The 56,311-nt window shown below is 65.6% G+C and carries 52 protein-coding genes and 1 tRNA gene; 22 read left to right on the top strand and 31 right to left on the bottom strand.

From position 1 onward, the window contains the following. Positions 1 to 50: 50 nt before the first annotated feature. The 3 genes from tldD (at position 51) to IVB31_RS17880 (ending at position 2,726) form a co-directional block, all read left to right on the top strand. Positions 51 to 1,478, top strand: coding sequence for a metalloprotease TldD (tldD, locus tag IVB31_RS17890; RefSeq protein WP_247324616.1), 1,428 nt, complete (start codon positions 51 to 53; stop codon positions 1,476 to 1,478). Next, positions 1,475 to 2,251: a signal peptidase I gene (gene lepB / locus IVB31_RS17885; protein WP_247324611.1), complete on the top strand. Its 777-nt coding sequence runs from the start codon at positions 1,475 to 1,477 to the stop codon at positions 2,249 to 2,251. The genes tldD and lepB overlap by 4 nt, the downstream gene beginning before the upstream one ends. A gap of 136 nt (positions 2,252 to 2,387) precedes the next feature. Further along, positions 2,388 to 2,726: an MmcQ/YjbR family DNA-binding protein gene (locus IVB31_RS17880; RefSeq protein ID WP_247324606.1), complete on the top strand. Its 339-nt coding sequence runs from the start codon at positions 2,388 to 2,390 to the stop codon at positions 2,724 to 2,726. A 138-nt stretch (positions 2,727 to 2,864) separates the two neighbouring features. Here IVB31_RS17880 and IVB31_RS17875 read toward each other — a convergent pair whose 3' ends face one another. The 3 genes from IVB31_RS17875 to IVB31_RS17865 form a co-directional block, all read right to left on the bottom strand. Further along, a complete protein-coding gene (locus tag IVB31_RS17875; RefSeq protein WP_247324605.1) occupies positions 2,865 to 3,425 on the bottom strand; it encodes a PAN domain-containing protein in 561 nt (186 codons plus the stop codon). 108 nt (positions 3,426 to 3,533) lie between these two features. Further along, positions 3,534 to 4,904: a glutamate--cysteine ligase gene (locus tag IVB31_RS17870; protein ID WP_247324602.1), complete on the bottom strand. Its 1,371-nt coding sequence runs from the start codon at positions 4,902 to 4,904 to the stop codon at positions 3,534 to 3,536. A gap of 99 nt (positions 4,905 to 5,003) precedes the next feature. Further along, positions 5,004 to 5,501 carry a MarR family winged helix-turn-helix transcriptional regulator gene (locus IVB31_RS17865; protein ID WP_247324600.1) on the bottom strand — a complete coding sequence of 166 codons (498 nt, stop codon included), beginning with the start codon at positions 5,499 to 5,501 and terminating at the stop codon, positions 5,004 to 5,006. Positions 5,502 to 5,627: 126 nt separating this feature from the next. On the opposite strand from IVB31_RS17865, the gene gstA reads away from it, so the two are divergent. After that, entirely contained in the window at positions 5,628 to 6,242 is a 615-nt protein-coding gene (gene gstA, locus IVB31_RS17860; RefSeq protein WP_247324599.1) for a glutathione transferase GstA, read from the top strand. Positions 6,243 to 6,466: 224 nt separating this feature from the next. Beyond that, positions 6,467 to 6,775, top strand: a complete 309-nt coding sequence (locus tag IVB31_RS17855; protein WP_247324596.1) for a hypothetical protein — start codon at positions 6,467 to 6,469, stop codon at positions 6,773 to 6,775. A gap of 475 nt (positions 6,776 to 7,250) precedes the next feature. Here IVB31_RS17855 and IVB31_RS17850 read toward each other — a convergent pair whose 3' ends face one another. From IVB31_RS17850 to IVB31_RS17835, 4 genes are all read right to left on the bottom strand, one after another. Further along, positions 7,251 to 9,464 carry an FAD-dependent oxidoreductase gene (locus IVB31_RS17850; protein ID WP_247324595.1) on the bottom strand — a complete coding sequence of 738 codons (2,214 nt, stop codon included), beginning with the start codon at positions 9,462 to 9,464 and terminating at the stop codon, positions 7,251 to 7,253. Between the two features lie 156 nt (positions 9,465 to 9,620). Further along, a complete protein-coding gene (locus IVB31_RS17845) occupies positions 9,621 to 10,829 on the bottom strand; it encodes an acetyl-CoA C-acetyltransferase (protein WP_247324592.1) in 1,209 nt (402 codons plus the stop codon). 69 nt (positions 10,830 to 10,898) lie between these two features. Beyond that, a complete protein-coding gene (locus IVB31_RS17840; RefSeq protein WP_247324590.1) occupies positions 10,899 to 12,689 on the bottom strand; it encodes an acyl-CoA dehydrogenase C-terminal domain-containing protein in 1,791 nt (596 codons plus the stop codon). A gap of 56 nt (positions 12,690 to 12,745) precedes the next feature. Then, positions 12,746 to 13,129, bottom strand: coding sequence for a nuclear transport factor 2 family protein (locus tag IVB31_RS17835; RefSeq protein ID WP_247324587.1), 384 nt, complete (start codon positions 13,127 to 13,129; stop codon positions 12,746 to 12,748). Positions 13,130 to 13,332: 203 nt separating this feature from the next. Here IVB31_RS17835 and IVB31_RS17830 point away from each other — a divergent pair, with 203 nt between their 5' ends. The 4 genes from IVB31_RS17830 (at position 13,333) to IVB31_RS17815 (ending at position 19,776) form a co-directional block, all read left to right on the top strand. Further along, positions 13,333 to 13,935 (top strand): PadR family transcriptional regulator, encoded by a 603-nt coding sequence (locus tag IVB31_RS17830; RefSeq protein ID WP_247324586.1) that lies wholly within the window; start codon positions 13,333 to 13,335, stop codon positions 13,933 to 13,935. 344 nt (positions 13,936 to 14,279) lie between these two features. Then, positions 14,280 to 17,798, top strand: coding sequence for a tetratricopeptide repeat protein (locus IVB31_RS17825; protein ID WP_247324584.1), 3,519 nt, complete (start codon positions 14,280 to 14,282; stop codon positions 17,796 to 17,798). Positions 17,799 to 18,091: 293 nt separating this feature from the next. After that, positions 18,092 to 19,009, top strand: coding sequence for a sulfite exporter TauE/SafE family protein (locus IVB31_RS17820; protein WP_247324582.1), 918 nt, complete (start codon positions 18,092 to 18,094; stop codon positions 19,007 to 19,009). After that, complete coding sequence (locus tag IVB31_RS17815; protein ID WP_247324581.1) at positions 19,006 to 19,776, top strand: TIGR02186 family protein; 771 nt, start codon at positions 19,006 to 19,008, stop codon at positions 19,774 to 19,776. The genes IVB31_RS17820 and IVB31_RS17815 overlap by 4 nt, the downstream gene beginning before the upstream one ends. Positions 19,777 to 19,986: 210 nt before the next feature. On the opposite strand, the gene IVB31_RS17810 is transcribed toward IVB31_RS17815, so the two are convergent. Next, a complete protein-coding gene (locus tag IVB31_RS17810; RefSeq protein WP_247324578.1) occupies positions 19,987 to 20,760 on the bottom strand; it encodes an MBL fold metallo-hydrolase in 774 nt (257 codons plus the stop codon). A gap of 12 nt (positions 20,761 to 20,772) precedes the next feature. Then, positions 20,773 to 21,681, bottom strand: coding sequence for a DMT family transporter (locus tag IVB31_RS17805; protein WP_247324577.1), 909 nt, complete (start codon positions 21,679 to 21,681; stop codon positions 20,773 to 20,775). Between the two features lie 98 nt (positions 21,682 to 21,779). Between IVB31_RS17805 and IVB31_RS17800 the strand changes: the two genes are divergently transcribed. After that, complete coding sequence (locus tag IVB31_RS17800; RefSeq protein ID WP_247324819.1) at positions 21,780 to 22,643, top strand: LysR family transcriptional regulator; 864 nt, start codon at positions 21,780 to 21,782, stop codon at positions 22,641 to 22,643. Here IVB31_RS17800 and pdeM read toward each other — a convergent pair. From pdeM to IVB31_RS17780, 4 genes are all read right to left on the bottom strand, one after another. Further along, positions 22,640 to 23,311, bottom strand: coding sequence for a ligase-associated DNA damage response endonuclease PdeM (gene pdeM / locus IVB31_RS17795; protein ID WP_247324576.1), 672 nt, complete (start codon positions 23,309 to 23,311; stop codon positions 22,640 to 22,642). The genes IVB31_RS17800 and pdeM overlap by 4 nt on opposite strands. A gap of 53 nt (positions 23,312 to 23,364) precedes the next feature. Then, the gene (locus IVB31_RS17790) at positions 23,365 to 25,929 is read right to left on the bottom strand and encodes a ligase-associated DNA damage response DEXH box helicase (protein ID WP_247324575.1); all 2,565 of its coding nucleotides are present in this window, start codon (positions 25,927 to 25,929) and stop codon (positions 23,365 to 23,367) included. A 204-nt stretch (positions 25,930 to 26,133) separates the two neighbouring features. Further along, the gene (locus IVB31_RS17785) at positions 26,134 to 27,363 is read right to left on the bottom strand and encodes an ABC transporter substrate-binding protein (RefSeq protein ID WP_247324574.1); all 1,230 of its coding nucleotides are present in this window, start codon (positions 27,361 to 27,363) and stop codon (positions 26,134 to 26,136) included. Between the two features lie 114 nt (positions 27,364 to 27,477). Next, on the bottom strand, positions 27,478 to 28,404 hold the full coding sequence (locus IVB31_RS17780) for a methyltransferase domain-containing protein (protein ID WP_247324572.1): 927 nt from the start codon (positions 28,402 to 28,404) through the stop codon (positions 27,478 to 27,480). Between the two features lie 65 nt (positions 28,405 to 28,469). Between IVB31_RS17780 and IVB31_RS17775 the strand changes: the two genes are divergently transcribed. The 4 genes from IVB31_RS17775 to IVB31_RS17760 all read left to right on the top strand — a co-directional run bounded on the left by IVB31_RS17775 (position 28,470) and on the right by IVB31_RS17760 (position 33,195). Next, positions 28,470 to 29,507 carry a ligase-associated DNA damage response exonuclease gene (locus IVB31_RS17775; RefSeq protein WP_247324570.1) on the top strand — a complete coding sequence of 346 codons (1,038 nt, stop codon included), beginning with the start codon at positions 28,470 to 28,472 and terminating at the stop codon, positions 29,505 to 29,507. Continuing rightward, on the top strand, positions 29,504 to 31,165 hold the full coding sequence (locus IVB31_RS17770) for an ATP-dependent DNA ligase (protein WP_247324569.1): 1,662 nt from the start codon (positions 29,504 to 29,506) through the stop codon (positions 31,163 to 31,165). The genes IVB31_RS17775 and IVB31_RS17770 overlap by 4 nt, the downstream gene beginning before the upstream one ends. A 313-nt stretch (positions 31,166 to 31,478) precedes the next feature. Further along, complete coding sequence (locus IVB31_RS17765) at positions 31,479 to 31,784, top strand: DUF6460 domain-containing protein (protein WP_247324568.1); 306 nt, start codon at positions 31,479 to 31,481, stop codon at positions 31,782 to 31,784. 85 nt (positions 31,785 to 31,869) lie between these two features. Continuing rightward, positions 31,870 to 33,195 (top strand): MATE family efflux transporter, encoded by a 1,326-nt coding sequence (locus tag IVB31_RS17760; RefSeq protein WP_247324567.1) that lies wholly within the window; start codon positions 31,870 to 31,872, stop codon positions 33,193 to 33,195. A gap of 99 nt (positions 33,196 to 33,294) precedes the next feature. On the opposite strand, the gene IVB31_RS17755 is transcribed toward IVB31_RS17760, so the two are convergent. Then, positions 33,295 to 34,392, bottom strand: a complete 1,098-nt coding sequence (locus tag IVB31_RS17755) for a quinone-dependent dihydroorotate dehydrogenase (protein WP_247324566.1) — start codon at positions 34,390 to 34,392, stop codon at positions 33,295 to 33,297. Next, on the bottom strand, positions 34,389 to 34,733 hold the full coding sequence (locus IVB31_RS17750; protein WP_247324560.1) for a DUF952 domain-containing protein: 345 nt from the start codon (positions 34,731 to 34,733) through the stop codon (positions 34,389 to 34,391). The genes IVB31_RS17755 and IVB31_RS17750 overlap by 4 nt, the downstream gene beginning before the upstream one ends. Before the next feature lie 294 nt (positions 34,734 to 35,027). Between IVB31_RS17750 and IVB31_RS17745 the strand changes: the two genes are divergently transcribed. Continuing rightward, entirely contained in the window at positions 35,028 to 35,681 is a 654-nt protein-coding gene (locus IVB31_RS17745) for a helix-turn-helix transcriptional regulator (protein WP_247324814.1), read from the top strand. Positions 35,682 to 35,852: 171 nt separating this feature from the next. Here the strand turns inward: IVB31_RS17745 and IVB31_RS17740 are convergent, their stop codons facing one another. The 5 genes from IVB31_RS17740 to IVB31_RS17720 all read right to left on the bottom strand — a co-directional run bounded on the left by IVB31_RS17740 (position 35,853) and on the right by IVB31_RS17720 (position 40,220). After that, on the bottom strand, positions 35,853 to 37,496 hold the full coding sequence (locus IVB31_RS17740; RefSeq protein WP_247324559.1) for a lysine--tRNA ligase: 1,644 nt from the start codon (positions 37,494 to 37,496) through the stop codon (positions 35,853 to 35,855). Positions 37,497 to 37,694: 198 nt separating this feature from the next. After that, complete coding sequence (locus IVB31_RS17735; RefSeq protein ID WP_247324811.1) at positions 37,695 to 38,630, bottom strand: transporter substrate-binding domain-containing protein; 936 nt, start codon at positions 38,628 to 38,630, stop codon at positions 37,695 to 37,697. Positions 38,631 to 38,757: 127 nt separating this feature from the next. Further along, entirely contained in the window at positions 38,758 to 39,348 is a 591-nt protein-coding gene (locus IVB31_RS17730) for an SCO family protein (protein ID WP_247324558.1), read from the bottom strand. Between the two features lie 24 nt (positions 39,349 to 39,372). Next, a complete protein-coding gene (locus IVB31_RS17725; protein ID WP_247324557.1) occupies positions 39,373 to 39,567 on the bottom strand; it encodes a hypothetical protein in 195 nt (64 codons plus the stop codon). Between the two features lie 128 nt (positions 39,568 to 39,695). Beyond that, positions 39,696 to 40,220 (bottom strand): hypothetical protein, encoded by a 525-nt coding sequence (locus IVB31_RS17720; RefSeq protein WP_247324556.1) that lies wholly within the window; start codon positions 40,218 to 40,220, stop codon positions 39,696 to 39,698. Between the two features lie 251 nt (positions 40,221 to 40,471). Here IVB31_RS17720 and IVB31_RS17715 point away from each other — a divergent pair, with 251 nt between their 5' ends. The 4 genes from IVB31_RS17715 (at position 40,472) to IVB31_RS17700 (ending at position 43,994) form a co-directional block, all read left to right on the top strand. Continuing rightward, complete coding sequence (locus tag IVB31_RS17715; protein WP_247324555.1) at positions 40,472 to 42,130, top strand: FAD-binding dehydrogenase; 1,659 nt, start codon at positions 40,472 to 40,474, stop codon at positions 42,128 to 42,130. Between the two features lie 3 nt (positions 42,131 to 42,133). Next, entirely contained in the window at positions 42,134 to 43,054 is a 921-nt protein-coding gene (locus IVB31_RS17710) for a PHB depolymerase family esterase (RefSeq protein WP_247324554.1), read from the top strand. Between the two features lie 112 nt (positions 43,055 to 43,166). After that, complete coding sequence (locus IVB31_RS17705) at positions 43,167 to 43,517, top strand: RidA family protein (protein ID WP_007599359.1); 351 nt, start codon at positions 43,167 to 43,169, stop codon at positions 43,515 to 43,517. 111 nt (positions 43,518 to 43,628) lie between these two features. Further along, positions 43,629 to 43,994 carry a nuclear transport factor 2 family protein gene (locus IVB31_RS17700; protein WP_247324553.1) on the top strand — a complete coding sequence of 122 codons (366 nt, stop codon included), beginning with the start codon at positions 43,629 to 43,631 and terminating at the stop codon, positions 43,992 to 43,994. Between the two features lie 100 nt (positions 43,995 to 44,094). On the opposite strand, the gene IVB31_RS17695 is transcribed toward IVB31_RS17700, so the two are convergent. From IVB31_RS17695 to IVB31_RS17645, 11 genes are all read right to left on the bottom strand, one after another. Beyond that, positions 44,095 to 44,943, bottom strand: coding sequence for an amidohydrolase family protein (locus IVB31_RS17695; protein WP_247324552.1), 849 nt, complete (start codon positions 44,941 to 44,943; stop codon positions 44,095 to 44,097). A gap of 3 nt (positions 44,944 to 44,946) precedes the next feature. Next, positions 44,947 to 45,924, bottom strand: a complete 978-nt coding sequence (locus IVB31_RS17690; RefSeq protein WP_247324551.1) for an aldo/keto reductase — start codon at positions 45,922 to 45,924, stop codon at positions 44,947 to 44,949. A gap of 134 nt (positions 45,925 to 46,058) precedes the next feature. Next, positions 46,059 to 46,991: a sugar-binding protein gene (locus IVB31_RS17685; RefSeq protein WP_247324550.1), complete on the bottom strand. Its 933-nt coding sequence runs from the start codon at positions 46,989 to 46,991 to the stop codon at positions 46,059 to 46,061. 94 nt (positions 46,992 to 47,085) lie between these two features. Beyond that, positions 47,086 to 48,168: an ABC transporter permease gene (locus IVB31_RS17680; RefSeq protein WP_247324549.1), complete on the bottom strand. Its 1,083-nt coding sequence runs from the start codon at positions 48,166 to 48,168 to the stop codon at positions 47,086 to 47,088. Further along, complete coding sequence (locus IVB31_RS17675; RefSeq protein WP_247324546.1) at positions 48,168 to 48,926, bottom strand: ATP-binding cassette domain-containing protein; 759 nt, start codon at positions 48,924 to 48,926, stop codon at positions 48,168 to 48,170. The genes IVB31_RS17680 and IVB31_RS17675 overlap by 1 nt, the downstream gene beginning before the upstream one ends. Positions 48,927 to 48,938: 12 nt before the next feature. After that, on the bottom strand, positions 48,939 to 50,261 hold the full coding sequence (xylA, locus tag IVB31_RS17670; RefSeq protein ID WP_247324545.1) for a xylose isomerase: 1,323 nt from the start codon (positions 50,259 to 50,261) through the stop codon (positions 48,939 to 48,941). Next, entirely contained in the window at positions 50,262 to 51,716 is a 1,455-nt protein-coding gene (gene xylB / locus IVB31_RS17665) for a xylulokinase (protein WP_247324543.1), read from the bottom strand. An 83-nt stretch (positions 51,717 to 51,799) separates the two neighbouring features. Continuing rightward, positions 51,800 to 52,840 carry a LacI family DNA-binding transcriptional regulator gene (locus tag IVB31_RS17660; RefSeq protein ID WP_247324541.1) on the bottom strand — a complete coding sequence of 347 codons (1,041 nt, stop codon included), beginning with the start codon at positions 52,838 to 52,840 and terminating at the stop codon, positions 51,800 to 51,802. A gap of 90 nt (positions 52,841 to 52,930) precedes the next feature. Beyond that, a complete protein-coding gene (locus IVB31_RS17655; protein ID WP_247324539.1) occupies positions 52,931 to 53,395 on the bottom strand; it encodes a GNAT family N-acetyltransferase in 465 nt (154 codons plus the stop codon). Positions 53,396 to 53,415: 20 nt separating this feature from the next. Then, entirely contained in the window at positions 53,416 to 53,997 is a 582-nt protein-coding gene (locus IVB31_RS17650) for an XRE family transcriptional regulator (protein ID WP_247324537.1), read from the bottom strand. Positions 53,998 to 54,173: 176 nt separating this feature from the next. Next, positions 54,174 to 54,247: transfer RNA gene (locus tag IVB31_RS17645), tRNA-Gly, on the bottom strand. A gap of 173 nt (positions 54,248 to 54,420) precedes the next feature. On the opposite strand from IVB31_RS17645, the gene IVB31_RS17640 reads away from it, so the two are divergent. Genes IVB31_RS17640 through IVB31_RS17630 form a run of 3 tightly spaced genes read left to right on the top strand, consistent with a single transcriptional unit; the run spans position 54,421 to position 56,264 of the window. Further along, positions 54,421 to 54,999 (top strand): methylated-DNA--[protein]-cysteine S-methyltransferase, encoded by a 579-nt coding sequence (locus tag IVB31_RS17640; RefSeq protein ID WP_247324535.1) that lies wholly within the window; start codon positions 54,421 to 54,423, stop codon positions 54,997 to 54,999. A 9-nt stretch (positions 55,000 to 55,008) separates the two neighbouring features. Then, complete coding sequence (locus tag IVB31_RS17635; RefSeq protein ID WP_247324534.1) at positions 55,009 to 55,848, top strand: AraC family transcriptional regulator; 840 nt, start codon at positions 55,009 to 55,011, stop codon at positions 55,846 to 55,848. Between the two features lie 56 nt (positions 55,849 to 55,904). Continuing rightward, positions 55,905 to 56,264 carry a VOC family protein gene (locus IVB31_RS17630; protein WP_247324533.1) on the top strand — a complete coding sequence of 120 codons (360 nt, stop codon included), beginning with the start codon at positions 55,905 to 55,907 and terminating at the stop codon, positions 56,262 to 56,264. The last annotated feature ends 47 nt before the right edge of the window (positions 56,265 to 56,311 follow it).

Below are 56,311 nucleotides of genomic sequence, written 5' to 3'. Positions count from 1 at the left end.
CGGTCCAAAACCATTATCTTGCCTCACATCTTCCGATAATGGATGCACGCATGACAAACCCTGCCACAACCTCCCTGCTCGACCGCGCCAATCTCGACCGCGACCAGGTTCGCAACGAGCTTGCGCGCGGGCTTGCCGGTGCCGACGACGGCGAATTGTTCCTGGAATACAGCCAGACCGAAGCGCTGATGTTCGACAATGGGCGGCTGAAGCAGGCGACCTACGACACCTCGCAAGGCTTCGGCCTGCGCGCCGTCAAGGACGACGCGGTCGGCTATGCGCATTCCTCCGACGTGTCGCTGCCGGCGCTGATTCGCGCCGCCGACGCGGTCGCAGCCGTCCGCGGCGGCTATTCGGGCAGCTTCGCCGCCCCGCCAGCGCATACCAACGTGCGGCTTTATAGTGACGACAATCCGCTCGATGCTCCGGGCTTCGAGACGAAAGTAAAACTGCTCGCCGAGATCGACGCCTATCTGCGCGACAAGGATCCGCGGGTGCGGCAGGTCAGCGTCAGCCTCGGCGCGACTTGGCAGGTGGTCGAGATCCTGCGGCCCGACGGCGAGAGCTATCGCGACATCCGCCCACTCGTGCGCGTGAATGTCTCGGTGGTCGCCGGCCAGGGCGACCGCCAGGAGAGCGGCAGCAAGGGCTATGGCGGCCGCGCCGGCTATGCCGAATTCATCGAGAGCAAGAACTGGCGCGACGCCGCCGACGGCGCGCTGCGCGAGGCGCTGGTCAATCTGGAATCGATTCCGGCGCCCGCCGGCGAGATGGACGTGGTGCTCGGGGCCGGCTGGCCCGGGGTGATGCTGCATGAAGCGGTCGGCCATGGCCTCGAGGGCGACTTCAACCGCAAGAAGACGTCGGCGTTTGCAGGCCTGATGGGCCAGCAGGTCGCGGCCAAGGGCGTCACCGTGGTCGACGACGGCACCATTGCCTCGCGGCGCGGCTCGCTCTCGATCGACGACGAGGGCACGCCGACCAACCGCACCGTGCTGATCGAGGACGGCGTCCTGGTCGGCTACATGCAGGACCGTCAGAACGCACGGCTGATGAACATGAAGCCGACCGGCAACGGCCGCCGCCAGGGCTATGCCCATGTGCCGATGCCGCGCATGACCAACACCTACATGCTCGCGGGTGACCGCGATCCGGCCGAGATCCTCGCCTCGGTGAAGAACGGCGTGTTCGCCGCGAATTTCGGCGGCGGCCAGGTCGACATCACCTCGGGCAAATACGTATTCCAGTGCACCGAGGCCTACAAGATCGAGAACGGCAAGTTAGGCGCGCCGTTGAAGGGCGCCATGCTGATCGGCAACGGGCCGACCGACCTGCATCGCATTCGCATGATCGGCAACGACCTCGCGCTCGATACCGGCATTGGGACTTGCGGCAAGAACGGCCAGGGCGTGCCGGTCGGCGTCGGCCAGCCGTCGCTGTTGATGGAACGCATTACAGTGGGTGGAACGGGCGCATGAGCGTTGAGAAAGTAACCGTCACCGCCAAGCCGAAGAGCAGCGGCTGGGGCGGCCAGCTCGTGCAGCTCGCCGGCATCGTCGTCGCGGTGTTCATCGCCAAGGGCGCGTTGGCCGAGCCGTTCTACGTGCCCTCGGGCTCGATGGAGCCGACGCTGCTGATCGGGGACGCGTTGATCGCCTCGAAATTCCCCTACGGCTACGGCACCTCGTCGCTGCCGATCCAGATCAACCTGCCCGAGAGCGGCCGCGTCTTCGCGGAAACGCCGAAGCAAGGCGACGTCGTCGTGTTCCGCTGGCCCGGCGACCGCTCGCAGGCCTGGGTCAAGCGCGTCGTGGGTCTGCCCGGCGATCGCATCCAGTTGCGGCAGGGCCAGCTCTTCATCAACGACCGTCCCGCCGAACTGAAGCCGGACGGCCTTGGAGCTGCCGAGGACGACAATGGCGGCAGCGAGCCCGCCTATCGCTATGTCGAGACGCTGCCGAACGGCGTCTCGCATCTGATCTTCAAGATGCGCGACAACGGTCCGCTCGACAACACGCAGGAAGTGACGGTGCCATCAGGTCATCTCTTCGTGCTCGGCGACAACCGCGACAACTCCGCCGACAGCCGCGTGCCCTTGCGCTCCGGCGGCGTCGGCCTGTTGCCGATCGACAATCTGATCGGTCGCGCCGATGCCGTGCTCGGATCCTGGGATCTCGGCATGCGCGGCCAGCCGGTGTGGACCTGGCTGTCCGGATTTCGCATGGCGCGGTTTTTCACCGCCGTGCATTGATGTCGATCCTCATGGTGAGGAGCGCGTCCTCGCGCGTCTCGAACCATGAGGCGCCGCCCCGATCTCGCCAATGGCCCATCCTTCGAGCAGGCGCTTTCGCGCCTCCTCAGGATGAGGGGGAAATTGGAGTTGGCCGATGACCTTCGACGACGTCAGAAAATTGGCGCTGGCGTGGCCGGAGGTCGAAGACGGCACGTCCTACGGCACGCCGGCGCTCAAGGTTCGTAAGAAGATGCTGGCGCGTTTGAAGGAAGACGGCGACGGCCTGGTGATGCCGGACGTGCCGGTCGACGAGCGCGCGATGTTGGTCGAAAGTCAGCCGAAGATTTTCTATTTCACCGATCACTACGCTGATTACCCGATCGTGCTGATCCGCCTGTCGAAGGCGAAGCGTGCAATCGTCGAGCCGTTGCTGCGACGCCGCTGGCGCGCACTCGCGTCCAAAGCGGCGCGGACGAACTACGATGCAGAGTGAGATGCCGTAGGGTGGGCGAAAACATCCTCCGTCGCTCGAAGAGCGAAGGCGGATGTTTCGCCCACCAATTCTGCCTGCGTGAGGAAAAGTGGTGGGCACGGCGCAAATGCGCCTTTGCCCGCCCCACGGCACAGCCGCCTATCGCACCACGCCCGACGTGAACCCCGCCTTGCGGCGCGGCGGCTTGATTTCCTTTTTCAGGAAACAGCGCGCCTCGCGCCCGGTGTAGCCGGGGCGCGCATAGGTGAAGGCGCGGCATTTGTTGTCGGCGGTGCAGGCGGCCTTGCAGGGCTCTTCGCCTTCGCCGTCCTTGATCTCGAAATTGCGCAAATCGCCGCCGGGGCGGTCGATCGAGGTCTCCACGCCCTCGACGCGCGGCTCGATCACGCCCGCGCCGCGCACACCGGAGATGCAGCAGCTTCCCGGCACGCGCGCCGGCACCGTATTCTTGAGCCAGCATACCGCCGAGCCGCCTTCGACGTCGGGATAGCTGAAGCTCCAGGAGCGGCAGCGGCGGTCGCGCTCGCACTGCAGCGCGCAATCCTCGGGATCGCCCGACGTGACCGGCGTGCTGAAATAGTCTCCGCCAGGCCGATCGAACGCCGTCTGGGCACGCGCAGGCACGCTCGCAAACACGAGCGAAAGCAGCGTGGCGCTTGCCAGGACGCTTGCCATGACGGCCAGGCGGCCCTTCCCCATCGGAACAGCTTTCGAGTTATTGACGACGCTCAGGTTTTTCAGCCGGCCATTTGATCGCCGCAAACCTGTATGGGCGATGAACGGCTCCGGTCCTGCGCGCTTATCGACCTAGAACGCGTATTCCGCGTAGGCCGGTTCCACCGAGCCGTTCCAGGCGCCGTTGAATTTTTCGAGCAGCTCCTCGGCCGGCGTGCGGCCGGAATCGATGATGCGATCGAGCGGCTCCAGATGCCGGGTCTCGTCGCGGCCGAGCTGGTCGATCCGGCCGCGCCGGCGCAGGCCGGCATGTGCCAGAACGAGGCACTCCTTGGCGATCTCGAACAGATAGTGGTCCTTGATCCGCGACTTGAAGCCGAAGCGCGGCACGTCGTCGCGCAGGGCCTGACGCTCAGGCGCGGTCCAGTGCTTCACCAGGTCCCAGGCGGCATCGAGCGACACATCGTCGTAAAGCAGCCCGGCCCAGAACGCCGATAGCGCCGGCAGACGGCCCCACGGGCCACCATCGGAGCCGCGCATCTCGAGATAGCGCTTGAGCCGCACCTCCGGGAAAATCGTCGAAAGATGGTTGGCCCAGTCCGACAGCGTCGGACGTTCGCCGGGCAAATTGTTGTTGCGGCCGTCGAAGAAGGCGCGGAACGAGGAGCCCGAGACGTCGATGTAATCCTCGCCGCGCTTGACGAAGTACATGGGCACGTCGAGCGCGTAGTCGACATAGCGCTCGAAGCCCATGCCGTCCTCGAATGCCCACGGCATCATGCCGGAGCGTGCATTGTCGGTGTCGCGCCAGATCTCGGAGCGGAAGGAGAGGAAGCCGTTCGGCTTGCCTTCGGTGAATGGCGAATTGGCGAACAAGGCGGTCGCGACCGGCTGGAGCGCGAGCGAGACACGCAGCTTCTTGACCATGTCGGCTTCGGAGGAGAAGTCGAGATTGGTCTGCACCGTGCAGGTCCGATACATCATGTCGAGGCCGTACTGGCCGACCTTCGGCATGTAATTGGTCATGATCTTGTAGCGGCCCTTGGGCATCACCGGGATGTCGGCGCGCGACCAGGACGGCGTCATGCCGAGCCCGAGGAAGCCAATGCCGAGCGGCGTTGCGATCTCGCGCACCTGCGCCAGATGCGCCATCAGCTCGCTCTGGGTCTGGTGCACGTTCTCGACCGGCGCACCGGAGAGCTCGAACTGTCCGCCGGGCTCGAGCGAGATCGCGCCGCCGCCGGTGACGTCGTAGAGGCCGATGATGTTGCCCTTCTCCATGATCGGCTCCCAGCCGAGCAGGAGCTTCATGCCTTCGAGCAGCGCGCCAATGCCGCGCGCGCCCTCATAAGGCACCGGACGGTGGCCTTCGAGCGTGAACGGCGTCTTCTCGTGCTCGGTGCCCATGCGGAATTCGGACGGGTCCTTGCAGCCGGCCTCGAACCACGCGACGAGCTCGTCGCGCGATTGCAGCGGCGTCATATCGATCTGGTCTCGCGCCATATCAAACTCTAATCAAAAGCGCTTCGACCGAACGCGCGCGGGTGACAGGGATGGTCCGCGAACCCTGAGGTCGCACGGACGAGCTGGTTTGCCGCGCAATCATCGCAACGGCGTGGTTTCGTTGACGCTGGCGACGGGCGGCAGCTTCATCTCGCCGCACGCGCAGCCCAGGCGATCGAGCAGACCACTGAGCTTGACGGCATCCGCATCGGACAATTTCGAGCCGACATATTTCTCGATCGCGGCCGAATAGGCGCCCCACATCCGCTTCTGCAACTCGCGGCCGGCTTCCGTGATCTCGACGAACTGGCCGCGCTTGTCGATCTTGCATTCGCGCCGGCAGGCGAGGCCCTCGTCGACCAGCCGGTCGATCAGGCGCGATGTCGAATATTGCGGGATCAGCATCTGCCGTTCGAGCTCCACCGGCCGCAATTCGCCCGACGGCGCCCGCGACAGTTCGAGCAGCGCGTCGTACCATGCCAGCGGCGGGAACCCCGCCTTCTTCAGGTCCTGCTCGACGCAGTCGAGCACACGGCTCTGCACCCGCATCAGGCGGATCCAGGCAGAGGTTGCCTCGGTCGATGGTTTCCGTTTCATGGTCCCGCTCAAACTCGTCGCCCGTCTCTTAACCCACTCGATGCACCTGCATCAATCTACACCATTTCAAGCAGATGCATGTAGGCGTTCTTTCGCCCAAGCCAAGCAACAAGAGGAGGAAATTCCATGAAACTTTATTACACGCCCGGCGCCTGCTCCCTGTCCCCGCACATCGCGCTCCTGGAAGCCGGCCTGCCCTATGAACTGGTCAAGGTCGATATCCGGGCCAAGAAGCTCGAAAATGGTGAGGATTATCTGAAGCTGAACCCCAAGGGCCAGGTCCCTGCGCTGGGCCTCGATAGCGGGGAGATCGTGACCGAAGGCCCAGTTATTGTCCAGATGATTGCCGATCAAGCACCCGCCAAGGCGCTGGCACCGGCCCACGGCAGTTCGGAACGCTACAAGCTGCTGGAGTGGCTGAACTTCCTGACCTCGGAGGTGCACAAGAGCTTCGGTCCGCTGTTCGCGCCGGCCCTGAACGACGAGGCCAAGGCCTTCTTCAAGGACCGCGTCATGGGCAAGCTGAAATACATCGACAGCCAGCTCGCCGGCCGCGACTACCTCATGGGCAAGCAGTTCACGGTGGCCGACGGCTATCTGTTCACGATGCTGACCTGGGGCGAGCGGATGAAGTTCGACCTCTCGACGATGCCGAACCTGACGGCCTACAAGGCCCGCGTCGCAGCGCGGCCGCAGGTGCAGGAAGCGCTAAAGAAGGAAGGACTGAGCCAGGCCGCCTGAGACGCGACAGCGATCAATCTCCGAAGGGCCGGGGCCACGATCCGGCCCTTTTTGCTGCCCTCACCGCGCAGCGCGAAACCACTACGGCGGATCATCGTACCTCGCATTAGACTTATGAATGACTGTTCGCCAAACGTAAGTAGTGCTGTCTTGTCACCACCCGCAAAGCGGGCGATTTTGATGGAATTGATTGAAGAATATTTGGACTCGCATCGGAGTTGAACTTGGCGATTGCCTTCGTCCTGATCGTTGCAAGCGCGTTGGCGGGAATAGCGACGGGTTACGTTTTCAGGGTCTGGGCGCTGGTTGTGATCTCGCCGTCAATGGCAGTTTTCTGGGCGATAATCCTGCGCGTGTACGAGTTCGGGATGATGGCGGGTGTGACCGTCATAGCCATCTGCCTCGCCGTCTGCCAGCTCGCCTATTTCGCGGCAGCCTATGTGCTGCACACGCGTGGCGCCTCATCCCATGACGAAATCGACGGCGAGCCAGGCGAGACCGGCGAGCAGAAAATCGGCAGCCAGCACAAGTAAGGCCAAAGCGGCCCAAAGCACCGGCCCCTTGCGGCGCAGGCGCGCCGGCTTCTGTTGCGGCGAGAGGCGGCCGTTTGCGGACGCAACGGCATGTTTCGCCGTCAGATCGCGACCAAGCGCGGTCTTCCGCAGCACCGAAGAGTTCATCAAGGACACTTTCTTATTTTGCTTATTTTGCTGCAACTTGCCGATGGATCGGCAAGCGTCCCAACGGGGGGGGGTTCGTGAGGCTGACCCGGAGCAAGACTAGTGCCAGGGCCGAGCAAAAGAACGGCGCAGCTTTGACGCGCCTGTGACAATTGCGCGACGCCGCGGCAACGGGACTCTGCCACGGTTCCTACGCGAGTTCTGAGACGGGTTCCACAAACCGGGACCATTCTGACGCAACCGTGATGGGCTGCCCAAAACTGCGAAAAGGCCGGATCGAGGATCCGGCCTTTCGTATTTTTCCATCCCGGCTGCGCGTTTCCGAGAATCAGGCCGCGGCCTTCTTCGGGGCGAAGCGGCCGTAGAAGGTTTCTCCCTTCGCGGCCATCTCCTCGAGCAGCTTCGGCGGGGTGAAGCGCGAGCCGTATTTCGCCTCCAGCCTGTGGCAGAGTTCGACGAATTTCTTCGTGCCCATGAAGTCGATGTAGGACAGCGTCCCGCCGGTGAACGGCGCGAAGCCGAAGCCGAGGATCGAGCCGACATCCGCCTCGCGCGGATCGACGATGACGTGATCCTCCACGGTACGCGCGGCTTCCACCGCCTGCACCACCAGGAAGCGCTGTTTCAGCTCCTCGACGTCGAGCGTGTCGGGGTCGAGCTGCTTCGGCTGCAGCGCGGACAGCCCCGGCCACAGGCTCTTCTGGCCCTTGCCCTTCTCGGGGTAATCGTAAAAACCCTTGCTGTTCTTGCGGCCGAGCCGGCCCTGCTTCTCGACCAGCTCCACCATCAGCTTCTTCTGATCGGGATTGATGGCGTTGGGGCCGAGGTCGGCTTCGGTCGCCTTCATGATCTTGAGCCCGAGGTCGAGCGCGACCTCGTCCGAGAGCGAGAGCGGGCCGACCGGCATGCCGGCCATCTTGGCGCAGTTCTCGATCATCGCCGGCGGCACGCCTTCGAGGAACATCTCGTTGCCCTCGGCGACGTAGCGGCCGACGCAACGGTTGGCAAAGAAGCCGCGGCTGTCGTTGACGACGATCGGCGTCTTGCCGATCTGCCGGACGTAGTCGAGCGCGGTCGCGAGCGCGAGATCGCCGGTGTTCTTGCCCTTGATGATCTCGACCAGCATCATCTTCTCGACCGGCGAGAAGAAGTGGATGCCGACGAACCTGCCCTGGTCCTTGAAGCCCTCGGCCAGCGAGGTGATCGGCAGCGTCGAGGTGTTCGACGCGAAGATCACGTCCGGCTTCATGTGCTCCTGTGCCTTGGCAAAGGTATCCGCCTTGACCTTGCGGTCCTCGAACACGGCTTCGATGACGAGGTCGACGTCCTTCAGCGCGGCATAGTCGGCGGTCGGCGTGATGCGGGCGAGCAGGGCTTCGGCATCGCCGGGCTTGGCGCGGCCCTTCTTGATCTGCTCCTCGATCACCTTTTGCGCATGCGCCTTGCCCTTGTCGGCGCTCTCCTGGTCGCGATCGATCAGGACGACGTCGAGGCCGGCACGGGCCGAAACGTAGCCGACGCTCGCGCCCATGAAGCCGGCGCCGATCACGGCGATCTTCTTCACCTTGGTCGGCGGCACATCCTTTGGACGGCGCGCGCCCTTGTTCAACTCCTGCATCGACAGGAACAGGCTACGGATCATCGCCGCCGCTTCCTTCGAACGCAGCACAGACGTGAAGTAGCGCGACTCCACCCGCAGCGCGGCGTCGATCGGCAGTTGGAGACCCTCATAGACGCAGCTCATGATCGCGCGCGCGGCCGGATAATTGTCGTAGGTCTCGCGGCGATAGATCGCGTTGCCGGCCGGGAACATCATCATCCCGGCCTTGGAGAACACCGGGCCGCCCGGGAGCTTGAAGCCTTTCTCGTCCCAGGGCGCGACGGCCTTGCCGCCGCCCTTGATCCAGTCCTTCGCCGCCTTGACGAGGTCAGCAGCGGGAACGATGGCGTGGATCAAATTCAGCGCCTTGGCTTTCTCGACCGTGACCGGATCGCCCTTGAGCAGGATCGTCATCGCGTCCTGCGGCGGCACCAGGCGCGGCACGCGCTGCGTGCCGCCGGCGCCCGGGAACAGGCCGACCTTGACCTCCGGCAGGCCGAGGCGGGTCTTGGGATTCTCCGCGGCGACGCGATAGTGACAGCACAGCGTGATCTCGAAGCCGCCGCCGAGCGCGAGGCCGTTGATCGCCGCCGCCCACGGCTTGCCGGAGGTTTCGATTCCGCGAAGCACCTGCGAGAAGCGCCGGCTCTGCTCGAACAGCATCTGGTTCGCGGCGGTCTCGCCCTGCTCCTTGAAGACCTTTGCGTAGGCCTGGTTCATGCCTTCGAGCATGGACAGGTCGGCGCCGGCGCAGAAGGCGTCCTTGGCAGAGGTGATGACAACGCCCTTCACCGCGGCGTCGCCGGTCGTCTCCTTGACGATCGCCTCGAGCTCGTTGGTCGAGGTGTCGTCGAGCACGTTCATCGAACGGCCCGGGATGTCCCAGGTGACGAGCGCGATGCCGTCGGAATCGGTCTCAACCTTGAAATTCTTGTAAGCCATGTTGGTTGCTCCTCGGTGCCGCAGCCGATCTCAGGCGCGGCGGTTGATCTGGATCTCGTAGGGTGGATTAGCCGAACGCGTCATCCGCCTCTTTACTTTCCAAGCGGACAGAGAAGTGGTGGGTTTCGCTGCGCGAACCCACCCTACGGCAGCTCGTTAGACGCGCTCGATGATGGTCGCGGTGCCCATGCCGCCGCCGATGCAGAGCGTCACCAGCGCGGTCGACTTGTTGGTGCGCTCGAGTTCGTCGAGCACGGTGCCCAAAATCATCGCCCCGGTGGCGCCGAGCGGATGGCCGAGCGCGATAGCGCCGCCATTGACGTTGATCTTGGCGTTGTCGATGTCGAAGGCCTGGATGTAGCGCAGCACGACGGAGGCGAAGGCCTCGTTGAGCTCGAACAGGTCGATGTCCGACTTCTTCATGCCGGAGCGCGCGAACAGTTTTTCGGTGACGTCGACCGGGCCGGTCAGCATCATCGCGGGCTCGGAGCCGATATTGGCGAAGGCGCGGATTTTTGCACGCGGCTTCAGGCCGTACTTCGCGCCCGCTTCCTTGTTGCCGAGCAGCACGGCGCCCGCGCCATCGACGATGCCGGACGAATTGCCGGCGTGGTGCACGTAATTGACGCGCTCGATCTCGGGGTGCGACTGCACCGCGACACCGTCGAAGCCGCCCATCTGCGCCATCATCGTGAACGACGGCTGCAGCTGCGCCAGCGACTGCATCGTCGTCGTGGGACGCATATGCTCGTCCTTGGCGAGGATGGTGAGGCCGTTGATGTCCTTCACCGGCACCACGGACTTGTTGAAGCGGCCTTCGTCCCAGGACTTCGCCGCGCGCTGCTGGCTCTGCACCGCATAAGCATCGACGTCGTCGCGGGAGAAGCCGTATTTGGTCGCGATCAGGTCGGCCGAGACGCCCTGCGGCATGAAATAGGCCGGCACCGCCATCGACGGATCCATCGGCCAGGCGCCGCCGGAGGCACCGATGCCGACGCGGCTCATCGATTCCGCACCACCGCCGATCACGAGCTCATGCTGGCCGCTCATCACCTGCGCGGCGGCAAAATTCACGGCATCCAGGCCGGAAGCGCAGAAACGGCTGATCTGCACGCCGGGCACGGCTTCGCCGAGGCCGGCCTTGAGCGCGGCAAAGCGCGCGATGTCGGAGCCGGCTTCGCCGACCGGATCGACCACGCCGAGAATGACGTCATCGACGCAATCTTCCGGGAGGTTGTTGCGGTCCTTCAGCGCCTTCAGCGGCACTGTGGCGAGTGCGAGCGCGGTGACTTCGTGGAGCGCGCCGTCGGCCTTGCCGCGGCCGCGCGGGGTTCGGACGTGGTCATAGATATAGGCATCTGCCATGGGAGCCTCCTGATTGCGGTTATTGGTGACGACCGTTGCGCGGCCGCGATCATTCGTGGGCGAAAATCCTCAGAACGCTTCCGCCGGCAATTCCATGATGGTGGCGCAGCCGGTCTGGATGCGCGCCAAATTGGCCGCGGTCTCCGGCAGCATCCGCTCCATGAAGAAGCGGCCGGTGACGAGCTTGGTCGAGAGATAGGGCGTCGCCCCGCTCTCGGCAATCTTGCCTAACGTCACCTTCGCCATCTTCGCCCACATGTAGCCGAGCGCGACGAAACCGAAAAGATTGAGGTAATCGGCCGCGGCGGCACCGGCATTGTCCGGCTTCGCCATCGCGTTCTGCATCAGCCACGTCGTGGCCTGCTGGAGATGGCCGAGCGAAGCCGACAGCGGGGTGATGAACGGCTTCATCGCCTCGTCGCCGCCGTTCTCCTTGGCAAAGGCCATGACCTCGCCGAAGAACGCCATGATGGCGCGGCCGCCGTCGCGCGGCAGCTTGCGGCCGACGAGATCGAGCGCCTGGATGCCGTTGGCGCCTTCATAGATCATCGCGATCCGCGCATCGCGCACGAACTGCTCCATGCCCTGCTCGGCGATGTAGCCATGGCCGCCATACATCTGCTGCGCCTGCACCGCGTTGGCAAAGCCGTAATCGGTGAGGAAGCCTTTCAGCACGGGGGTCATCAGGCCCATGTGATCGTCGGCGGCCTGGCGGTCCTTGGGATCCTCGGAGCGATGGGCGACGTCGCTCTTCAGCGCGGTCCACATCACGAAGGCACGCGCGGCCTCGTTGAAGGAGCGGATCGACAGCAGCGTCCGGCGCACGTCGGGGTGCACGATGATCGGGTCGGCCGCCTTGTCCGGCGCCTTGGGGCCGGTGAGCGAGCGGCCCTGGATGCGATCCCGCGCATAGGCGACCGCGTTCTGATAGGCGACCTCGGACTGCGCGAGACCCTGCACGGCGACGCCGAGGCGGGCCTCGTTCATCATCACGAACATGCCCTGCATGCCCTTGTTCTCTTCGCCGATCAGCCAGCCCACGGCGTTGTCGTAGTTCATCACGCAGGTGGAATTGCCGTGGATGCCCATCTTGTGCTCGATCGAGCCGCAGACCACGCCATTGCGCTGCCCGACCGAACCGTCGCCATTGACGAGGAATTTCGGCACCACGAACAGCGACACGCCCTTGATGCCGGCGGGCGCGCCCTCGATGCGGGCCAGCACGAGGTGGATGATGTTGGGGGCAAGGTCATGCTCGCCGGCCGAGATGAAGATTTTGGTGCCCGTGATCTTGAAGCTGCCGTCGGCCTGCCGCACCGCCTTGGTGCGGAGCATGCCGAGATCGGTGCCGCAATGCGGCTCGGTCAGGTTCATGGTGCCGGTCCACTCGCCCGCCACCATCTTCGGCACGTAGGTCTGCTTCTGCTCCGGCGTGCCGTGGACGATCAGCGCCGCGGTCGCGCCCATGGTGAGGCCGCCATACATCGAGAATGCCATGTTGGCGGAGATCTGGAATTCGTTGACCGCCTGGCTCAGCGTCACCGGCAGGCCCTGGCCGCCGAACTCGGTCGGGGCCGACAGGCCGAGCCAGCCGCCTTCCGCGACCTGCTTGAACGCCTCCTTGAAGCCCTTCGGCGTGGTGACGCTGCCGTCATCGGCGCGCTTGCATCCCTCGAGATCGCCGACGCGATTGAGCGGCTGCAGCACCTCTTCGGCAAGCTTGGCAGCTTCGCCGAGGATGGCTTCGCGCACGTCGCTCGACGCATCGGAGAAGCCGGCCAGATTGTCGTAGCGGTCGATCTGGAAGACGTCGTTGAGCAGGAAGTTCACGTCTTCGACGGGGGCTTTATAGATCGGCATGGGATTCTCCCGGCAAGAGCCTTGAAAGTCATTGGGCTCTGGAGTGGTGGAATTCTTTATGATGGGGCGGCAAGCTGCTCCGCCATCAGGCGATGCAGCATGTTGACGGCCTTGAGCGGCCGCACCATCACCTTGAAATGGGTGATGCGTCCCTCGCTGTCGAAGGTGATGATGTCGACGCCGTTGATCTCGATGCCGTCGATCACATTCTTGAATTCGAGCACGGCGCCGCTCTCACTCTTCCACTCGCCGACATAAAGGAAGCCGGGACCGCCGAGGACCTTCTCGGCGCTGGACAAATATTTGAAGGTGATGTCGCGCCCGCGCTGCGGCGAATGCACAACGGGGCTTTCGAACACGGCGTCAGGGTGCAGCAGGTCCCAGAGCGCGGCGCGGTCGTGGGACTTCATGTAGCCGTACCAGGAATCGAGGCCGGTCATTTTCGGGTGCCTCCCTAAAAGGCCTGGACAAAAAAACGCGAAAACAACCCCATGCACAGTAGCGCGAAGTCTGATTCCACAGGGTTTTCCGGTCGGGTCTTTGGCCCGTTCCGGCGCCGCCCTCATATGCACATTGACGCATATGCGCCAATGCGCATAAAGTCAAGCCGGTTGGTCACGGTCGAAGAAGAAGGAGGCCAGTCATGGCACTGGGCGACGCAATCCTCGCATGCCTGACAGAGCGTCCGATGACGGGCTACGAGCTCGCCAAGACATTCGACTCCTCGATCGGCTTCTTCTGGAAGGCCGACCACCAGCAGATCTACCGCGAACTCTCCAAGCTGCGCGACCGCGGCTACATCCAGGGCCGCGAGGTCGTGCAATCGGGAAAACCCAATAAACTGATCTATACGCTGACTCCCGAGGGCCGAACAGCGCTGCGGCACTGGGCCGCGCGGCCAAGCACGCCGCCCTCGATCAAGGACGACCTCCTGGTCCGCCTGCATGCGCTCGACAGCATCGACATCGAGCCCATGCGCACCGATTTGATGGCCCGGCTGGAGCACCATCGCGACCGGCACGAGAACTACGAACGGATCCTCAAGAAGCGTTTTCCGGAGGGGACGGCGTCCGGCGTGCTCGACCTCGGTAATCTGCTGCTGCTGCAGCTCGGCGCCCGGCACGAGCAGATGGTCGCCGATTTCTGCGAAGAGGCCCTCGAGGCGCTGTCGGCGATGAACGCCAAGGACCAGGGAATGGGCACGGTGGTGCCGCTGGAGGATGGCAAGCGCGAGGGCAAGGGGTGAGGACAACGGCGGTGCTCGGCACCTCTCCCGCTTGCGGGAGAGGTCGCGCCGGAGGCGCGGGTGAGGGCTTTTTCCTCTTAGGGTTCTCGCTAGCGGAAGCACCCTCTCCCGACCCTCCCCTGCAGCGGGGGGAGCGCACCGACCATGCGGCGAAGCCCCCGCGGTTCCCGCCGCCCAACTTTAAGACACCGTCAACGGGTTCCTTAACCCGTTATTTACCGTAACAGACAAAAGTCGGTTTTCGAGGCAGACGACCCGCGCCAAATTCGATTGTCTTACAACCGGCACGCGTGGGGAGACTGGAGGCGCCGGGTGGGGCGCCGGAGTCGGAACCGGACAGAGTCATGAATTCGCGCGTATCGTGGAGTGTGGACGGTATCGATCCATCCGTCAGGGAGCGGGCCGAAGCTGCTGCGCGTCGCGCCGGCATGTCACTCAACGATTGGCTGAACTCCACGCTCGGCGAGACTGCCCCGCCAAATTATCGCGGACCTTACGATCAGCGCCAGGATCAGCGTAGCGATCAACGTCATGATCCGCGCGCGCAGCAGATGCCGAGTCAAGCACCGAGCCAGGAGAGCCGCGAAGTCGCCGACATCCATCAGCGGCTCGACGCGATCACCCAGCAGATCGAACGGATTTCGAAGCCCGCGCCGCGCCAGGACGGTTCACGACAGGACGCTTCGCGACCGGACGTCTCGCGCGAGCACGGCGTTGCGCGCCAGCTCAACGACGCAATCTCGCGGCTGGATGCGCGCCTGTCGCAAATCTCGAAGCCGCAGCAGCCGCAACAGCCTCAGGCTCCGCGGCAGGCACCGACACCCGTTGAAACACGCCAGCGCCAGGCCGATGCTGTCGAGCGCGCGGCAGCGCAGGTCTATCGCAACTCACCGCCCTTGAGCCCTGCTTCGTTCGACGTTGCCGTCGCCGAGATCACGGCGCGGCAGAGCGAGCTCGACGGCTTTACGCCCAGGCAGATGCCGCCGCGCGCCGCGCCGCCGATCGCGCCTGCGGCAATGCCTTACGCGCCCCCCATGACACCAATGGTGGCGCCCTCCGCGCCCGCCTACGCTCCGCCGCCGCCGCAAGCGGGCCCTGATTTCTCCGCGCTCGAGCGCCATCTGCTCAAGATCACCAGCCAGATCGAAGCGCTGCAGCGCCCTGATAATACCGAGCAAGCGATCAACGGCTTCCGCTCCGAGCTCGCCGAGATCCGCAACGCCATCACCGAGGCGATGCCGCGCCGCGCGATCGAATCGATCGAGAACGAGATCCGCTCGCTGCACCGTCGCATCGACGAGACCCGCTCCAACGGCACCGACGGCCAGGTCCTGTCCGGCATCGAGCACGCGCTGTCCGACATCAAGCAGGTGCTGCGCACGCTGACGCCGGCCGAGCAGCTCACCGGCTATGACGAGGCGATCCGCAATCTCGGCGCCAAGCTCGATCTGATCCTGCGCGCCAATGACGATCCCTCGACGGTCCGCCAGCTCGAAGGCGCGATCGCCGCGTTGCGCGGCATCGTCTCCAACGTCGCCTCCAACGAAGCGCTGGCACGGCTGTCGGATGACGTGCAGCTGCTGTCATCCAAGGTCGACCAGGTCACCCGTGCCTCCGGCAATGGCGACAGTTTCGCGGTGCTGGAGCAGCGCATCGCAGCGCTCACCGCCGCTCTGGAAACGCGCGAGCGCCCTCAGCCTTCCGAGAGCAGCGAGCATCTGGAAAGCGCTATCCGCGCGCTGTCCGACCGTTTCGACCGCATGCAGGTCGGCAACGACTCGGCTTCGACCTTTGCGCATCTTGAACAGCGGGTCTCGTATCTGCTGGAGCGGATCGAGGCCGCCTCCGATCCGCGCAACGGCAATTTGAGCCGTGTCGAGGACGGGCTGCACGACATCCTGCGGCACCTCGAACGGCAACAGGCGACCTATTCCGCGCTGGCCGAGAGCCGCAACTCCGCACCGCCTGCCGATTCCGGAATGGTCGATCTCGTCAAGCGCGAGCTCTCCGACATCCGCTTCAGCCATGCCGAGACCAACCGCAGCACCCAGGATTCGCTCGACGCCGTCCACAGCGCGCTCGGGCATGTCGTCGACCGTCTCTCGATGATCGAAGGCGATCTGCGCGCGGTGCGCAGCACGCCGCCGGCTCCTGCGGCACAGCCGATGTCGATGCCGATGGCCGCGCCCATGGAGCCCGCGCCGATGGCGCGTGAGCCGCGGCCGCAGCCACAGCAGCAACACCAGCAGCCGAAATACGATCCGAAGCCGGAGCTTCCCAACCCGGCCGCTGCACAACACGCGCAGTCCGCATTCGTCGCTGCGCCGCGCGAATTCCACGCCGCAGCCCCCGCCGCGCCGCCGCCGATGCCGATGCCGATGGCTGCGCAAGGCACAGCCCCCTTGCCGCCGCGCGCGATCAGCGAAATCCTGGAGCCGCATGCGGCGCCGGCACGCGCCGCGATCGCGCCCGAACTGCCGCCGGATCATCCGCTCGAGCCGGGCACTCGGCCGGGCGCTCGCGTCGCCACGCCCTCGGAGCGCATTGCCGCCTCCGAGAGCGCCATCAGCGAAATCCCCGCCGCGCCGAAGGAGCCGGTGTCGTCGTCGAGCTTCATCGCCGCCGCACGCCGCGCTGCGCAGGCTGCCGCGGCGCAACCGCCGGAAAAGCCGGCCCGCGGCGCCAAGGCCGCAATCGCCCGTGCCAAGGACAAGGGCCAGAGTCAGGGTCAGGAAGGCGCCTCGACCATCACCTCGAAGATCCGCTCGCTGCTGGTCGGTGCGAGCGTGGTCGTGATCGTGCTCGGCACCTTCAAGATGGCGATGAACCTGCTCGATGGCGGCAGCCCGCCACCGTCGCCGCAGGCGATGGAGAATTCCTCGCCCGCGCCCGCACCGCAGGCCCCGCCGCCGGTCGAGACCAAGCCGTCCGCGCCCGAGCAGATCACGCCGTCGATGACCTCGCCGACGCCGATCGGCAAGCAATCGCAGAACAATGCCACGCCCGCCCTGCCCGCAAACTCCGGCAGCTCGGCTTCGGTTGAAATCCCGCCGGCTCCCGCCGCGCCGCCACCTGCTTCCAGCGACGTCACCGGCGCCCTGTCGGGCACCGGTCGCGCCAGGCTCGGCATGATCCAGGTGCCGCCCAGCGAGAAGCTGCCCGACGGCATCGGCGGCCCCGGCCTGCGCACCGCCGCGATGAAGGGCGACGCGACGGCCGCCTACGAGATCGGCGTGCGCTTTGCCGAGGGCAAGGGCGTGGCCGCGAATTACGACGAAGCCGCCAAATGGTATGACCGCGCGGCGCAGGCCGGCGTGGTGCCCGCGACCTTCCGCCTCGGCACCCTCTACGAAAAGGGTCTTGGCGTGAAGAAGGACGCCGACATCGCCCGCCGCTACTACACGCAGGCAGCCGAGCGCGGCAACGCCAAGGCGATGCACAATCTCGCGGTGCTCGATGCCGACGGCGGCGGACGTGGCGCCAACTACAAGAGCGCGGCACAGTGGTTCCGGAAAGCCGCCGATCGCGGCGTCGCCGACAGCCAGTTCAACCTCGGCATCCTCTATGCCCGCGGCATCGGCGTGGAGCAGAACCTTGCGGAGTCCTACAAATGGTTCACCCTCGCGGCCGCCCAGGGCGACGCGGACGCGGCCGGCAAGCGCGATGATGTCGCCAAGCGCCTCGACCCGCAATCGCTCGCCGCCGCCAAGCTCGCGATCCAGACCTTCAGTGCCGAGCCGCAGCCTGACGACGCCGTCAATGTCGTGACGCCGGCCGGCGGCTGGGACAGCGCGCCGCAGGCGAGCGCAAAGCCGGCGCCGAAGGCGGTTGCAACCAAGAAGTCGGCGTCGGCGGTGCACTGAGCGGTCGCTCAGCCTCCCCTGACGACAAATCTCTCCAAGTCGTCCTGGCGAGAGCCAGGACCCGTTACCACAAGCAGCCGTTGTTGAAGGACGCGGCGGCCACAGCTTGCCACGACAACAACCAGTCGGGATAATGGGTCCTGGCTTTCGCCAGGACGACGTTGGAGAGCTACGGCGCCTCGATCACTCTCTCCGCGATCATTCACCACGCGCAAAATTCCTGATCCCTCCCCGCGATGAATTCCGCTATTGAGGGACGCGGCACTCGATCCGTCTCGCCATTGCGTGGTTCAATGCAGCTCTACCTCCCGATCGCCGATCTTCCGGTCAATATCTTCCTGGTGTTGGCGATGGGTGCCGCGGTCGGCTTCGTCTCCGGCATGTTCGGGATCGGCGGCGGCTTCCTGATGACGCCGCTTTTGATCTTCATCGGCATCACGCCGGCGGTGGCGGTCGCTTCCGTCGCGAGCCACATCGCCGCCTCCTCGTTTTCCGGCGCCCTCACTTATTGGCGGCGGCGCGCGATCGATCCGGCGCTGGCGAGCGTGTTGTTATGCGGCGGCGTCACCGGGACGGCGCTCGGCGTGTGGACCTTCACGCAGCTGCGCGCGCTCGGCCAGCTCGATCTGATGATCGCGCTGTCCTATGTCGTGCTGCTCACCACCGTCGGCAGCCTGATGTTTTCGGAAGGCCTGCGCGCGCTGATGCGGACCCGGCGCGGCGCGGTGCCGCCACGACGCACCCATAACTGGATCCATGGCCTGCCGCTGAAGATGCGGTTCAAGCGCTCCAAGATCTACCTCTCGGTGATCCCGGTCGTGATCGTCGGCATCGTGATCGGCTTCATCGGCGCCATCATGGGCATCGGCGGCGGCTTCATCCTGGTGCCGATCATGATCTATGTGCTGCGGGTGCCGACCTCGACGGTGATCGGCACCTCGATGGTCCTGACGCTGGTCACGATGCTGTTTGCGACCTTGCTGCATGCGGTGACCAACCATTTGGTCGATGCCGTGCTGGCGCTGATCCTGATGGTCGGCGGCGTCACCGGCGCGCAATTCGGCGCACGCGCCGGCCAGAAGATCCGCGGCGAGCAGTTGCGGCTGCTGCTCGGCCTCTTGATCCTCTCGGTCGGCGTCCGCTTCGCGGTCGAGCTGGTGATCGAACCTGCGGATCTCTTCACCATCCGCGAAGTGGGGGTGAGCGGATGATGCGCGCTGTGCTCGCAGTCCTGCTCGTTCTGCTGCTCGGCTCCGCCGCACGCGCCGAGCGGCTGATCGTGTCGGTCTCCAACCATCGGGTCACGGTGACGCCGAACTATTCCGGCGAGGAGCTGGTGCTGTTCGGCTCGGTCGAGAAGGACGCCACCACGCCCGCGGACCGCAAGACCTACGATCTCGTGGTCACCGTGATAGGCCCGCGCGCCGACATGGTGACGCGGCGCAGGGAGCGCACCTTCGGGATCTGGATCAACACCGACTACCGCCAGTTCCTGGAGGTGCCGAGTTATCTCGCGCTGTTCGCCAACCGCCCGTTCGACGTCATCACCTCGCCCGAGATCGCGCGGCGGCAACAGATCGGGCTCAACAACGTGCTGCTGACCCAGCGCGTCAGCGGCGACTATGCCGACGTGGTGCCGAACGACGCGTTCCGCTCGGCCTTCATCCGCCTGCGCACCCAGCGCGGGCTCTATCGCGAGGATTCGAGCGCGGTGACGTTCCTGACACCGACGCTGTTCCGCACGGGCATTCCCCTGCCGGCGGAGGTGCCGATCGGCACCTATGAGGTCGAGATCAAGCTGTTTGCCGACGGCGCATTCATCGGCAAGACCGAGACCGCGTTCGAGATCGTCAAGGTCGGCTTCGAGCAATTCGTGGCCACCACCGCGCGGCAGAACGGGCTGATCTACGGCCTCGTCACCGCCGCGATGGCTCTGATGACGGGATGGATGGCGTCGATTGTGTTCAGGAAGGATTGAGGGGCAGACTCCGTCATTGCGAGCGCAGGCGCCCAACGAATTCTCCGCCGTCGTCCTGGCGAAAGCCAGGACCCATAACCACAGGCAGTCGTGGTTACGAGGATTCGGAGTTACCACTAAGCGTCAAACTGCTCCCTGGGGTAATGGGTCCTGGCTTTCGCAAGGACGACGCTAGAAAACCACGACGCTGGGAAACTACGACAGTTGAGGCTACGGCGCCTGCAGCACCGTCGGCACACCCGGCTCCAGCAACCGCAGCCGCGTCCCGAAGCCGAGCGCATCAAACGTCTTGCGCAGATCCTCGCTGTTCTGGCGGAAATGCGCCCAGCCCTCCGTATGAACAGGCACGATCATCGCATCGGGGAAGGCGCGCGCGGTCTCGATGGTGTCGTTGGTGTCCATGGTGAGATGGAACGGCCCGCGCGTCTGTGCGGCGCCGGCAAAGGGCAGCACCACGCCGCATTTGAAGCGGCGCGCGACCTCGGCGACGCCGTCGAACCAGGTGGTGTCGCCGCTGATATAGACCGAGGTTGTGTCCTTGCGGCTCGACGACACCACGAAGCCGATGACGTCGCCGGACAGCGGCTCGATGCCGGCCGGGCCGTGGCGCGCCGGGGTCGCGGTGATCGTCAGCGAATTGCCGTCGCGATCTTTCAGATGCGCCGTGCTCCAGGGCGCGAGGCCTTCGACATGGCCACCGAGCCGCTTGGCGCCGGCCTGCGTCGTCAGCACGCGATTTGCGTGCTTGAGAAAATCGCGGCCGGAATTGTCGAGATTGTCCGAATGCTGATCGTGGCTGAGCAGGACCGCATCGATCGGGCCGATCGCATCGGCCTCGAGCGCAGGGCCGATCGTCTTCTCCAGCTTCACATGCGGCAATTGGTAGGCACCGGGCGCATCGAAGGTTGGATCGGTGAGCAAGCGAAAGCCGTCGATCTCGATCAGCGCGGTCGGGCCGCCAATCAGGGTGATGGAAATGGGCATGATGAACTCCTCTTACGCGACCGGCTTTGCGGGACGCGTTACCAGGTAAATGCCGAGTGCGACTGGAATGATTCCGAGCAGGTCGCGCGCCTCGACATGCTCGCCAAGCACGATATAGGCGAACAGCATGCCGAGCGGCGGCATCAGGAAATGATAGGCGCTCGCAGCGGTGGCGCCACACACTTTCAGGAGATGAAACCAGAGCCAGTAGCCGAGGATCGAGCCGCCGAGCACCAGGAATGCGAAAGCCCCGATCAGGCCCGGCGTGACATCGATCGCATGGATATCGGCGAAGGTGAGCGCGACGGGCGTCAGCACGATGCCGGCGGCGAGATTCTGGACGCCGTTGCCGATCCACAGGCTGCCCTTCGGCGCGAGCAGCTTGAACAGGATGGTGCCGGCAACGAGGGAGGCCAGCGAGGCCAGCGTGAAGATGATGCCGTGGAATGAATCCGTGCCGACCGCCAGGCGGTGCCAGACGATCGCCGTCACGCCGATGATGCCGAGCAGGAGACCGCTCGCCTTGCGCCAGGTCATGGCTTCGCCAAGCAGCAGCGTCGCGAGCGCCGCCGTGAACACCGGATTGGCCGACACGATCAGGCCGCCGAGGCCGGCGGAGACCGATTGCAGGCCGGTGTAGCCGAGCCCGAGATAGAGCGCGTTGTTGGCAATCCCAAGCGCCGCGAAGATCGCGGCATCGCGCCACGACAAGGACCAGTCACCACGAACCATCGTGGCACTGATGATCAAAATGCCGGCGAGCGAGAACCGGGCGGCGAGCAGGATCAGCGGCGGGCAATGGGTGACGCCGATCTTGCCGGCGACGAAGGCGTAGCTCCAGAGCAGGCAGAACACGCCGATGACGAGCGGCAGCGTGTTGAAACGGCTGCGGGGAGCCGACATCGAGGGGGCAAGCGACATGTGGGCATTCTCCTGAGCCCTCGATCTAGGGACGCAGCTTGCCATTTGGAAATTAAATGATTAACTGCCTGTCAGTGGATTTTCGAATGGAGTCATCGATGCTCGATCTCGAGCTTCTGCGCAGCTTCGTCTCGGTGGTCGATTCCGGCGGCTTCACCCGCGCCGGCGAGCGGGTCCACCGCACGCAATCGACGGTCAGCCAGCAGATCAAGCGGCTGGAGGAGGATGTCGGCCAGGTGCTGCTGCATCGCGACGGCAAGGACGTGCGCCCGACCGAGGCCGGCGAGCGGCTATTGTCCTACGCACGGCGGCTGCTGTCGCTCGCGGAGGAGGCGCGCGACGTGCTGCGCGAGCCCGACAGCGAAGGCGCGATCCGGCTCGGCATCCCCGAGGATTTTGCGGCGTACCGGCTGGCAAAACTGCTCGGCGCATTCTCGCGCTCGCATCCGGGCCTGCGGCTCGACGTGCGGGCCGACCAGAGCAAGCATCTCGCCCGCGATCTCGAACGCGGCGAGCTCGATCTTGCGCTGTTCAAGCGCGGGGCGGGCGAGAAGGGCGCGATCGCAGTGTGGCCGGAGCAGGTGCACTGGGTCACCAGCAAGAGCCATCCGATCCATGCCGATGTCGCCTCCGTGCCGCTGATCGGTTTTCCACTCGGCTGCCTCTACCGCGCCGGCGCCATCCACGCGCTGGAAAGCGCGGGCCGCCTTTGGCACATGTCCTATACGTCATCGAGCCTCGCCGGCATCCAGGCCGCGGTCGCCGCCGGCATGGGCTTGAGCATTTTGTCGGAGATGTCGATCCAATCCGACCACCGCGTACTGACCGCGAAGGACGGCTTTGCGCCGATCAACCGGACCGAGGTGGCGCTGATGGCCGCGCCGGGCGCGAGTCCCGCGACATTGCGGCTGGCGGATCGGCTGGCGGAGTTTTGCGACGATGTACAGGCGAAGGCGGCTTAAGAGCACCGCGACGCGGCGATGGCGTGGACGCGGCGGTCGCCGAGCAGATGCGCGACAAAACCGTTCTTCGGAAAGATCTTTGCAAACGCCACGTCGCGGATGCTGAGACCGCCGGCATAGGCGCCGAAGGCGGGCATCACGGCGCGCATCCCGTCGGCGGCGAAGCAGCGGCGCTCCATCGAGCGGCCACGGGTGGAGACGCGCGCCTTGGGATGCAGATGGCCGGCAATCTCGCCGCACGCACCGGTCGGCTCATGGCGGAAGGTGATCGGACCGATCGCGACTTCGTCGGCGACGGCGCCGCCGAGATCGCGCGGCAGAGCCGGATCGTGATTGCCTGAGATCCAGATCCAGTCGCGGCCGGTCTGGAGTGCGCCGACGGACTCGCGGTCCTCCGCCGATAGCCGTCCATGCGCGGTGCGATCATGAAAACTGTCGCCGAGTGCGATGACGACAGACGGATTATGGCGGGAGATGACAGCAGCGAGACGGCCGAGTGTCGCAATCGTATCGTAAGGCGGCAGCAGCACGCCGCGCATGGCGTAGCTGGAACCCTTTTCCAGATGCAGATCGGACACGACCAGCAGGCGCTGCTCCTCCCAGAACAGGGCGCCGGAGAGATCAGCGGCGAACGTCACGCCGCTGATGCTGACATTCGAAACGCGCATGTCCTCGACATCTCCTGAAACCAGCGCGCCTGCCGTCACGTCAAAACCTGCTCTTATCCCATCGCCTCTTTGACCAGCTCCTCGGCGGCTTCCGCCAACAGCTCGTCGCCCGCTTCGCCATAAACTGACTCGCGGCCGATTTCCAGCATCACGGGAACGGCGAGCGGAGAGACGCGGTCGAGTTCCCGGTGGGTGATGCGGCCCTGGATACGGGTGAGCATGTCGCTGAGACGACGCAGATCGAGCAGGCCGGTGGCGGCGTCGGCGCGGGCAGCGCGCAACAGCACGTGGTCGGCCTGGTGTTTTCGCAACACGTCGTAGACGAGATCGGTCGAGAACAGCACCTGGCGGCGGCTTTTCTCCTCGCCGGTGTGGCGGCGGGCGATCAGGCCGGAGATGATCGCGCAACTGCGGAAGGTGCGCTTCATCAGCGCGGATTCGGCGAGCCAGGCTTCGAGATCGTCGCCGAGCATGTCCGGATCGAACAGCGCGTCGAGGTCGATCCTGCCGTCCCGGATCATGAAGGACATGTCGCCGAGCGCCCAGACCGCGATCGCATATTCGTTGGCGACGAAACCGAGCGGCCGGGCGCGGGCACGCTCCAGCCGGCGCGTCAGCAGCATGCCGAGCGTCTGGTGCGCAAGGCGGCCTTCGAAGGGATAGCAGACGATGTAATGCTTGTTGGCGCGGGGAAAACTCTCGACCAGCAGCTCGCGCACCGCCGGCACGCGCGAGACGTCCTTTTGCAGCGACAGCCAGTCGCGCACCTGCTCCGGCAAGGCGCCCCACGCGCGCCCGTCATCGAGCAGGCGGCGAACCCGTTCGGCGAGATAGGTCGAGAGCGGAAACTTGCCGCCCATATAGGACGGCACTTTCGGGTCCTTGTCGTTGGCGCGCGAGACATAGACCTGGTCCTCGACCAGGGTTTCGTAGCGCACCACCTCGCCTGAGAACACGAAGGTATCGCCGGGGCTGAGGCCCTCGATGAAGGCCTCTTCGATCTCGCCGAGCAAACGGCCACCGCGCGCGATCACGCCAGTGGAGCCCGACCCGCCACCGCGCGAGCGCACCAGCCGCACCTTGAGCATGTCGTCCTCGACGATGGTGCCGACATTCATCCGGTAGCTCTGCCGCACCTTCGGGTTGGCGACGCGCCAGCGGCCCTGCTTGTCCTGCTTGATGCGGGCGAAGCGCTCATAGGTCTTCAGCGCATAGCCGCCGGAGGCGACGAAATCGACGACGTCGTCGAAATCCTGTCGCGCCAGATCGGCGTAGGGGGCGGCGGTGCGGACCTCGTCGTAAAGCTCGTCGGAGAAAAACGGCTCGCCACAGGCGCAGCCGAGCACGTGCTGGGCCAGCACATCGAGCGCGCCGGTGCGGAGCGGCGGCGTGTCCTGCGCATTCTCCGCGATCGCATCGATGGCGACGCGGCATTCCAGCACCTCGAACCGGTTCGCCGGCACCAGCACCGCGCGCGAGGCCTCATCGAGGCGGTGATTGGCGCGGCCGATCCGCTGCATCAGGCGCGAGGAGCCCTTGGGCGCACCGATATTGACGACGAGGTCGACGTCGCCCCAGTCGACGCCGAGGTCGAGCGAAGAGGTACAGACGACGCCGCGCAGCTTGCCGGCCGACATCGCGTCCTCGACCTTGCGGCGTTGCGCGACGTCGAGCGAGCCGTGATGCAACGCGATCGCGAGGTTGTCGTCGTTCATGCTCCAGAGATTCTGGAACAGCATCTCGGCCTGACTGCGGGTGTTGACGAAGACCAGCGTGGTCTTGTTCGCCTTGATCAGCTCGTAGATTTCAGGGAGCGCATGGCGCGCACTGTGGCCGGCCCAGGGCAGGCGTTCGCGCGTGTCCATCATCTCGACCAGCGGCGGCGCCGCGCCGCCGGCGATGACGATGTCGGCGGCAGCTTCCTTGCCGCCCGGCTGCGGCACCAGGAAGCGCGCCAGCGATTCCGGCTCGGCCACCGTCGCCGACAGTCCGATGGCGCGCATCTGCGGCGCCAGCCGCCACAGCCGCGCCAGCCCGAGCGACAGCAGATCGCCGCGCTTGGACGTCACCAGCGCATGCAGCTCGTCGAGCACGATGCGCTTGAGCGAAGAGAACAGGAACGGCGCGTCATCGGAAGAGAGCAGCAGCGCGAGCTGTTCGGGTGTCGTCAGCAAAATGTCAGGCGGATAGCGCCGCTGCCGCTGCCGCCGTGACGTCGGCGTATCGCCGGTGCGGGTCTCGATCTTGATCGGCAGCGCCATCTCGGCGACCGGCCGCTCGAGGTTGCGGGCGATGTCGACCGCGAGCGCTTTCAGCGGCGAGATGTAGAGGGTGTGCAGGCCGCCGGTGCGCTGTAGGGTGCGGCCTGTGGAGACGACGGACTTCGCCGAAGATGCCGGCGAAGAACTCAGCTCCACCAGCGTCGGCAAAAATCCCGCCAGCGTCTTGCCCGCGCCGGTGGGCGCGATCAGCAGCGCGGAACGATCCTCGCGCGCCTTCTCCAGCAGCGCCAATTGATGCGCGCGCGGCGACCAGCCGCGCGCCGCGAACCATTGCTGGAAAGGGTCGGGCAGCAGTGCTGGCATCTCGGCCGGGATTTTGCGGATGCGGGGCGGCACGGGATCACAGGTAAGCCGTGGCGGCGGGTTCGTCGAGGGGGTGGGCCGTTTACCTCGCCCGCTTGCGGGGAAAGGTCGGTCGCGGAGCGACCGGGCAAGGGGGAGCCTCCGCGAATCCAACCGACATTGGATTCGCGGAGAGAACCCCTCACCCCAACCCTCTGCCCGTAAGCACGGGCGAGGGAGAAGCAGCAGCGGAGAGCCCTACTCCGTCACAGGCTTGTCGGATACGACCCAGTCCTTGCCGTTGAAGGTCGAGATGAACAACGTCTTCATCGGGGTGTAGTCCTCGGGCGTGTAGTTGTAATTGACGCCGTCGAGGAAGAATGGCGAGTGGAAACCGTTGAGGTTCGCGGCCTGCTTGAGCACGTTTTCGCGCGTGAGCTCATCCCCGCAGCGGCGCAGGATCTCGCCCATGGTCACCGCCTGGCCGTAACCGGCGTAGGCGATGGTGTTGTCAGGATCGACGTTCGGCAAATAGGTCTTGCGCAGCGTGTCGAACGCAACCACCTCTTTATCGTTCTCCCAAGGGCCGGGGCCGGCATCCTTGGAATAACGGATCGCGACGATCCCGACGGCGTTCTCGAAGCCGGCGGCGCCGAGGATGGACTTGCCGGTCGAGCCGGCCGACAGCAGCTGGAGCGGCTTCCAGCCGAGTTCGGCGACTTTGCGGATCGACTGCGACGACGCCTTGCCGGTGCTGATGTTATAAAAGACGTCCGCGCCGGACTTCGAGAGATTGATGAGCTGGGAGTCGACGGTCGGATCGGTCAGATCGTAGGTCTGCTCCATGATCACCTGCGCGGCGCCGCCCGCATCCGCCAGCACCTTCTTGAAGGGACCGAGGAAGTCGCGGCCGAAATCGTCGTTCTGATAGAGAATGCCGACCTTGGCATTGGGCTTCACGCTGAGGACGTGCCGCGCCAGAATGCGCGCCTCGGTCGGATAGAGCGGCAGGCCCGCCATCGTCCATTTGAACTCTTTCGGATTGTTCCACTTGGAGGCGCCGGTGTTGAGCAGGAGCTGCGGCACGCCCTTGGAGTTGAGGTATTTGTGCACGGCGGTCTGCGGCGCGGTGCCGAGCGAGCCGTAGAGCGCGAGCACCTCTTCCTGCTCGACGAGACGTCGCGTCGCCTCGACGCATTTCGGCGCGCTGTAGGCGTCGTCCATCGTGAGGAACTTGACCTTGCGTCCGTTGATGCCGCCCTTCTCGTTCAGCATCTGGAAATAGGCTTCGCCGATGCGGCCGAGCACGCCATAGAGCGAGCCTGGGCCGGAATGTGGCACCGTCTGTCCGATCTTGATCTCGGTGTCGCTGGCACCGGCATCATATTTCTTGTCCGCGGCCCAGACGTAGGGCGCGGGCAAGGTGGATGCCGCGATGGTTGCGAGCGCGCCGGCGCTGAAATCGCGCCGCGATGGATTCCTGGTCATTGTTTGTTTCTCCCTAGCGAGGACATTGTGCTGGCATCGCCGCACGGGCCGCAAGTGGGAAGTCGCCGCTTTGCGACGCAATGACGCTCAAAGCCTCGCGTATAGCGCCTAGACTCAAGTTTTCTCGGCCACGCCGACGAGGCCGCTCACTGGCTCGTTGTTCTCGATACGTGGCGAGGCGGGCTCCAGTGTCAGCAGCTTGAGGCCCGCCTTGGCGATGGCTCCACGCACATATTCCGCAGCATGGGCATAGCGCAGGCCCTCGCCGAGAACGATGCCACTGCCGTCATGCGTCTCGAGCGTGAAGGCGAGCACGCCGCCGGGGGCGAGCACGCGCCTGGCTTCGCTGAGCACCGACGCGAGATCGGAGAGATAGACGAACGCGTCGGCAGCGACGACGAGGTTTGTACTCGCCTCGCCCCTGCCGCGCAGGCCTTCGATCATGTCGGCGACTTCGAGCTCGGCATAGAGGCCGGTGGCGCGCGCCTCCTTGATCATGCCGGGCGACAGGTCGATGCCGATGAAATGATCAACCTGTTTTGCGAAGGCAGCGGCCGCCAGCCCCGTACCGCAGCCGAGATCGATGGCGCGCTTGAACAAGGCGGATTTCTTCGCGGCGACGCGGGCGGCCACCACCGCCTTGAAGATCAGCGACGGCGCGCGATAGTCGAGATCGTTGATCAGCACGTGCTCGAAGCGCGGCGCGTATTGATCGAACAGGGCCTGCACGTAGGCCTTGGGCATCTCGGACAAGTGCGCGTCGCCGAGGCGTATCAGATGCAAATGGGCGCCATGCTGATCGCTCGCATCGGACTCCCGCGATTTGCGAAAGGCCGCGATGGCCTTGTCGCGCTCGCCGAGCTGGCTGCGGATTTCGCCGAGCGTGAACCATGCCGAGGTGAAATTCGGCGCAAGCTCGAGCGTCTGCTCCAGCAGGTCGGCGGCGGCCGGCAGATCGCCCTTGAGCTGGAGGTCGCGCGCGAACTCGAAGCGGCGGTCGGCCATGAGATCGCCGGAGGTCAGGAACAGGCGCAGGGGCATTTTGGAACCAGAAAGGGAAGCGGCGGGTGACTCGAAGACGCGGTGGCGCACCCTATATATCAAGCATGCGTCCGCAAGACATCCTGATGCCAGTCGCGAGCGGCCTGTGCTGCAAGCCCGGCGGCTTCCATATCGACCCTGTCCGCCCCGTGGAGCGTGCCGTGATCACCCACGGCCATTCCGACCACGCCCGCGCCGGCCACGGCGCGGTGCTGGCGACGCAGGAAACACTGGACATGATGCGGCTGCGCTATGGCGAGAATTTTGCCGGCTCGACGCAGGCGATCAGCTATGGCGAGGAGATCCGGCTCGGCGAGACCAGCGTGACGTTTCACCCCGCCGGCCATGTGCTGGGCTCTGCGCAGGTCGCGGTCACCTGCAAGGATATCTGTATCGTCGCCTCCGGCGACTACAAGGACGCGCCCGACCCGACCTGCACGCCATTCGAACTCGTGCCCTGCGACGTCTTCATCACCGAGGCGACGTTCGGGCTACCGGTGTTTCGCCACGGCGATGCCGCGGACGAGGTCAAGAAGCTGCTGGCGTCGGTGGCGCTGTTTCCCGAGCGGGCGCATCTCGTCGGCGCCTATTCGCTCGGCAAGGCACAGCGTGTGATCGCGCTGCTGCGGCAGGCGGGTTACGACGCGCCGATCTACCTGCATGGCGCGATGGAGAAGATCACGCACTATTATCAAAGCCGCGGGATCGAGCTCGGCGAACTGCGGCCGGTGAAGGGCGTGAAGAAGGCGGCTCTCGCCGGCACCATCACGCTGGCGCCGCCCTCGGCGACCTCCGATCTCTGGACGCGCCGCTTTCCCGATCCCGTCACCGCCTTCGCCTCGGGGTGGATGCGGGTGCGCGCCCGCGCGCGCCAACGCGGCATCGAGCTGCCGCTGGTGATTTCGGATCACGCCGATTGGGACGGTCTCACCGCCACGATCACCGCGACCGGCGCCGGCGAGATCTGGGTCACCCACGGCCAGGAAGACGCGCTGGTGCATTGGTGCCAAAGCAAAGGTTTGCGGGCGCAGCCGCTCGATCTCGTCGGCTATGGCGACGAGGAGGAGACCGAGGCGCCGCTCGCCGACGAGGCCGAGGCATGAACCGCTTCGCCGAACTGCTGGACCGCCTCGCCTACGAGCCCGGCCGCAACAACAAGCTGCGGCTGATCACCGGTTATTTCCGCGAGGTCGGCGATCCCGACCGCGGCTATGCGCTGGCCGCGCTCACCGGTGCGCTCAGCTTCAAGCACGCCAAGCCCGCACTAATCCGCGACCTGATCGCCTCACGCACTGATCCGGTGCTGTTCGGGCTCTCCTATGACTATGTCGGCGACCTCTCGGAGACGGTGGCGCTGATGTGGCCGAAAGCGGCGATGGCCGCCCACAACAATCCACCACCGCCGACCCTGACTGAAGTCGTCACCACCCTGCGCACGCTCGGCAAGACCGAGCTGCCGAAGCAACTCGAACGCTGGCTCGACGAACTCGATGAAACCGGCCGCTGGGCGCTGCTGAAGCTCGTTACCGGTGCTCTGCGCATCGGCATCTCCGCGCGCCTGGCAAAGACCGCGGCCGCGGCGCTCGGCGACAAGGACCCGCATGATGTCGAGCTGATGTGGCCCGGTCTCGCGCCACCCTATCTCGAGCTGTTCGCCTGGCTGGAGGGCCGCGGCGACAAGCCGGTCAACCGCGATCCCGCGCCGTTCCGCCCCGTCATGCTGGCGCATGCGATCGAGGACACCGATTTCGCACCACTCGATCCCGCCGATTACATCGCCGAATGGAAATGGGACGGCATCCGCGTGCAGGCCGTCGCCGGCCGTGACGAGCACGGCCACATCACGGCGCGACTCTATTCGCGCACCGGCGAGGACATCACGGGCAGCTTTCCGGACCTCGTTCCGTCGCTGCGTCTGCCGGGCGCAATCGACGGCGAGCTTCTGATCCTGCGCGAGGGACGGGTACAGAGCTTTAACGTTCTGCAACAGCGGCTCAACCGCAAGGTCGTGTCTCCGAAGCTGATCAAGGAATTTCCTATCCACCTTCGCGCCTATGATCTGCTCGGCGACGACGCGAACGATCTGCGCGAATTGCCGTTCGCAGAGCGTCGCGAGCGGCTGGAGACGTTCATCAAGCAGCTCGACGATCCCCGCATTGATCTCTCGCCCACCGTCCCCTTCGCAAGCTGGGAGGCACTGACCGCCGCACGCGCCGATCCCGCGAGCGCCGGTGCGGGCGACGACGCGGACGCCGTCGAGGGCGTGATGCTGAAGCGGCGCGATGCGCCCTACCTGCCGGGGCGGCCGAAAGGACAGTGGTGGAAGTGGAAGCGCGATCCGCACATCATCGATGCCGTGCTGATGTATGCGCAGCGCGGCCACGGCAAGCGCTCGTCCTTTTATTCCGACTATACGTTTGGCGTCTGGACCGCAGGCGCGGGCGGCGACGAGTTGGTGCCGGTCGGAAAAGCCTATTTCGGCTTCACTGACGAGGAGCTGCTCCAGATCGACCGCTTCGTGCGTCGCAACACCACGGAAAAATTTGGCCCCGTCCGCCACGTCGTGCACGAGGGCGACAAGGGGCTGGTACTGGAGGTTGCCTTCGAGGGCCTGCAGCGCTCGCCACGGCACAAATCGGGCGTCGCGATGCGCTTCCCCCGCATCAGCCGGCTGCGCTGGGACAAGCCGCCGCGCGAGGCCGACCGGCTGGAAACGCTGGAAAAGATGCTGAAGGCGGAGGCGGCCGAGATTGAGGCGTGAAGGTGATGAGGCTCGATTGCCGCCACGAAGGCGATGCGCCCCCTCGCCCGCTTGCGGGAGAGGGTTGGGGTGAGGGTGTCTCTGCATTGGGATTCCCCAAGAGGAGAGAGCCCTCACCCGCGCCTTCGGCGCGAGCTCTCCCGCAAGCGGGAGAGGTTAGGGAGCCCTCAGCCAACAGCGCACCCAAATCGAAGCTTTGGCGCGCTTGCGCGAATTAAACTCCCGTAAGCCGATTGACGCCGGGATGCGGGTTCCCCATCTGCCTCGCCGTGCCCTATAATGGGGCTCGAATCCGCCCAAGGAGTTTTTTGCGATGGCCCACGACGTCAGAGATTTGCCGGCCGGCCGTACTGACGGCCTGAACCGCTTTCTCGGCGGCTCGCCGCTGGCGGTCGCGTTTCGCCTGGTGCTGCTCTCGATCCTGGTCGGCGTCGTGCTGGCGGCGATCGGCTTCGACCCCTGGAATATCATCAACAGCATCCGGCTCCTGTTCCAGCGCTTGTGGGATCTCGGCTTCGATACCGTGAACTGGCTGTGGCGCTACTTCCTGCTCGGCGCCGTCATCGTGATCCCGATCTGGCTGCTGATGCGCGTTTTCGGCGCGCCGCGCGGCCGCTAAGGCTTTCGGGAGTGCGCGGCCGGCGCAAGCGCGTCATGTCGGCCGCGATGGTGCAATCGGGCGGCTGGTCAGGTAGACGCAGCTGATGCACGCCCCCGTTCATCCCAAGGTCGGCTCCCGCCAGGTGTTCACCATCGCAGGTCCCGCGATGGTCGCGAACCTCACCACGCCGCTGATCGGCGTGGTGTCGACCACGGCGATCGGACGGCTGGACGATGCCGCGCTGCTCGGCGGCGTCGCCATGGCGTCCGTGATCTTCGATTGCCTGTTCTGGCTGTTCGGCTTCCTGCGCATGAGCACGCTCGCCTTCACCGCGCAGGCGCTCGGCGCCGGCGAGACCCGCGAGCTGACCGCGATCGTGGTGCGCGGCTTCATCGTTGCGGGCCTGATCGGCGTCGCCTTGATCATGCTGCGACTGCCGCTGGCCGCCGGGCTGTTCGATCTGATGGGCGGCAGCGAGGGCGTGACGCGCGCCGCCAAAACCTATTTCATGATCCGGATCTGGTCGTCGCCGCTGGCGCTCGCCAATTACGTCATCCTCGGCTGGCTGGTCGGCCAAGCCCGCGCCAATCCAGCGCTCGGGCTCCAAATCGTCATCAATCTCGTCAACATGGTGGCGACGATCCTGCTGGTGCTGGTCTACGAAACCGGCATTGCGGGCGCGGCGGTCGCGGCGCTGCTCTCGGAGACAATCGGTTTTCTGCTCGGCGTGATCGTGTGTCGCCGCTATGCCGACGGCGGTTTCGCCGTGCCCCGCGCAATGCTGTTCGATCGCGCAAAACTGATGCGGCTGCTGGCGGTGAACTCCGACATCCTGATCCGCACCGCGGCACTGATCGCCGTGTTCCTGTTCTTCACCGCCAAGGGCGCGCGCGCCGGCGACGTCACGCTGGCGGCGAACTCGGTTCTCAATAACTTCCTGCTGGTCAGCGCTTTCTTCCTCGACGGTCTCGCCAACGCGGCGCAGCAGCTCTGCGGCCGCACCTTTGGCGCACGCGACGCCAAGGGGTTTGCGGATTCCACCCGGCTTGTGCTGCTATGGGGGCTCGGCTTCGCGCTGGTCGTATCAGTGCTGTTCGCCTTATTCGGGCCGAACCTGATCGATTTCATGACCGCAAGCGAGGCTGTCCGCCGCAGCGCGCGCGAATTCCTGCCGTTCGTCGTGCTCGCGCCCATTCCCGGCGTGTTCGCCTTCGGCTTCGACGGCATCTATATCGGAGCGACCTGGGCGCGCGAGATGCGCAATCTGATGCTGGCCTCGCTCGCGATCTTCCTCGCCGCATGGTGGGCGCTGCAATCGTTCGGCAATGCCGGACTGTGGAGCGCGCTGATTGCCTCCTACGTCGCGCGCGGCGGCTTGCAGGCCGCGCGCTACCCGGCGCAGTTCAGGAAGACGTTTTCGAAATCGTAGAAGAGTCGTAGCCCGGATCGAGCGCAGCGCAATCCGGGGCCTTCGTGCTCGCGGAGAGAATCCTGGATTGCGCTGCGCTCGATCCGGGCTACGGGTGACCTACATCCCCGGCCAGTCTTCCGCCGTGAGCGTCGCCGCATCGGCGCCGACGATTTCCGACAGCGAATCCCGGCCCGTGCGCAGCAACGTCGAGCTGAGGTCGCGCTTGATCTCGTCGACCAGGCCGAGGCCTTTGTAGACCAGCGACGAATAGAGCTGGATCAGGCTCGCGCCGGCGCGGATTTTCGTCAGCGCCGCGCCACCCGAGTCCACGCCGCCAACGCCGATCAGGGGGAAGGCGCCCTCGACGCGCACATAGGTCTCGGCGACCATGCGCGTCGACAGGCGGAACAGCGGCCGGCCGGACAGGCCGCCCTGCTCCTTGGCGCGCGTCGCCTCGCGCAGCGTGCTCGGGCGCGCGATCGTCGTGTTCGACACGATCATGCCGTCGACTTTGCGCGAGCGCGCGACCTGCACGACGTCGTCGAGCTGGGCGAGGCTCAAATCCGGCGCGATCTTGAGCAGCACCGGCGTATCGCCGGCCTTCTGCCGCACCCGCTCGCGCGCATCGATCACGCGCGCCAGGAGCTCGTCGAGCAGCGCGCCTTCCTGCAAATTGCGCAGGCCCGGCGTGTTCGGCGAGGAGACGTTGACGGTGAAGTAGCTCGCTACCGGCGCAAAGGTCTCGATCAGCTTGACGTAGTCATTGACGCGATCCGGCGAGTCCTTGTTGGCGCCGACATTGACGCCGACGATGCCGCCATGCTGCGCGCGCGCCGCGAGCCGACGCAACGCGACCTCCGCGCCGTCATTGTTGAAGCCCATGCGGTTGATGACCGCCTCGTCGCGCTCCAGACGAAACAGCCGCGGCCGCGGATTGCCGCTCTGAGGCTTCGGCGTCACCGAGCCGATCTCGACGAAGCCGAAGCCCAGCCGCAGCAGCGCATCCGGCACTTCGGCGCTCTTGTCGAACCCCGCGGCCATGCCGATCGGATTGGAAAAGTTGAGCCCGAACGCCCGCACCGCGAGCTTGGGATCGTCGGGCCGCGGCTTGACCGGCGGCAGGAAGCGCAGGCCCTGGATCGCCAGGCGATGGGCATCCTCTGGATCGAGCCAGCGCAGCACCGGCAGCGAGAGAGCGTCGAAAGCGCGGATCACGGGGCAAGCTCCGGGACATCGTGGCCGCCGTCGGAGCGCATGTTGAGGTTCGTCACCGCAATCACCGCGCCGAGATCGAGCTCGCCATAGAGATGCGGAAACAGCTCGTCATTGCGCGAACGCTCCCAGCGCAAGCCCGCTCCCAGCGCCTCGTCGTCGACTTCGACCAGGAACAGCGCGCGCTGGCCGAAATAATGCTTTCGCAAGGTCTCCGGAACCTGGGAGGCGGTCGAAAAATGGATGAAACCGTCGCGGGTGTCGTCCGCGCTGCCCCGATAGACGCCCTGCCGTTCCGCCTCGCGCCAGGCCGAGGCCGGACAGATTTTGTAGATCTTGACCACCGCTACCGCAGCCCTGTTTGCCCGTTGAGTCTTTTGGGTTTTTTCGTCTCGAACGGGTCTTCAAAACCCGGCGCGACCGTAATGGCCGCCCCCTCCGAACTCAAGACTTAGAGCCATTTCCGCTCCGATGAAATCGGAGCGGGGCTCTAAATTCTTGTTTTGACGCGTTTTCTTCACGCGAACCGGGCATCCCCTTCGCTTGAAAACGCTTTCCTCGCCACCCCTTGCGCGAAAAACGGAAAACCGGTTGATTTGAGGATAGTTTTCCTGAGTTGCGACGGGCTGGACCTTTCCATGGTCAGGCAGGCCAAAGCGCAGAGGATGCTGACACACGACCAGATCTGGGTCGCACTGGATCGGCTGGCCGCGCGCGCTGGCCTATCGCCGTCCGGCCTCGCCAAACGCGCCGAGCTCGACCCCACCACCTTCAACAGGTCCAAGCGCGTCACCCCCGACGGACGCGAGCGCTGGCCCTCGACCGAATCGATCGCGAAAGCGCTGGCGGCGGCAGATTCGTCGATCGACATTTTTGCCAGGCTGGTCGGCGACGAGACAGGCGACGGCCGCGCGGTGCCGCTGCTCGGCTTCCCGCTGGCGGGCGCGAGCGGCGCGTTCGACGAGTCCGGCTTTCCTATCGGCAAGGGCTGGAGCGAATTTGCGCTTCCCACCGCAGAGGACAGCCACGGCTTCGCGCTTCAGATTTCCGGCGACGCGCTGCAGCCCGCCTATCGCGACGGCGACGTCATCCTGGTCTCACCCGGCGCGCCGATCCGCAAAGGCGATCGCGTGGTGGTGAAGACCAGAGCGGGCGAAGTGACGGTGGCGACGCTGACGCGCCGCACGGCAAAGGCGCTGGAGTTGCAGCCGCTCGCTGCCTCACAGGCTGGCCGCACGATGGCGGCGGGCGAGGTGGCGTGGATCGCAAGGATCGTGTGGGCGAGCCAGTGAGGGCGCCGCGCTCTCAGTGTCGTCCCGGCGAAGGCCGGGACCCATAACCACAGGGAGAAGTTTGGCGCGAAGTGAGAACTCCGAGTCCCCGTAACCACTTCCGACGGTGGCTATGGGTCCCGGCCTTCGCCGGGACGACGATGCGGAAATATCACGCTGTTACAGCGCGCCTCACGCACTCCGCGCCAGCGCGCCGTCGATCATGTTCACCGCGTTCTGCACGCCATACACCGCGACGAAGGAGCCGAAGCGCGGGCCTTTCTCCTGGCCGAGCAGCACCTGGTAGAGCATGTTGAACCAGTCGAGCGTGACGCCGGGACGGCCGTCCTTGCCCTTCTTGACCTGGTCGAGGAACGGCTCGCGGCGGCCGATCTCGTAGACGACGTTCTGGATCTCTTCGGCGGAGGCCTCCTGCGGCAGCTGCGACAGCGCATCGCGCAGATCCTGCAGCGCCGCGCGCTCGGTCTCGGTGGGTTCACGGAACGTCTTTGTCGGCGCCACGAAGTCGCGGTAATAGTTGATGGCATAGCCGACCATTGCGTCGAGCTTGGGATGCGTCTGCGGCGACACGCCGGGACGGTAGCGGCCAATGAAACCCCACAGCGTCTCGGCATTCTCCGCATTCGACGACGACACCAGCGTCAGCAGGAGTTGGAACGTGACGGGCATATCGACCTTCGGCGGATGGCCGGAGTGGACATGCCAGACCGGATTGCCGAGCTGCTGCTTGGCGTCCTGCTTCGCAAAGCCGTCGATGAACTGCTGGTAGTCGTCGACGTTGCGCGGGATGACGTCGAAATACAGCCGCTTGGCCGCCTTCGGCTCGCGATACATGAACAGCGACAGCGATTCCGGCGAGGCGTAGCGCAGCCATTCGTCGATGGTCAGGCCGTTGCCTTTCGACTTCGAGATCTTCTGGCCCTTGTCATCGAGGAAGAGCTCGTAGTTAAAACCTTCCGGCGGCGTGGCGCCGAGCGCCTTCGCGATCGCGCCGGAGAGCTTGACCGAGTCGATCAGATCCTTGCCGGCCATCTCGTAGTCGACGCCGAGCGCGACCCAGCGCATCGCCCAGTCGGCCTTCCACTGACACTTGACGTTGCCGCCGGTCACAGGCGTCTCGACCTCCTGGTTGGTGTCAGGGTCGACATAGGTCACCGTGCCGGCGGTGACGTCGCGGCGGATCATCGGCACCTGCAGCACGATACCCGTCGTCTTGCTGATCGGCAGGAACGGCGAATAGGTGGCGCGGCGATCGGGGCCGAGCGTCGGCAGGATGATCGCCATCACCTTGTCGTAGGCCGCGAGCATCTTGAGCAGCGTCGCGTCGAACCGGCCGGACGTATAATAGTCGGTCGAGCTCGCGAACTCGTAGTCGAAGCCGAAATGATCGAGGAAGGCGCGCAGGCGCGCATTGTTGTGGTGACCGAACGACGGGTACTCGTTGGAGAACGGGTCCGGCACCCGCGTCAGCGGCTTGCCGAGATGCGCGGCCAGCATCTCCTTGTTGGGGACGTTGTCGGGCACTTTCCGAAACCCGTCCATGTCGTCGGAGAACGCGAGCAGGCGCGTCCTGATCTTGTTTTCGGTCAGCACATGGAAGGCATGCCGCACCATCGAAGTGCGCGCGACCTCGCCGAAGGTGCCGATATGCGGCAGGCCGGACGGGCCATAGCCCGTCTCGAACAGCACCTCGTCCTTCGGACTTTTCTTCAGCCGTGCGACAATGGCCTTCGCCTGCTCGAACGGCCAGGCGTTGGATTGTTCGGCGAGCGCACGCAGATCGCTCGAGTTCGCGGCAAGATCGATAACGGACATTGAGGGGCCTCCGGGCCGCGGAAAATAGCGATTTCCGGGCAGAATGCAATTTTGTGGGGTGGTGTCAGACCCTCACCCTGAGGAGCGCGCTCTTCGCGCGCGTCTCGAAGGGCGAGGCCACCAGCGGGGCCTTCATCCTTCGAGACGCTTGCTGCACAAGCTCCTCAGGATGAGGGAATTGAGGGCGGCGCGCGCAGCTTAAAACGGGCTCACCGAAAAATACCGCAGCCACAGATCCGTGTAGCGGCCTTTCTCCCAGACGCGGAACAGGGCCCAGTTCAAGGCCTGGCGCAGCACGTCGTTGCCCTTGCGCACGGCGATGCCGATGCCCTCGCCGAAAAAACGGCTCTCGACGAAGGGGCCGCCGGAGAAGGCGCAGCAATCGCCCGAATCGGAGCCGTTGATCCAGAACGCGAGCGAGATGGCGTCGGCGAAGATGAAATCGACCTCGCCCTTGCGTAGAGCGCTCCGCACCGCGTCGTCATTGGGATAGGCGTGCAGTTCGGCGTCGGTGAACATCGCCTTGAGATAGGCTTCATGCGCGGAGCCGGCGATGACGCCGACCTTTTTGCCCTCGAGATATTCGGGACGAATTTCCGGCATCACCGCATCCTTGCGCGAGGCGAAGCGCGCCGGCACGCGGTAATAGGGATCGCTGAAATCGACACGGGCGCGGAGCTGCGGGCTCACCGCCATCGAGGCGATGATGGCATCACCCCGGTTGGAGGCGAGCGCGTCCACCAGCGTCTCGAAGCGGCGCATCTGCACGGTGCAGGTGACCTTGATCTCCTCGCACAGCGCGCGGGCGAGATCGACGTTGAAGCCGGCCGGATTGCCGTCGGCGCCGGTATAGTTGAACGGCGGATAGTCGGTCTCGGTCAGGAAGCGGATCACGGTCAGGCGCGACAGATCCGGCCGCTCCGGCCGCCGCCGCGGGTCCCAGAAGCCGGGCACGGCCTGAGGGGCAGCCTGCGGCGCGACCTGCGGCGTCGCTTGCGGGGCTGCTGGAGGCTGCTTGGCCGGGGCCTGAGCCTTTGCGGAGGTCAGGCCTGCGAGCAGGCAGACGCCGACGATCAGCCCGGCCAGCAAGCCACGGGCAGATTTGGACGATTTCGCCTGTTGCGATGGAGCCATCGGCCGGAAATGAACGAATGTCATTGGGATCGGAGGGCGTTATAGACCATCCCGCCCGGAACGCGAGCGCCGATTATGGCCACGGTGAAGGTGCGCTCCCCCCTCCCGCTTGCAGGAGCGGTAAACCTCAGAGATACCGCTTCAGCTCCGCCGCCGCCTCTTCCGGGCTCCGCTTCATGTTGAACGGCGAGACGAAGCGGCCATCGCGGTCCATCAGGTAGATCAGCGCGGTGTGGTCCATCGTGTAGTCGCCGTCCTTGGTTGGGACCTTCTTGGCATAGACCCGGTAGGCGGTGATCACCTTAGCGGTCTCGGCGGGATCGCCGGAGAGCCCCTCGAGATGCGGGTCGAAGCTCGACAGATAATCCTTCATCGCGGCCTGCGTATCGCGCTCCGGATCGACCGAGATGAAGACGGCATTGACCTTGTCCGCCTCCTTGCCCAGCGCGCGCAGCACTTCCGAGATCTCGAACAGCGAGGTCGGGCAGACGTCGGGACAATGGGTGTAGCCGAAGAAGATCAGGGTCGGCTTGCCCTTCAGGTTCTTGTCGGTGACGGCCTTGCCGTTCTGGTCGGTGAGCTGGAATGGGCCGCCGATTGCGGCGGGCTGCGCCACCTTGCTGATCCCGCCCATGGTCCAGAACACGATCAGAAGCCCAAGGACGAGGCTTGCGGCGAAGGCGGTCGCGATCACCAGCGGACGGGCGGTGGAGCTCATGAGGGGACAACTTCCTGTCGCGGGTCAGAAGCAGGCGGCAAAGCCGGTCCTGATCATTTCGAAGAACATCTGGGTGCCGTAATGGAACCACAGCGCCAGCGCGCCGATCACGGCGAGGCCACCCATCACCGCACCGGCGAACAGCAGCACAAACGGTGTCCGGCCGGCAGTGGGCGAATTGTCCTGTAACGGACGGGTGGTGTGCAGCGGTTGAGCCATAACAACGATCGGGGCAACGCTCGGGGCGAAGGCCCCGGTTCCCTGGCTTTCAAATAGGCTTTAGCCCGCCGACGGGCAAGCGCCGCGGGCGGACCAAAGATCAGACCAAAGATCAGTCTTGGACGGTCTCAGTGAAGCAGCTGGCCCCGAGCGGACTCCAGCTCTTCCGCTTTCGGGGAAGGGCGCGGCGCGGCGGGCTTGTTGGTGGAGGCCTGCGCGTCCAGGTAGCAGGGCTTGTACATGGCCTGGAGCTGCCTGCCCTTCAGGAACAGCATATGCGGGGTGAGGCCGCCGCGCTGGTTGATCCAGCGCTTCACCTGCGAGGGATACATCGCATAGAGCATCTGGGTCGCTTCGGAATTGGTGACGGCGCGGCCGTTGCTGCCGAAATCCCAGGCGGCGTGGAAGCCCAGCGTCGCATGCGAGGTGACGCAGATCCGGTCGCGTGGGATGGCGCCAAGGACGATGGTGCAGGCCGAGGCGCAGAGGCCGTCGATGATGACGGTGTCCCCGGACTGGCGCAGGTCCTGGTATTTGTCGACATAGGTCCCGATCCGGCCGCCGCGGTCATCCGCGATCCGGACCACCGCCTGAGAAGCCCCCATGCTCGCGATCAGGACAACCGCCGCGAGCAACCCCGTCAGAACCTTCATTATCCCCCGCCCCAGTCGAATTCGAATCTGTGTGTCAGGTGGTGATGCACGCCTAGCGTCTGTCGTAACCGAGGTTTTGTCTAGGCATGCCGGCTCGCTCAAAACAAATTCAAATCCAGTGTTGCGTCCGCGCTGCACTCAGGTCCGCTTCAATCCCAAAGTGGAACAAGTTAACGAACTCTTATGCGCCAAGCCCTTGATCTCAGTTGCAACCGCTGGCTTCAATCCCGGGCAACTACAGGGGGGAACTCATGACTGAGCAGGCGGACGTCATTGTTGTCGGCGCAGGCCTATCGGGCCTCGTGGCCGCGACCGAGATCGCGGACGCGGGCAAGCGCGTGCTCGTGGTCGATCAGGAAGGTGAGCAGTCGCTCGGCGGCCAGGCGTTCTGGTCGTTCGGCGGATTATTCCTGGTCGATTCGCCGGAGCAGCGCCGGCTCGGCATCAAGGACTGCTTCGAGCTTGCGATGCAGGACTGGCTCGGCACCGCCGGCTTCGACCGCGACGAGGATTTCTGGCCGCGTCAATGGGCCGAGGCCTATGTGGCATTCGCGGCGGGCGAGAAGCGCGACTGGCTGCGCGCGATGGGCCATCGCATCTTTCCCGTGGTCGGATGGGCCGAGCGCGGCGGCTATGACGCGATGGGCCACGGCAATTCGGTGCCGCGCTTTCATGTCACCTGGGGCACCGGGCCCGGCATCGTCGAGCCGTTCGAGCGCCGCGCGCGCGAGGCGATGAAGAGCGGCCGGCTGAGCTTCAGGTTCCGCCATCGTGTCGACGCGCTGTCGATCACCAATGGCACGGTGGACGGCGTCAGCGGCGTCATTCTCGCCGCCGACAATGTCGAGCGCGGCAAGAGCTCGTCGCGCAACGTCGTCGGCGAGTTTGCGCTGAAGGCGCCGGCCGTGATCGTGGCGTCCGGCGGCATCGGCGGCAATCACGAGCTGGTGCGGCAGAACTGGCCGAAGCGGCTCGGTGCGCCGCCGAAATTCATGATCTCCGGCGTGCCCGAGCATGTCGACGGCCGCATGATCGGCATCACCGAGAAGACTGGCGCGCGGCTGATCAACCGCGACCGCATGTGGCATTATGTCGAAGGCATCCAGAACTGGTCACCGATCTGGCCGCGCCATGGCATCCGCATCCTGCCCGGCCCCTCCTCGATGTGGTTCGACGCCACGGGCACGCGATTGCCGGCTCCGCTCTTCCCCGGCTCCGACACGCTCGGCCAGCTCCAATACATCGTGTCCACGGGGTATGATCATTCCTGGTTCATCCTCACCCAGAGCATCATCAAGAAGGAGTTTGCGCTGTCGGGATCGGAGCAGAACCCCGACCTCACCGGCAAGAGCTGGCGCATGACCTTGCGCCGCGCCATCAACAAGGGCGCGCCGGCGCCGGTGGAAGCGTTCAAAAGCCACGGTGTCGACTTCATCGTGCGCGACAAGATCGAGGATCTCGTCGCCGCCATGAACAAGCTTGCCGGCAGCGACCTCCTCAAGCTCGAGCACATCAGGATGCAGATCGAGGCGCGCGACCGCGAGATCGCCAACCCTTACGTCAAGGACGCGCAGGTGATGAACATCCACAATGCGCGGCGCTATATCGGCGACAGGCTGATCCGCACCGCCTCCCCGCACCGCATCCTCGATCCCGCGCAGGGGCCGCTGATCGCGGTCAAGCTCAACATCCTTACCCGCAAGACGCTGGGCGGTTTCGAGACCGATCTGAACTCGCGCGTGTTCGGCGCGGAGGGCAGCGTCATTCCCGGCCTCTATGCGGTCGGCGAAGCCGCCGGCTTCGGCGGCGGCGGCGTGCACGGCTATCGCTCGCTGGAAGGCACCTTCCTCGGCGGCTGCCTGTTCTCGGGCCGCAATGCGGGCCGCGCCGCGGCGAAGGCGGTGGGCTAGACCATGCGGCGGCGGTGGATGCGCATCGCGGCGTTGGTTGCGGCATCGGCCGCAGCCTCGGCTGCGTCCGCCGACTCGGTCGACGTCGACGGCGTGAAGCGGTCCTACACCGCGCAACTGCCGGCGAAGCGGCTCGTGCCGCTCGTGGTCGTGCTGCATGGCAAGACCCAGCGCGGTGCCGACATGATTGCGCGGACGGCGTGGCCGCAGGTCGCAAAGCGCGAAGGCTTTGCCGTGGTCTTTCCGGATGGCCTCAACCACGCCTGGGCCGATGCGAGGACCAAGGCGGGACCTGAGCTGCGTGGACCACCCGTTGGCACCGATGACGTCGCGTTTATCGCAGAGCTCATCACAAAGCTGGTGGCCGACGGCACGGCCGATCCGAAGCGCGTTTATGTCGCCGGCATCTCCAATGGCGGTGCGATGGCGATGACGCTCGTTTGCGCCCGCGCCGATCTGTTTGCGGCGGGCGCGAGCGTGATCATGAATCTCACCGATGAGGCCGCGGTCACCTGCCATCCGTCACGGCCGCTGCCGATGCTGCTCATGAACGGCACGGCCGACCCGCTGATTCCCTACGAGGGTGGACGCGGATCGAGCTATTTTGCCGCAGACGGGTTCTGGTCGACCGAGGAGACGCTGGCCTTCTGGCGCAAGCTCAATGGCTGCGAGACTGACGACGCCAGCGTGACTGACATGCCTGACCGGGCGCCCGCCGACCAATCCACGGTCACACGGATCACCTCGCGCTGTCCCAAAGGCCACGACGTCGTACTCTATCGCATCAACCAGGGCGGCCACCGCACGCCGGGATTTGCTCCGGACGCCCGCTTCCCAAAGCTTGCAACCAGCCTGCTGGGACCGCAGAACGGCGATATCGACGGCGCGGAGACGATCTGGACATTTTTCAGTCAGTTTCCGTAAGGAGCGCATGCACCGCCGGTGACGCATGCGTCAACGGCGGTGCATGCGTGCCTGGGGTGGCACGGAGCAAGCCGCTACGCTAGACAGGGCCGCCATTCAAAGGAGATCCCCAATGAGCATTCAGCGTCTTGAAACCGGCCCGCGCATGAGCCAGGTCGTCGTGCACGGCAACACCGTCTATCTCGCCGGTGTCGTCGCCAACAACGCCGCCGGCGAAAGCGTGACCAAGCAGACCCAGGACATCCTGGCGACCATCGACAGCCATCTCGCCAAGGCCGGCACCGACAAGTCGAAACTGCTCTCGGCCACGATCTACATCACCGACATGAAGACGTTCGGCGAGATGAACGCGGTGTGGGACGCCTGGGTCTCGCCCGGCAACACCCCGGCGCGCGCCACCGTCGAAGCCAAGCTCGCAGCGGCGCAATACACCGTCGAGATCATGGTCACCGCGGCGAAATAAATTCGCAAGAAATTCACGCGCGTTGATGACCTCCGAGGTAATCGATCAGCGCGCGTGAACCTTCGATAGTCAGGTCAGCCGGACAACACGGCGCCATCGAAGGAGCACCCCATGACCGACCCCATCACCGTCGCCCGCCGCTACATCGATCTCTGGAACGAGCGCGCCACCGGCCGCCGTCGCGAACTGCTCAGCGAGACCTGGACGTTGGATGCGAGCTATGTCGATCCCCTGATGAAGGGCGACGGCCATGACGGCGTCGACGCGCTGATCGCCGGCGTGCAGCAGCGCTTTCCGGACTTCCAGTTCAAGCTGATCGGCGAGCCCAACGGCTACGGCGACCATGTCCGTTTCAGCTGGGGCCTCGGTCCCGATGGTGTCGACAGTCCGATCAAGGGGACGGATTTTGCCGTGCTGAAGGACGGCCGCATCAGGAGCGTGACGGGATTTCTGGATCAGGTGCCCGCGAGCGCGTGAGGGGGCGAGCGCGCGCCCTCACGCGCGGTCGTCGTCCCGGCCCCCGTGCGCAATTGCGCACTAGGCCGGGACGACACCTGGGGTTTGGGGCGAGCGTTGCTTAGGCAGTTGGCAATCGATACGCAGCCTTCGCATTCAGACCAAACGCCTCCTCCCGCACATTCGCGCCGAGCCGCACCAAACACGCCTCCAGCGCCCCCTTGATCTCCCCGTAACTCCCGGCGAGCAGACACACCGGCCAGTCCGAGCCGAAGATCAATCGATCCTCACCAAAGCATCGCGCGGCGTGCGCGACGAACGGAAACAGCCTTTCCGTATCCCAATCGCTCCACACCGCTTCCGTCGCCAGCCCCGAGATCTTGCACCAGACGTTGCCGCACGCGGCGAGCGCAGCAATGCGATCGGACCATTCGTTGCTGCCGCCATCTGCGATCGGCGGCTTCGCGGCGTGGTCGAGCACGAAGCGCGCCTGCGGGAAGGCCCGCGCGGTTGCGATCGCGGCCGGCAGCTCTCGGCTGCGGACGAGGAAATCGTAGGCGAGATCGTGCGCGAACAATGCCGTGAGGCCACGCTGGACGTCCTCGCGCAGCAACCAATCCGGGTCGGCCTCGTCATGGACCTGGTGGCGGATGCCGACCAGCTTGTCGCCGCCGGGCTTAGCGCGCAGCCGGTTCAGCGTGTCGCCAAGTGCAGCGTCGGTCAGATCGGCCCAGCCGACGACGCCAACGACAAATGGGTTTTCGTGCGCGATCCGCAAAAACTCCTCGGTCTCTTCCAGCGCAGAGCGGCATTGCACGACGATGCTCGCGTCGACGCCGTTCGCTTTCAAGAGCGGTGCAAGATCGGCTGGACCGAAAGCGCGGCGGAGCGGCGCAAGTTCGGGCGCGTCCATCCAGGGATAATCGGCGCGCGCCGGGTCCCAGAAATGCTGATGGGCGTCGATGACCATGCCTTACGCTCCGCCCGGCAATGGCGCACGCGCATCGACCAGATTTCGCGCACGCAGCTCCTGCCAGAACGCCGCCGGCACCGCCATCTCCGACATCGCGATGTTGTCGGCAACTTCCGTGGCGTTGCGCGCGCCCATCACGGCGACAGTGACGGCCGGATGGGCCATGCAGAACTGCAGCGCTGCGGCCTTCAGCTCGGTACCGTGCTTGCGGCAGAGCTCGTCGAGCGCGAGCGCGCGGTCGACGAGTGCCGCATCGGCGTCCTGATAATCGAACTTCGCGCCCGTGTGCGGATTGGCCAAAATTCCGCTGTTGTAGATGCCGCCGAGCAGGATGCCGATGCCCCTCTCCCGGCAGACCGGAAACAGCGCATCCAGCGCGCCCTGGTCGAGCAGCGTGTAGCGGCCGGCGAGCAGGAAGCAATCGACCGGCACGGCTTGCGCAAAACGAACCAGCATTTCCGACTGGTTCATGCCGGCGCCTATCGCCTTGACCGTGCCGTCGTCGCGCAGACGCCGGAGCGCGCGGAAGGCGCCGGCGACGGCTTCGTCATAGTGATCGTCTGGATCATGCACCAGCAGGACATCGACGCGGTCGAGCCCAAGGCGCGCCAGGCTCTCCTCCACCGAACGCATCACGCCGTCATAGGAGAAGTCGAACATCGGCCGCTCGCGCGGCGCGCCCTTGTAGTGCTCGTCCTCGGCGGCAGCGCCATCGGGCGCGCGCAGCAGACGGCCGACCTTGGTCGAGATGGCGTAGGAGTCACGCGGACGTTGCCGCAGGAATGCGCCCAGCCGCCGTTCCGCGAGGCCAAAGCCGTAGAGCGGCGCGGTGTCGAAGAAGCGGATTCCGAGCGACCAGGCGCTGGCGATGGTGGCTTCCGCGTCGGCATCGCTGACGGGGGTAAACAATCCGCCGAGCGGGGCGGAACCGAGGCCCAGTGAGGTAACGTCGAGAGGGCCGAGCCGCGAGCGTTTCATTCCCATTGCCTTCCAACAGTCTTTTTGGAAGTCTCGCTTCCGCAAGTCTCGCTTGCAACAGCCAAAATCATCTCTCCCGCTTGCGAAAGCCGCAAGCGGGAGAGGACCGCAGGAGCGCGGGGCTGGGGACGCTCCTACTTCAACATCTGCGCAACGTTGTCCTTGGTCACGAGATCGAGGCCGGTGTAGACGATCTCAGGCACCTTCTCGCCCTTCTTGATGGCAAGCAGCGTGTCCATCGCCTTCTCGCCCATCTCGAACGGACGCTGGCCGACCAGCGCGTTGGCATAACCGTCGCGCAGCAGCTCGAGCTGCATCTTGAGCGTATCGGCGACGACCAGCGTGAACTTTCCGGAATCGATGTCCTTCTTGCTCCTCGAGGCAAAGGCCTTGAAGCCTTCGGGGGCAAACATCGGCCAGCCGCCGATGGGAACAATGGCCGCGAGGTCGGGCGTTGCGGTGCGCATGTCGGTCATCTGCTGGACCGCCAGCGCGGGATCGTCGTTGCAGAACGTCGGCGAGCCCGCGACCTCGGTCCATTTCGAACCCTTCAGCGCCTCGCGCACGCCGTCGACGCGCTCGGCCAGGTTCTTGGCACCGGGACCGCCCGAGACCATGGCGTATTTGCCGCCGTCGGGCCGCATCTTCACGAGCTGCTTGCCGAGCGCGACGCCGAACTCCTTGTTGTTGGTGCCGATATAGGCGATCCGCTTGGAGCCGGGTGCATCGGCATCGAAGGTGATGACGGGGATGCCGGCTGCGGTCGCCGCCTCGATTGTCTTGGTCATGGCCGCGACGTCCGCGACCGATATCGCGAGGCCGTCGACCTTCTGGGTGACGAAGTCCTGGATGATCTGCGCCTGCGTCGCCGGCTCGTGCTCGACCGGACCCTTGTAGATGCACTCGATATTGCCGAGCTCCTTGGCACGCTTCAGGCAGCCGTCGCGCGCGAAGTCGAAGAACGGATTGTTCATCGCCTTGGGCACGATCACGAAACGGTAGTTCGCGGCAAACGCCGGCGTCGCCATCATCGCCACCGCGATGCCGGCAAGAAGAAGTTTCCTCATCGTCTCCTCCACCCTTCTCTGGCGCCCATCCTCTTTGAAACGTCCGGGAAGCGGACAGGCGACATTTTCGTTGCCCTCCCGGAACGACGTCACCTCAAATCATCCGCGAGCGGATGCGGTCGACCAGCACGGCCAGAATGATGATCACGCCCACAAGGGTCTGCTGCCAATAGGAGCTGACCTGGGCCAGCACGAGGCCGTTGCGGATCACTTCCAGCAGCACGCAGCCGACGATAGCCCCGAGCGGACCGCCGATGCCGCCGGCCAAATTGGCACCGCCGATGACCGCAGCCGCGATCACGTTGAGCTCGTAGGACGTCGCCATGTTGGCGGGCGCCGATCCGAGCCAGCCGGAGATGATGATGCCCTGGAGCCCTGCGGCGAGCGCGCAGATCACGTAGACCTCGATCTTCACCCGTACCACCGGGATGCCGGTGAGCTCGGCCGCCTTCTCGTTGCCGCCGAGCGCGAACACGTGGCGGCCGAACGCGCTGTGGTGCAGCATCACGGCCATCGCCACCGCGAGGACCACGAGGTAGATGAAGGGCACGGGCACGCCGAGCACGTCACCCGAGGTAAGTGCGTAGAAATAATCCGCATCCGGCCCACCAGGGAAACTGCCGCGCCCGTTGGAGACGACATAGCCGAGCCCGCGCACGATCGAGAGCATGCCGAGCGTGGTGACGAAGGGCGACAGGCCGAGCACCGCGATGCAGAAGCCGTTGACGAGGCCGGCGAGCAGTGCCACGCCGAGGCCGGCGAGGAGCGAGACCAGCAGGATCAGGCCGGGGACATTGGCGAGCACGGTCTTGCCGTCGGCCGCCATGTGCACGAACAGGGAGCCCGCGGGCGAGCCGGGCGCCGACAGCTCGGTCATCACCATCGAGGTGATCATGGCGGAGAAGCACATCATCGAGCCGACCGACAGGTCGATGCCGCCGGTGATGATCACGAAGGTGACGCCGAGGGTGGCGATGGCGATGAAGGAGAAATTCTTCGCCACATTCTGCATGTTGCCTTCGGTGAAGAAGTAGGGGCTGGCGAAATGCATGACCACCAGCAGCACCGCCAGCGCGAGCAGGACATAGCCGGTCTGCGACGCGAAGATGCCGCGCTGCCACCATCTGATCCGGCCGACATTGGTGAAGCTGATCGGAGATTCCAAGGGCATGGCCATCACGCCGCCTCCTTCGCGCCGGTGATCAGGGCGGTGACTTCCTCGGGCGAGGTCTGGTGGATCGACTTGTCGGCCCGCTTCTCGCCGCGGCGCATGACGATCACGCGGTCGCACACCGCGAACACGTCGGGCATACGGTGCGAGATCAGCATCACGGCAACGCCCTGCTCCTTCAGCCGGTGGATCAGGCCGAGCACCTGCTCGACCTGACGCACCGAGATCGCAGCGGTCGGCTCGTCCATCATCACCAGCCGCGCGTTGGAGAGCCGCGTCCGCGCGATCGCGACCGCCTGGCGCTGTCCGCCCGACATCTGCTTGACGAGATCATCGGGCCGCGTCTCCGATCGCAGCTCGCCGAACAGCTCCAGCGCACGCGCCGCCATCGCCTTGTGGTCGAGCAGCGCGAGTGGGCCGAATTTGCGCTTCAGCTCGCGGCCGAGGAAGACGTTGGCCGCCGCCGTGAGATTGTCGGCGAGCGCGAGGTCCTGATAGACAACCTCGATGCCGACGCCGCGCGCATCGACGGGCCGGTTGAAATGCACCGCGCTGCCGGCGAAGCGGATTTCGCCTTGGCTGGGGCGGAAATTGCCGGCGATGATCTTGACCAGCGTCGACTTGCCTGCGCCGTTGTCGCCCATCAGGCCGACCACCTCGCCGGGGAGGACCTGCATGTCGACGCCGTGCAGCGCGCGGATTGCGCCGAACTCCTTGCCGATGCCGGTCAGCTCGAGAACCGGTGTCGCTTCAGTACTTGTCATCAGCGGCCTTCCTCAGACGTAACGGTTGACCAGGGATTCCAGATATTCCTGCCGGCCCGAGCGCGGCTGCGGGTCGAAGCCGGGACTGAGCGCGCGGTCGGCGAGATCGGCGAGCGAGCGCTGGCCGCCGAGAATTTCGCGGCCCTCGGGCCCGGCCCATCCCTCGTAGCGTTTGGCGAGCGGCGCAGTGAGCGCGCCGGCGTCGAGCATGTCCGCAGCGGCGAGGAAGGCGCGCGCGCAAGCGTCCATCGATCCGACATGGGCGTGGATCAGATCGTCGGGATCGATCGACTGGCGGCGGATCTTGGCGTCGAAATTCAGCCCGCCCGAAGTGAAGCCGCCGCGGTTCAGGATCTCGTGGAACACCAGCGCCAGCTCCGGCACGTTCATCGCGAACTGGTCGGTGTCCCAGCCGAGCAGATCGTCGCCGCGGTTGACGTCGAGCGAGCCGAAGACACCGAGCGCCTCGGCGAGCGCGACCTCGTGGTGGAAGGAGTGGCCGGCCAGGATCGCGTGATTCTGCTCGATATTGAGCTTGACGTCGTTGAGCAGATCATAGCGCGCGAGGAAGCCGTAGCAGGTGGCGACGTCGAAATCATACTGATGCTTGGTCGGCTCCTTTGGCTTCGGCTCGATCAGGATCGGGCCCTTGAAGCCTATTTTGTGCTTGTGCTCGACGACGAGCGAGATGAAGCGGCCGAGCTGGTCGAGCTCGCGCTTGAGATCGGTGTTGAGCAGCGTCTCGTAGCCCTCGCGCCCGCCCCAGAGCACGTAGTTCTGGCCGCCGAGCCGGTGCGTCACCTCCAGCGCGGCGCGGACCTGGCCGGCGGCATAGGTGAAGATGTCGGGGTCCGGGTTGGTGGCGGCGCCCGCCATGTAGCGGCGATGCGTGAACAGATTGGCGGTGCCCCAGAGCAGGCGCACCTTGGCGGAGGCCATCTTCGCTTCGAACAAATCGGCGATGGCATTGAGGTTGGCGACGGACTCGCTGAGTGAAGCGCCTTCCGGCGCCGCATCGACGTCGTGGAAGGTAAAGAAGGGCACGTCGAGCAGGCGGAACAGCTCGAAGGCGACATCGGCCTTGGCGCGCGCCTGCGCCATCGCATCGGTGCCGTGATGCCAGGGACGCAGAAAGGTCTCGCCGCCGAAGGGATCGCCGCCCGGCCAGCACAACGAATGCCAGTAACAGACCGCAAAGCGCAAATGGTCCTCCAGCCTGCGGCCATGGACGAGGCGGTCCTTGTCGTACCAGCGGAAGGCGGGCGTGTTCCCCGCATCCTTGCCGGCGAAGGCGACTGGCGCGCTTGCATCGAAGAATTTCACTGACGCGTTCACTTAAGCACACTCCTTCAACGCGGGATAAAGTTCGCGCCAGCGGCGATAGGCCTCGTCGTAGGCTGCAGTGACGGATGGCCGAGGCGTAAAGCTCGCGAGCCGCCGCGGACGGGTGCAAACCGCAGCCGCGTCTTCGCCGGTGGCGGCGAGCCGGCCGAGTCTGGAGGCGCCGAGCGCCGCCCCGACCTCGCCTTCCTCGACGCGGTGGACGGGAATGCCGAGCACATCGGCGCAGATCTGCGCCCACAGCGGCGAGCGCGAACCGCCGCCGACGAGATCGAGCTCGGCAAGCGGCCCGCTGGCCGCGCTCAGCGCCGCGAGATTGTCGCGCGCGGCGAAGGCGACGCCTTCCAGCACGGCCTGCACGATCTGGGAGCGCCCGGCCGCACTGCGCAAGCCGACGAAGGCGCCGCTGGCGGCGGCATCGTTGTGCGGCGTGCGCTCGCCGTCGAGATAGGGGAGGAATTTGACCGGGCTCGGTCCGTGGACACGATCGCCGAGCGGCGCCAGCAGCGCGGCGGCCGGAACCTCCATCACGCCCGCAAGCCAGGCCAGCGAAGCCGCGGCCGACAGCATCACGCCCATCTGATGCCAGCGCCCGGGCAGCGCGTGACAGAACGCATGCACCGCGGAAGCCGGCGCCGGTGCAAACCGATCGGTGACGCGGAACACCACGCCGGATGTGCCGAGCGACAGGAAGGCATCGCCCGGTGCGATTGCGCCGAGCCCAATCGCGCTCGCGGCATTGTCGCCGGCGCCCCCGGCGACCACGACATCCCGAGCCATGCCCCAGCGCTGCGCGTAGTCCGGCGCGAGCATCGCGCTGACCTCGCTGCCTTCGACCAGGCGCGGCATCTGATTCAGATCGAGCCCCGTCGCATCCAGCAGCAGCGCGGACCAGCGGCGCAGGCCGACGTCGAGCCACAGCGTGCCGGCGGCATCGGACATGTCCTCGACCATCTCGCCGGTCAGGCGATAGCGCACATACGCCTTCGGCAGCAGCACCTTTGCGATGCGCGCGAAAATGTCGGGCTCGTGCCTGGCGACCCAGAGTAGCTTTGGCGCGGTGAAGCCGGGCATTGCCAGATTGCCTGATATCGCGTGCAGCGATGGGCAGCGCCGCTCCAGCTCGCCGCATTCGGCGTGCGAGCGGCCATCGTTCCAGAGGATCGCGGGCCGCAGCGGCCGTCCGTCCGCATCCAGCAGCGTCGCGCCATGCATCTGGCCGGATAGCCCGATGCCGCGTACCTGCGCGACCTCGCGCGGATAGCGGGCGGCGAGATCGTCGACCGCGCCGACCGCGGCAGCGACCCAGCCATCCGGATCCTGCTCGGACCACAGCGGCGCGGGATGCGACAGCGCAAGCTCGCGCGCCGCCGTCGCGACAATCGCGCCGGTTTCGCTCACGAGCACGGCTTTCACACCTGATGTGCCGATGTCCAGTCCGAGATACACGCCGTCCTCCCTTTGGCCTGTTGCGGTGCGCGAGCTCAGAGTCGCCTTTGCCCGCAACGGGTCGTTTCGAATCCACCGTGCGCTTAAGGCAGATTGTCCCGCATCACGATGTCGATCCTGATCTTCTCCTGTTCGCGCAAGATCGGCTCACCACGGGCGAGCGCGAGCAGCACGCGCACGGCGGCGCGCGCCTCATGTCCGGGGTTCTGCGAGATCGCGGCATCCATCACGCCCTGCAACAGCAGCCGGCGCGTCAGCGCGGTGACGTCGTGCCCGACGAACACCACCTGCTTGTCGCGGCCGGCATCGCTCAACGCGGTGGCGACGCCCTGCGTGCCGGCGCCGACGTTATAAAGGCCGACAATGTCGGCATGCCTGCTCAATAGCCGCGCCAGCACCTGTTCGGAGCGCGCGTCCTCGTCGCGGCCTTCCAGCACCGGCAGCACGCTGAGGCCGGCGAATTCAGACGCCATCACCTGGTTGAAGCCAAAAATGCGTTCGGCATGGTCGCGCAGACCCCGCGAGCCCGCGACGATCGCAACCTTGCCCGGCTTTTGTCCGACCAGTCGCCCGACCAGCGCGCCGGCGGTGCGCCCGGCCGCAATATTGTCGATGCCGACATAATGATGCCGCCGCGACGACGGCACGTCCGAGACCAGCGTCACGACCTTGGTGCCGGCATCGACGAGATCGTCGATGGCGGCGCGGACGCCGGGATGGTCCAGCGCCACCATTGCGATGCCGTCGTAATCGTCCGACAGCCCCTCCAGCGTGCCTGCGAGCACGGACGGATCGAACACGTCGGTCGCAACCATCTCGACGCTGAGCCGGCGGGACGACAGCCAGGCCGACATCTCGCCGAGATAGTCCTCGATCTGCTGCATGAACGGATTCGGTCCCGACGGCATCACGAAGGCGAAGCGGCGGGCGCGGCCGCGGGCGAGCTCCGCGGCAGCGACGTGCGGCTGGAACGAATTGCGCTCAATCGCCTCCCTGACGCGCCGGACCGTATCCGGTCGCACGCCCGGACGATTGTGCAGAACGCGGTCGACCGTCGCGAGGCTGACACCCGCCTGACGGGCGATGTCCTTCAGCGTCAGCGCGGCGGTGAGGGTCTCGGCCATGGCTGAAGGCTAGCAGAGGTGTTTTGAGGTGCGCAACTCATTTTGAGGGATGCGGGGTTATTTTCGAATCTCTGTTCCATCAGAGCCTCCTTAGCCGCCCGTCAGGTCGAGCGTCAGGAACAGGCTGTTGGGGTCCTCGACATAGCCCTCGAACGGACCGCAGAGGACGAAGCCATGGGCTTGGTAGAGCGCATGGGCAGGCTTGAAATAGTCCCAGGAGCCCGTCTCAAGGCTGAGTCGCGTCATCTCGCGGGCGCGGGCCTGCGTGATGATGTGGCGGAGCATCTCACCGCCAAAGCCGCGCCGGCGCGTGGTCTGGAGCGTGTGCATCGACTTCACCTCGCCGTGCGCGGACGAGAGCGTCTTCAGCGCGCCGACGGCCACCAGCGTCTCGCCGTCCCAACCGGTCCAGAACGCGATGTCGGGAGCGCGCAGCCCGGAGAGATCGAGCGCATGGGCGCTGCCCAGCGCGGTCTGCGCCCGCGCAGCCGTCACGTGATGATCGAGCAGCGCGATGACGCGCGGATCAAAGGTGTCGCCAATGCGGATCTGCATGGTCGGGCCTCGCTTCGCTTTCACATCTTCCCGTAGGAGGCGCCGCGGCGCGTGATGATGACATAGCGCGCATCCTGCTTGGTCTCGTTCTCGAAGATCACCGCGCGCATCACGTCGAAATCCAGACAGTCGCCCTCGCGCAGGCGCACCGCCTTGGCGTCGATGTGCACGGCAATCGCGCCCTCCAGCATCAGGAGCTGCTGGGTGAAGGCGTTGCGGCCCCACGGGCTGTACGGCACCCGCGCGCCGGCCGGCAGGTCGACGACGATGATCTCGAGGCCGCTCGCCGCATCCGTGGGCGAAGCGTGGCGGCGCCGATAGCCGCTGTCGGGATCGCGCCAGTGCGGCTGGTCGGCCAACCGCACCAGCCGCTCCGGCGGCTTCTCGGCCAGCGCGACGACATCGCTGAGCGACACGTCGAGCGCCGCGCAAAGCTTTCCCAGCAGCGCAGCCGTCGCACTGCTCTGCGCCCGCTCCACCCGCCCGATCATGGCGCGGCTGACGCCGGACCGGCCAGCGAGCTCGTTCAAGGTCATGCCCGCCTGCGTCCGCAGCGTCTTCAAGCGGCGACCGATGGCGCGATCGAGTTTTTGCTGGTCCATGGCTTTGTCCAAGCGTTGCCCGGCGTAGGGATCACCGCCGCCGCCGGGCGAGATGAGCTTAAGGCGAGGGACGGTGCGTGCCGGGGGCGCGAGGCTAATATATTAGAAACTTGGCGCGATGGGTGATCGGCGCGCGTGCACTCGTCAGGTCGGCTCGAATGGAAATTTCGGGAAGATGGAGCGGGCGAAGGGAATCGAACCCTCGTATGCAGCTTGGGAAGCTGCCGTTCTACCATTGAACTACGCCCGCGGATGCGCTGCCTGCGCGCTCCTGATTAGCCGAGACGGCGCCGCCCGCCAAGCGCTTTGGCGCGCCCGGCCGGACGCTTCTTTAACGTTTCGATAAGATTCCAGGTGCGCCGGATTGTGGCGGTGTTATGATCTCGTGTCTGGGGAGAGACGTGCACTGAGTGGGGCGTGTGCATGGTGGGGCGTGGCTATTCGATATTCGACACGACCATAGGGCGCTGCGGCATCATCTGGAGCAGCACCGGCGTGGTCGCCGTGCAATTGCCGGAGGCGCGGGAGATCGACACCCGCCGCCGGATTTTCCAGGTCCATCCCGAGGCGCGCGAGCAGCGGCCATCCGAGAACGCCGAGCTTGCGATCGAGGGTATCGTGGGCTTGCTGCAAGGCCACGATCCTGATTTTTCCGAGGTCAGTCTGGACGCCAGCGCGGTGCCCGGCTTCAACCGGCGGGTCTATGAGGCGGCCTGCACGATTCCGCGCGGCGAGACGCGCACCTATCACGAGATCGCCAAGGCGCTGGGCGCCTCCGGCGCCGCGTATTCGGTGGCGCAGGCGATCGTCAAGAATCCCTACATGCTGATCGTGCCCTGCCACCGGGTGCTGGAGGCGGGCAATTACACCGACCGGCTCTCGCCCTATGGCGGGGTGATCTCCAAGCGGCGGCTGCTGTCGCTCGAGGGGGCTCATCCCGTCGCCAGCAAGACGCTGTTCGAGGTGCTGCTGCCCGTTGCCCCACCCCGCGCACCTACCTAGATAGGCGGCATGGATGCAACCACGCTGCTGACGACCCCATCGATGACGGTCTCCGAATTTCGCTGCGATGCGGGACCGGACGACGCGCCGTTTGCGGAGTGCCGAACCGGCTATTCCATGGCCTATGTCCGCGCGGGCAGTTTCGGCTGTCAGTGCCGCGCCGGCTTCTTCGAGCTGGTGGCGGGCTCGATGCTGGTCGGCGCGCCGGGCGCGGAATACACCTGCACGCATGAGCATGTCTCTGGCGACGTCTGCCTGTGCTTTTTCCTCGGCGAGGATCTGGTCGACGCCCTCGGGGGACGTCGCGACATCTGGCATGTCGGCGCGACGCCGCCGCTGCCCGAGCTGATGGTGCTGGGCGAGCTCGCCCAGACGGCGGCAGATGGCAACAGTGACCTCGGTCTCGACGAGGTCGGTCAGATGCTCGCCGGGCGCTTCGTCGATGTCGTCTCGGGCAAGGCGCGCAAGTCGACGACGCCGACTGCACGCGACCGACGCCGCGCGGTGGAAGCCGCGCTGTGGATCGACGAGAACTCGCATGCCGAGGTCGACCTCGAACAGGCGGCGCGGCAGGCGGGCCTCAGCCCGTTCCATTTCCTGCGGCAGTTCTCGGCGGTGCTCGGCGTCACCCCGCATCAATACCTCGTCCGCTCACGCCTGCGGCATGCGGCACGCCTGCTCACCGAGGACGACATCGCGGTCACCAACATCGCCTATGACGTCGGTTTCGGCGACCTCTCCAACTTCGTCCGCACCTTCCGCCGCGCCGCCGGCGTCTCGCCGACAAAGTTCCGGCAGGCTTCGAAGGGGAAGCGCAAGATTCTCCAAGAGCAGTTCGCCCTCAACTGACTAGGTTCGTCTCCGGCGCGCGCCGTTTGCGGCGCGCTTTGGAAATGGAGACGACCATGTACGACCATATCGGGCTGCGCGTTGCCGACCTCGACGCCGCCACGCGCTTCTACACTGCGGTGCTGGCACCGCTCGGTTACGTCCTGTGCTCCAGCGGCGACGGCTATGCCGGCTTCGGGCCGAAGGGCGAACCGGCGCTGTGGCTGCACCTGAACAAGGGACGGAAGGCCGACGGGGCGCATATCGCCTTTCGCGCCAGGGATCATGACGCGGTCAAGGCGTTCCACAGCGAGGGCCTGAAGAGCGGCGGCCGCGACAATGGCGGCGCCGGCCCGCGCAAGGATTACAGCCCGACCTATTACGCGGCATTTTTGATCGATCCTGACGGCAACAATGTCGAGGCGGTTTGCACGTGAGCGCGGCAGCCCTCACTCCACAAACGCCGTCATGCCCCGGCTTGACC

The sequence above is a fragment of the Bradyrhizobium sp. 21 genome, assembly GCF_023073335.1.
Classification (GTDB): Bacteria; Pseudomonadota; Alphaproteobacteria; order Rhizobiales; family Xanthobacteraceae; genus Bradyrhizobium.
The sequence above is the reverse complement of the archived record's forward strand: the minus strand, read 5'-3'. Positions and strand labels throughout refer to the sequence as shown.

Excerpts from the sequence above, each read along its gene's own strand:
- IVB31_RS17630 (WP_247324533.1), top strand. The coding sequence starts at position 55,905 with ATGTACGACCATATCGGGCTGCGCGTTGCCGACCTCGACGCCGCCACG.
- IVB31_RS17865 (WP_247324600.1), bottom strand. The coding sequence starts at position 5,501 with ATGAAACGGAAACCATCGACCGAGGCAACCTCTGCCTGGATCCGCCTG.
- IVB31_RS17805 (WP_247324577.1), bottom strand. The coding sequence starts at position 21,681 with ATGTCGCTTGCCCCCTCGATGTCGGCTCCCCGCAGCCGTTTCAACACG.
- IVB31_RS17820 (WP_247324582.1), top strand. The coding sequence starts at position 18,092 with ATGCAGCTCTACCTCCCGATCGCCGATCTTCCGGTCAATATCTTCCTG.
- IVB31_RS17770 (WP_247324569.1), top strand. The coding sequence starts at position 29,504 with ATGAACCGCTTCGCCGAACTGCTGGACCGCCTCGCCTACGAGCCCGGC.
- IVB31_RS17830 (WP_247324586.1), top strand. The coding sequence starts at position 13,333 with ATGGCACTGGGCGACGCAATCCTCGCATGCCTGACAGAGCGTCCGATG.
- tldD (WP_247324616.1), top strand. The coding sequence starts at position 51 with ATGACAAACCCTGCCACAACCTCCCTGCTCGACCGCGCCAATCTCGAC.
- IVB31_RS17695 (WP_247324552.1), bottom strand. The coding sequence starts at position 44,943 with ATGGTCATCGACGCCCATCAGCATTTCTGGGACCCGGCGCGCGCCGAT.
- IVB31_RS17735 (WP_247324811.1), bottom strand. The coding sequence starts at position 38,630 with ATGGCTCCATCGCAACAGGCGAAATCGTCCAAATCTGCCCGTGGCTTG.
- IVB31_RS17810 (WP_247324578.1), bottom strand. The coding sequence starts at position 20,760 with ATGCCCATTTCCATCACCCTGATTGGCGGCCCGACCGCGCTGATCGAG.
- lepB (WP_247324611.1), top strand. The coding sequence starts at position 1,475 with ATGAGCGTTGAGAAAGTAACCGTCACCGCCAAGCCGAAGAGCAGCGGC.
- IVB31_RS17870 (WP_247324602.1), bottom strand. The coding sequence starts at position 4,904 with ATGGCGCGAGACCAGATCGATATGACGCCGCTGCAATCGCGCGACGAG.
- IVB31_RS17725 (WP_247324557.1), bottom strand. The coding sequence starts at position 39,567 with ATGGCTCAACCGCTGCACACCACCCGTCCGTTACAGGACAATTCGCCC.
- IVB31_RS17815 (WP_247324581.1), top strand. The coding sequence starts at position 19,006 with ATGATGCGCGCTGTGCTCGCAGTCCTGCTCGTTCTGCTGCTCGGCTCC.
- IVB31_RS17835 (WP_247324587.1), bottom strand. The coding sequence starts at position 13,129 with ATGACCGGCCTCGATTCCTGGTACGGCTACATGAAGTCCCACGACCGC.
- IVB31_RS17740 (WP_247324559.1), bottom strand. The coding sequence starts at position 37,496 with ATGTCCGTTATCGATCTTGCCGCGAACTCGAGCGATCTGCGTGCGCTC.
- IVB31_RS17650 (WP_247324537.1), bottom strand. The coding sequence starts at position 53,997 with ATGGACCAGCAAAAACTCGATCGCGCCATCGGTCGCCGCTTGAAGACG.
- IVB31_RS17825 (WP_247324584.1), top strand. The coding sequence starts at position 14,280 with ATGAATTCGCGCGTATCGTGGAGTGTGGACGGTATCGATCCATCCGTC.
- IVB31_RS17800 (WP_247324819.1), top strand. The coding sequence starts at position 21,780 with ATGCTCGATCTCGAGCTTCTGCGCAGCTTCGTCTCGGTGGTCGATTCC.
- IVB31_RS17640 (WP_247324535.1), top strand. The coding sequence starts at position 54,421 with ATGGTGGGGCGTGGCTATTCGATATTCGACACGACCATAGGGCGCTGC.
- IVB31_RS17880 (WP_247324606.1), top strand. The coding sequence starts at position 2,388 with ATGACCTTCGACGACGTCAGAAAATTGGCGCTGGCGTGGCCGGAGGTC.
- IVB31_RS17690 (WP_247324551.1), bottom strand. The coding sequence starts at position 45,924 with ATGAAACGCTCGCGGCTCGGCCCTCTCGACGTTACCTCACTGGGCCTC.
- IVB31_RS17780 (WP_247324572.1), bottom strand. The coding sequence starts at position 28,404 with ATGCCCCTGCGCCTGTTCCTGACCTCCGGCGATCTCATGGCCGACCGC.
- IVB31_RS17765 (WP_247324568.1), top strand. The coding sequence starts at position 31,479 with ATGGCCCACGACGTCAGAGATTTGCCGGCCGGCCGTACTGACGGCCTG.
- IVB31_RS17775 (WP_247324570.1), top strand. The coding sequence starts at position 28,470 with ATGCGTCCGCAAGACATCCTGATGCCAGTCGCGAGCGGCCTGTGCTGC.
- IVB31_RS17685 (WP_247324550.1), bottom strand. The coding sequence starts at position 46,991 with ATGAGGAAACTTCTTCTTGCCGGCATCGCGGTGGCGATGATGGCGACG.
- IVB31_RS17700 (WP_247324553.1), top strand. The coding sequence starts at position 43,629 with ATGACCGACCCCATCACCGTCGCCCGCCGCTACATCGATCTCTGGAAC.
- gstA (WP_247324599.1), top strand. The coding sequence starts at position 5,628 with ATGAAACTTTATTACACGCCCGGCGCCTGCTCCCTGTCCCCGCACATC.
- IVB31_RS17875 (WP_247324605.1), bottom strand. The coding sequence starts at position 3,425 with ATGGGGAAGGGCCGCCTGGCCGTCATGGCAAGCGTCCTGGCAAGCGCC.
- IVB31_RS17730 (WP_247324558.1), bottom strand. The coding sequence starts at position 39,348 with ATGAGCTCCACCGCCCGTCCGCTGGTGATCGCGACCGCCTTCGCCGCA.
- IVB31_RS17705 (WP_007599359.1), top strand. The coding sequence starts at position 43,167 with ATGAGCATTCAGCGTCTTGAAACCGGCCCGCGCATGAGCCAGGTCGTC.
- IVB31_RS17675 (WP_247324546.1), bottom strand. The coding sequence starts at position 48,926 with ATGACAAGTACTGAAGCGACACCGGTTCTCGAGCTGACCGGCATCGGC.
- IVB31_RS17745 (WP_247324814.1), top strand. The coding sequence starts at position 35,028 with ATGGTCAGGCAGGCCAAAGCGCAGAGGATGCTGACACACGACCAGATC.
- IVB31_RS17785 (WP_247324574.1), bottom strand. The coding sequence starts at position 27,363 with ATGACCAGGAATCCATCGCGGCGCGATTTCAGCGCCGGCGCGCTCGCA.
- pdeM (WP_247324576.1), bottom strand. The coding sequence starts at position 23,311 with ATGCGCGTTTCGAATGTCAGCATCAGCGGCGTGACGTTCGCCGCTGAT.
- IVB31_RS17720 (WP_247324556.1), bottom strand. The coding sequence starts at position 40,220 with ATGAAGGTTCTGACGGGGTTGCTCGCGGCGGTTGTCCTGATCGCGAGC.
- IVB31_RS17680 (WP_247324549.1), bottom strand. The coding sequence starts at position 48,168 with ATGGCCATGCCCTTGGAATCTCCGATCAGCTTCACCAATGTCGGCCGG.
- IVB31_RS17635 (WP_247324534.1), top strand. The coding sequence starts at position 55,009 with ATGGATGCAACCACGCTGCTGACGACCCCATCGATGACGGTCTCCGAA.
- IVB31_RS17715 (WP_247324555.1), top strand. The coding sequence starts at position 40,472 with ATGACTGAGCAGGCGGACGTCATTGTTGTCGGCGCAGGCCTATCGGGC.
- IVB31_RS17710 (WP_247324554.1), top strand. The coding sequence starts at position 42,134 with ATGCGGCGGCGGTGGATGCGCATCGCGGCGTTGGTTGCGGCATCGGCC.
- IVB31_RS17850 (WP_247324595.1), bottom strand. The coding sequence starts at position 9,464 with ATGGCTTACAAGAATTTCAAGGTTGAGACCGATTCCGACGGCATCGCG.
- IVB31_RS17845 (WP_247324592.1), bottom strand. The coding sequence starts at position 10,829 with ATGGCAGATGCCTATATCTATGACCACGTCCGAACCCCGCGCGGCCGC.
- IVB31_RS17660 (WP_247324541.1), bottom strand. The coding sequence starts at position 52,840 with ATGGCCGAGACCCTCACCGCCGCGCTGACGCTGAAGGACATCGCCCGT.
- IVB31_RS17840 (WP_247324590.1), bottom strand. The coding sequence starts at position 12,689 with ATGCCGATCTATAAAGCCCCCGTCGAAGACGTGAACTTCCTGCTCAAC.
- IVB31_RS17655 (WP_247324539.1), bottom strand. The coding sequence starts at position 53,395 with ATGCAGATCCGCATTGGCGACACCTTTGATCCGCGCGTCATCGCGCTG.
- IVB31_RS17760 (WP_247324567.1), top strand. The coding sequence starts at position 31,870 with ATGCACGCCCCCGTTCATCCCAAGGTCGGCTCCCGCCAGGTGTTCACC.